This is a genomic window from Leeuwenhoekiella palythoae (genome assembly GCF_900130045.1).
Classification (GTDB): domain Bacteria; phylum Bacteroidota; class Bacteroidia; order Flavobacteriales; family Flavobacteriaceae; genus Leeuwenhoekiella; species Leeuwenhoekiella palythoae.
The window spans coordinates 1-57,671 of sequence record NZ_FQXT01000005.1 but is presented as its reverse complement, the minus strand read 5'-3'; the positions used below and the strand labels follow the sequence as shown (position 1 = coordinate 57,671).

The window sequence follows — 57,671 nt, the reverse complement described above, 5'->3', positions numbered from 1 at the left end:
CGCTCAGCGTGGTGTTTCTGCCGGAAAGGAAGAAGTGCATAAAGCCATTAAAAATGTTGATAAAGGGTTATTTCCTAAAGCATTTTGTAAAATAGTCCCTGATTATCTGACCGGTAGTGAAGACCATTGTTTAATCATGCATGCTGATGGTGCCGGGACCAAATCTTCGCTCGCTTATATGTATTGGAAGGAAACCGGCGATATTTCCGTTTGGAAAGGAATTGCTCAAGATGCGTTAATTATGAATATCGACGATCTTCTGTGCGTGGGCGCTACCGATAATATTTTGCTTTCGTCAACGATTGGTCGAAACAAAAACCTGATCACCGGCGAAGTCATTTCTGCAATTATAAATGGTACCGAAGAATTGATAGCTGACCTTGAAAAGCACGGTGTTTCTATTAAAAGTACCGGTGGGGAAACCGCAGATGTTGGAGATCTCGTGCGCACTATAATCGTAGACTCTACGGTGACGGCGAGAATGAAGAAAGAAGATGTTATTGATAATGCAAATATTAAGCCGGGTGACGTTATCGTAGGTCTGGCTAGTTTTGGTCAGTCTACTTATGAAACTGAGTACAATGGCGGTATGGGAAGTAACGGTCTTACTTCTGCACGTCACGATGTTTTTGACAACTATTTAGCCGAAAAATTCCCTGAGAGTTTTGATAAAGCTGTACCGGAAGATTTGGTGTACAGTGGCTCTAAAAAGCTTACAGATTCCGTTGAAGCGAGTCCGTTAGACGCCGGAAAATTAGTGTTATCTCCAACACGAACTTATGCGCCTGTGATCAAAAAGATTTTAGCTTCCGTAGATAAAAGTTTACTACACGGGATGGTGCATTGCAGTGGTGGAGCGCAGACTAAAATTTTACATTTTGTTGAAAATCTGCACATCATTAAAGACAATCTATTTGATGTTCCGCCACTATTCAAACTTATTCAAGAAGAAAGCGGTACTGATTGGAAAGAGATGTATCAGGTTTTCAATATGGGACATAGAATGGAATTGTATGTAGATCCAAGTCTGGCTCAGGATATTATTGAGATCTCTAAATCCTTCAATATAGATGCTCAGATCGTTGGACGCGTTGAGGCTTCAAATGAGAAGTCACTAACAATTAAATCGCCCTTTGGTACGTTTGAATATTAATAAGTAATCTGTAAAATCAAATGATTTGAAAAGACTTGTATACTTCACTTTATGCTGCGTCATTCTTTTGACAGGTAAAGCTGTGCATGCGCAGCACGTCGCTTTTCCGCTTCCTATTAAAAAGAATTTAGTAAAACGATTAACTGAACAATTAGCTCCAAAACCGGAGACCAATTGGCAAGAATTGAATCGTGTGGGAATTGATTTAAGTGAAGTTGCTTTTGTGAATTGGAATGCCGGTGGTAGTAATTCCATTTCCGGTCTTGCCGAAGTAGTTCTAGAACGTAATTATTCTGATAAAAAGCGCAAGTGGCGTAATAAACTTATTACGCGCTACGGAGTAAATAGTCAAGAGGGGCAAGAGTTACGCAAAACAGATGATAATCTAGAGCTTACCTCAGATTTTGGATACCGCCGCGATACCTTATCTAACTGGTACTATTCAGCTAAATTTAGATTTGCTTCTCAATTTACAAATGGATATAAATATCCTGATACCAGCACGCCAATTTCTCAGTTCATGGCACCAGGTTACATCTTTTTAGGTGTAGGCGGTGAGTATGGGCAGCGGTTGGATAATTTATCTATATACGCTTCTCCATTAACCTATAAATCAACTTTTGTGCTTGATCAGGACCTGGCTAACAATGGTGCTTTTGGTGTTGAACCCGCGGTGCGCGATGCAGATGGTAATATTATTAGGGAAGGCTCCAACGTCAATAGCGAATTGGGAATTTTGATACAGAGTTCTTTAAATGCTCAGGTTATGGAGAATATAAACCTGACCAATCTGGTCAATCTTTATACTGATTATCTAAAAAGCTTCGGGAATGTTGATATAGATTGGGAACTCAACTTGAATTTTAAAGTGAATAGTTTTGTGCTGGCTAAAGTGGGATCACATTTAAAATACGATAATGACGTAAAAATTACCGAAACAAACGTTGATGGTGAAGAAGTGGTAATGGGAGCCAGAACTCAGTGGAAACAACAATTGGGCATTGGCGTAGTGGTAGATTTTTAATCCTTATGGCATTTCTAAAACCAATTGGTTAACTTTTACGTAATTATTAGACAACCCCTAATAGTGTTTAATGGTATAAAACTATGACCCCAAAGTATTTATTGAATGATAAAGGCAAGTACTTATCTTTTATAGGTTTGCTTATTGTCATTAACCTCACCGTTATTGCCTTGACCGATCTCGAAACAAGCAGGTTGACACGCCTTATAAGTATCGGTATTTTTTTTGCGTATTATCTGATCAAGAAAGAACTCCTAAATCTTTGGACGGTTATTGCGTTCTTATTTTTTATAGGAAGAGATATATTTTTTCAATTTTATGAAGAACCTTGGGGGTACAAATCCTACCTGATTCTCGGTACATTGTGTTATCTGACCATAGTTTTTGAACGGCTTCCTAAAATTTCAGAGATAAATTTTAAACCCGGCGTAGTACTCATTACGCTTATCTTAGTTGCTGCAAATACCTATACGCTTTATGTGATTATGAATATGAGTATGGTAACCTATACCTTTCACGATGGTGTAGAACCCATACTTCTCTATGTTTACGGGGCAGCTATGATGGTTTTAGGTGTTCAGGCGATTGCTTACAATAACAAGTACAACAGCAACCGGTCGTTGTTGTATATCTTTTTTGCTTTTGGCTTTATATTCTCAGACATAGCCGCTTTATTTGCATATTATTTTGAATTTGAGATTTTCTATTTCTTTGATCGATTTTTCTTTTTAGGAGCGATGGCTATGTTGGTGCAGTACGGCCTCAATTATGAGAGTGTAAAAGAAGAATTCTATCAGTATGAGATGATCGATAAGAATCTTTAATACTAAAACATTTCTTAGCGCCACCAAAGGTAGTTTAATTTAATTCGTTTTTATGGCTAAAATTTTAGGGATTGGATCACGCGTTAAACACGCTGAATATGGTGTGGGCGTTGTGACCAATGTTACTTCAGAACTATATTGGATCACTTTTATTGACAACGGTCTTGAAACGGTCACTATTGATAGCGAAATGGAAATCATTGAGGCAGTTGATGATGAGGTAGATACAGTAAGTTTTTATGAGGTCGAAAAGACGTTGCGCAACTTACTGAAGCAGTATTCAGATATTTCTGAGATTGTACCTATAGCTGATAAATACAAAGGCGGCACCCTCACGTTAAGTCCGGCAGATGCAGGTCTGGCAAGTAAAGATATTCCTATTGAAACCTTCTTTCACAAGATCGTAATGGTGCGAGATCGTATTCGAGTGATGGAACAGAAGATCAACAGCAGTAAAAATCTTGACGATCAAGAGAAAATAGATCTTCAGCAATATATAACCCGTATTTACGTTAGTTTGACAACCTTTAATGTACTGTTTAAAAACAGTTCGCAAAACTTTAAAGGCTCTAGTAAATAAGGCTAGTAACATTAAAAGCAGCTTATCAAAACAAAACCCTGAATATTTACATTCAGGGTTTATATTTTTAGTTTCTATTTGTGAAACTTGGTCTTACTCCTTTTGTAGCTCAAAAACTTCATTTAATGGAATTTCTACAGGAGAATGGTCTGCGTTGGTTTCCATAATGTCAGCCATATAGGCCCACCATTTCTTTACAATGGGATCCTGCGGAAGTGCCGCAGTGGTATGCCCTTCTTTGAGTTGTTGAAATGCAAAAAGCTTCAGGTTAGATTCATCCAGAAAAATATGATAGGTTTCGATCCCGGAATCGTTTAGCAGTTTTTGCAGTTCCGGCCAGATCAAATCGTGACGGCGTTTATATTCTTTCTCAAAACCGGGTTTGAGTTGCATGGTAAAAGCGTGAACAGGCATAGGGCTAGTTTTCTATTTGAATATCGATCTCAGTATATAATTGGTTAGCCAATTGCTCTACATAAGATTTAAAATAAGCAGCATCTTTAAATTTTGGCTCTTGGCTCAACTCCCAACCAGAAACTCCATAATAGGTCACCGGCGTATCGTTGCCTACATTGAGTTTAGCCAAATAGGATTGTGTGAAATTTCCGGTGCTTGGTGCTTCAGTATAATTTTGATAGGCAGTAGCAGGCAGAATCAATGCACTTCCCATAACCCATTTACGATCGTAGGTCAAGCTGTCATGTTGAATAAGCGCAACCCATTTTTCGGATTTTAATTCTTCTACACCATTTTTATTGTTAATGTTTGAAAGCCCGATGGCGAGCGTATCGCCTTGCTGTAATCCGGCAACCGAAACCGTATTTTGGTAGGCATACATCCCCGGCCATATACTCGTAGTCTCTTCTGCTTGATACGTATTTCCTGCGGTGTTCCAGTTAGTATAGTCAATATGCATGGTTGATTTAACCGCACCTTCTTCAATAATTTTAAAATGGGTTTGTTCTACATTACTAAGCGTGTCTGTAACCAGAATTCCTAAACGTCTGATGCTGTCCTTCGCGATAACTCCAAAGCCACCCAGTCCGGCTGAATTACCTACCGGGAAAACATCGCGGCCCCAAGCTTCCATCGTATGGTAATTGTCAACAACTGCGCCGGCCGAATCTAGACCAACATTTTCCGGGGAAATAGCTGCCGTTTTCTTCCCGTAAACGTCTTTTGCGTTTCTTCCGTCAAGATAATGTCTAAAGGCAACTTTGTCGTTTTCCCAAGTTGGGCCATCGGTTTGATACTTTTGAAAACCTAAAGCTTTCGGCATATCTTGAGCAGAGAGCGTCTCTTCTAAAGCAGGTTGTACCGGTTGGTCTTTCGCCTCACGTTTACCAAAACGTATACTTGTTTTTAGGTCATATTGAGGAGCCTCTGCAACCCACTCAAGTTGAATTTTTTTAGCTTCCTTTGGTTCAAAATCCATAACAAAAAATAGATGATCGGCTGTGCCATCTGCATCCATATCACTCAATTGCGAGGCTATGGTATCTTGATCAAGTGTAAGTAGCGGATAGTTTTTTGAAGCGGTATACTCTAATTTTTCTAGCGGAATAGCAACAGCTTTATCAGTAAGCGAAATGTCCTCAGGATTGGTAAGGCTAATTTGTGTCAGTGCTTTCTCCTTATGCTGTGAACAGCCGGCCAGTGCTAAAATAAGAAAGGCGGTGCTCAGGCATTTTAATGGCATTGGTAGCCAGCTTACGGCTTCTATGTCTACATTGAAATTAAAAATGTGTTTTTTTTGAATACCTCTTGGTTTTGCCTCTTGATTGGTTGTTTTAGAAATGCTCATACTTTTTTTATTTTAGGCTGAATTTTAGCAGGAATGCTTTAATGTTTAAGCTCAACATTGACTTGCGGAGTATCTTTAGAAAACTCTTCCTTTAAAATTACTTTTAATTCATCAACTTTCTTAGGGTGTTCTAAAACTATATTTTGGGTTTCTGAAGGGTCACTTTCAATATCATACAATTCAAAATCGGCTTGACCCTCTAGGTGGCGCGTTCTAATCAGTTTAAACGGCGGAACAATTAAAGATTCTTGCAAATGACCTCGAGTGTAAATAGGCTTTTTGCGTGCACTTGTTGATGAAGTTAGTAATTTTTCGATCGATTCCCCATCCACCGAAGGCGGTATTGCTGTGGCCTGCGCCCATTGTAAAAAGGTAGGCATCCAGTCTGAAACATTAATATAATTTGAAGACGAACCTTTGGCATTGAGTTTCGGCCAAGAAAAAATTGCAGGAACACGAAGGGCTCCTTCATAATTAGAGGTTTTAAAATCCCTCAACGGTAGATTACTGCCCAGAGTATAATTAGGACCATATTTACCTTCATATTGTGTGGTAGGAATCCATTGTTCTTGAGCTCCGTTATCGCTTATAAAAAGAATGATGGTATTTTCAGCTCTTTGAGTTTGCTTTAATTTCTGCAGCACTTTGCCAATGCCGTGATCCATATGACTCATCGCAGCGGCATAAGCGCGTCGTGAACTGTCTGCAATTGAACTGTACTGTTCTAACCATTCTTGAGGCTCCTGCAACGGAATATGTGGTGCGCTGTATGCCAACTGCAGGTAAAAGGGTTTTTCCGGATTTAGAGTGTCTAAATAATGTATCGCGCCAGCTGTAAGTAAATCTGTTACGTGCCCTTCTTCGGTGATGAATTTTCCATTTTTATACCAGGTGCTGTCGCCATTTTTATACGTATGCGCATACTGATCTAGTTGACCGTGTAAAAATCCGTAGGAAAAATCAAATCCATAGGCTTCGGGACCACTTTCGGGTTTTAGGCCTAAATGCCATTTACCCATTAATGCTGTGTTGTAGTTAAGCGCACCAAGCGCCTGAGGTAAGGTTGTAATGCTATCCGGTAGATTGAGTTCACTGCGACCACTTATAGGAGCTACGATGCCCATTCTGCTTGCCGGACGCCCGGTTAAGAAACTTGCGCGAGCAGGGGAACAGGTGGGGTAGGTGTAGTAACGTTCTAAAAGAAGTCCTTGCGCGGCCAGACTGTCTAAAGTAGGCGTTTTGATTTCTGAACCGTGAATCCCTAAATCATTCCAGCCCGCGTCATCAGCAATAATGACTAAAAAGTTCGGTTTATCATTGGAAACTTCAGATTTAGTACTGTGATTTTCCTTGCAAGAAACACTTACTAAAATTGACACTATGCAAGAAAAGAATAAACAGAAAATTGATGAGAATCTTGGCATATGCTGTAATGAATAGTGTTTAATTAAAGGAAGCTATTCAAAGTTAGCGATCAAGCTAAGGTATTCTATCCTGTTCTCTCCTGTGTGTTTGTAGAAATACACAAACTGCTTTAAAACAACAATGCCGCGGTGTTACCCGCAGCATTATCGTCTCAAAATTAGAATTAAATCTAAACACAAACAAAATCGTTAGTTACTCTTCATCGTTCCATACAAAAGGGAGGTACCAGTTTTCTTGAGACATTAATTTGGTACGTACGGCAGAAGCTTCTGCATTGCCTTGCGCATTCAGTTTAGCATAGATCTTATCAGCTAAAAATGCAGGATCGTTACGATGTATTGCTACGCGCACTAAGTCTCCCCAGCGATTGCCTTCAAAAGCAAGTTCGAGCGCAGCTTCTTCAATTAAATTATTTTCTATGGAAATCAAGCTGTCCCCATAAACCGGCGCACGCTCGAGATAGGCTCTACCTCGCAGACCACCGTTGCGATACCAATTTCCTCTATAGAAAGGGAAATCACCTTGTCTCGCATCAAAATCATATGGAAACGGAAGATTCGTCTGTTCTATATCTGTCACATCTTCAACGCCTTCAACGGTATATTCATTTTGTAAACCATAGTTGAGTAAAGCATCAGCGAGACGGTGTTGCCCATCGCGGTTTGCCGCTTCAGCATAACGTAAATGCAATTTTGCTGCACGATACAGAAACCATCTGCCATCGCGTTGAAATACATCTACCGGTAATTGACTTACGGGGTCTAAGTAGTTATATAAATACTTCATGATAACCGGATCGCCGTTAATCATGGAATAAGAGAACTTAGAACCGCGGGCATCATAAGGAAACCCGTTAAGCTGCGTTTGATCTTCCCATAAATTCATCGCTTCTTGAGACGGCTTGAGTAGGTAGTTCCCATTCTGATTAGAAAATAAATTGATGAACGGATTTTCAGGCGCAAAGCTGGAGTCAAAGGGTAGTGACCAGATCCACTCGGTGTTCCATAAGGCATCTGGCTCTCTAGAAAACATAGAACGCCAACCTTGCGTATTATTATTGATCAGCGCCTGAGCATCTTGCTCGCGGTAACGTATATAACCTACAGCTAAGTCATTATTGCTTGCGATCTCAGCATATTTTACGCGGTATACATCATAGCGTTCAGAGTCGCTACCACTGTCTGAGGCGGTTTCTAAAACCACTTTGTAGTGCGATGCTGCCTGCACATAATTACCTCGCCATAGATGTAAATCACCCAGCAAACATTCTTTATTGATGAAAAATTTCCCGGTGTTATACCCATCAACATCTATGAGTAAGGTACTATTGGCACTGTAAGTATCTGTATAAGGCAAGCCTTCGGTGAATGTGATGAGCTCATTTAATAATTCCTCAAATTGAATGCGTGGATATTGATTGAGGTTGCGAATATCATTTAGGTTCTCGACCGGCTCCGTGATGTAAGGCACCTGACCGTAGTGAATTCCTAATTGTAAGTATAACCAACTTCTTAAAGTTCCTATATCTGAGTAGCGCTCATTGTATTCATTACTGTCTAATCTGTTATCAGCGCGCATAAGATCAAAATTCTTCAGCGCATCGTTACAATTGTTGATTACCTCATAGAAATCTTTCGGGCTTGCGTATGGGTTTTCAGCGGTTACGCTATGTTCGCTGAGTTGTGTGTAAAATGGACCAGCATTATAGGTAGGGCTTACTAAGTCTGCACGCAATTCGTTAAGAACAACGTATTTTTCTGCAAGTCCCATAAACTTTCCATAGATACCCACCACAGCGGCATCTGCGTCAAAAACATCGCGATAAACCTGATCTTTATTCAGTTGGTCCTGAGGTTCCACATTTAGATATTCTTGACAAGAACCTAATCCTAAGAACAATGCAAGAGCCCCAAGCTTTAGCGTATATTTTGTATTTGTAAATAGTGTCATCATCTCTTTCTTAAATTATAGTCCTAGTCTTAAACCCATTTGTATTGTAGTAAACTGTGGCATTAACCCCAGATCTGCTCCTTGACCAAAAATGGAAGAAGTCGCACTGAACTCTGGGTCGTAGCCTAAATAATCAGTCAGCGTAAACAGGTTATTTGCCGAAGCATATACTTTAAATGATTTTATATGTTCTAGATCTATTGAAACATCATAGGCCACCACGAGGGTTTTAAGTCGTAAATAAGAGCCATCCTCAATCCAGCGATCAGAAAATGAAGCGTTGCCTAATGGATCGCCCCAAACTGCTCTAGGTATTGTAGTCTGCTGACCTTCTGCAACCCAGCGATTGTTTACAGCAATAGTCTGGTTCTCATAACCACTCATTTTCTCCAGATTATAGCGTACACCATTGTAAAGATCATTGCCTAGCGAAAAATTGAATAAGCTCGAAATACTTAAGCGTTTCCATTTAAAGTTAGCGCTGAAACTTCCAAAGAGATCCGGATTAGGATTTCCTATTACGACCCGATCATCATCGTCAATAATGCCGTCATTGTTTAAATCTGTAAAAATGACATCACCGCCACTAAAAGCACGTAGCGCACCATTTTCCATTCTTCTACTTAACCCTGCGGCTTGAGCGTCGGCGGTATTTGCATAAACGCCATTAGTCTCATATCCAAAAAATAAATTAGCATCCTGACCTTCGTGCGTGATATAGGTTGCGCCACCAAATTCAGAAATAATAGGTCCCGAAGGTAAACCGGTCACCTCATTGACGTAGCGCGAAAGGTTGAGTCCTAAGTCAAACTTAACATCAGAAGTATTTACCAGTCGGGTATTCAGGCTTAAGTCAATACCTTGTGTTTGCATATCGCCACTGTTAGAAACTACATAGTTAAAACCGCTTGTGGTATTAACCGGCTCGTAAGTAATCATATCAGAAGTTTTATTTTGATACACATCAACTGAAGCATTAAAGCGCTCGTTGAACAAGCTCAAGTCAAGACCTAAGTTCAGTTTAGAAACCGTTTCCCATTTGAGTTCGGGATTCCCAATATTTCCGCGAACGAGGCCCTGAATCCCTAAAAGATTCTGGGATACATAAAGCTGCTGTGAAGTAAAATTGCCAATATCATCGTTACCGCTTACTCCGTAGCTTGCTCTCAATTTTAAAAGGTCTAAAGCCGAAGCATTTTTAAAAAGATCCTCTGAAGAAAGCAGCCACGCTCCTGATACAGACCCTAAGGCTGCAAATTGTGAATCTCCAATGTTGAAGCCTCCATTTTGAATATCATCTCCAAAGCGACTAGAACTGTCAATTGCTCCATTAAGCGTTAAATAATATTTGTTGAGGTAATCATATTCTGCGCTGAGATAGCCGTTGATCCACTTCCATTCGCCTAAAGAACCTCCTACAACACGAAGTAAATTGCTCCCGGCACCCACTGTTGTAAAATCATCTGTAGCCGAATTGAATCCAAGACCTAGATCGCTTTCAGATTCGTTGCTTTGTGTTCTAAAGCCTAATCTGAGATCTAAACCGTGCGTATTATTGAAGCGTTTTCCATAATTCAAATAGGTGTCAGTATACAGAGAGTATAAACGTTGTACTTCACTACCGCTGCGGTTGTTACCTATCGCCGTAGGTAAAATAACATCTGCCACACCAAAATCAGGTATAAAGAAAGACTCTCGTTCTTTGTTATACGTAAGCCCAACCAGCATATTAGCCTGTAGATTTTCGGCGATGCTATAATTGAAGTCCAGATTCCCGTAAAAGCGATAATTTTTATTAATGCCAATTCCGTTCTCAATAATTGCAAGCGGATTCCCCACATTAAATAGATCAACATCAGATAAATTAGGAGAAACTTCTCCGGCTGCATTGATCACATTTATTGCTGTAAATGGAGCTTTAGTAAGTGCCAGATACATTGGGCTGGTTTTATACGCTAAACCTTGATCTTGTAAATGCTCTGTATTATGAATAAAGGAAAGATTTGCGTTTACGGTCAGTTTTTCGGTTAATCTAAGTGCGGCATTCAAGCGGGTGTTATACCGCTCAAGGCCTGTATTTCTAATTACACCTTCACTGTTGAGATATCCTACCGAAAGGCCATATTTTGCAATATCATCACCACCTCTAATTTTTAAAAAATAGTTTTGGTTTGCACTGCTTTTAAAAACCTGATCTTGCCAGTTGGTCTGATTATGATAGGCATAGTAATTCTCACTTTGTCTATCATCATTCATCCAAGGGTAATTGGCTATTTGTTGCTGAGTATCACCGCGTGTGGCAACAAGCTGAGATAAATAAGTTCTGTAGTCTCCTGACCGCAATACCGGCAGTTCATTAGGTTCTTGATTGATTCCACCGTACATCGTAAAATCTATTTTTGTACTTAGATCAACCGGTCGGGTGGTGGTTATGATGATCACCCCGTTAGATCCTTTGGTTCCGTAAATTGAAGAGCCATCTTTCAAAACAGTTATATCCTCAATGTCTTTTACCTCTAGCATAGAAAGTGGAGAAGAACCGGTATACTGAATGATTCCGGATCCATAATCTTCATCATCGTATATCATACCGTCTACAATAAGTAAAGGTTTATTTGTAGCATAAAGCGAATTAAAACCTCGTAGTGTAAGGTTTGCGCCCGCACCTGGCACGCCAGATTTACGTACACTGTTGAGGCCGGCTACACGCCCTTGTAAAAAATCTGCAACCGACTCATTAACCGGGTTGCCCCATTGTCCTTCAGAAAAGTTTACCGTAGTGGCAGCCTTTGGATTAGTATATTGTAAAGCTTGCCCTCCGGGTAATTCTGAATTTTGATAAAACTGAGAATAGTTGGCTTCATAAAGCAAAATTTCAATTCCGCTAGATCTGTTGTTGAGCGGGTATACTTTACTTTGAAACTCTTGACCGCTAACGCTAAGCAGCGCATTTAGGTGCGGCACATTTATAGAAAAACTTCCATCTTCATTACTGATGGCAGCAGAAAAATTAGGCACGGCGATGTTTATTCCAGAAATGCCTTTACCGTTCGCAGCATTCTTAATGATTCCTGTTACTGCCATTCCTTTTGAAGACTCAGAAGCTACATCAGTAGTGTCAGCAGAAGTTTGAGCATAGAGCCCTTGAGTAACTCCCCCATAGAGAAACAAGCATAAAATACAGGTTAGTTGTAATATTTTGAGCATAACTATTGGTTTAAAAGACATTACTTAATTACGGGCACTAGTTTTAAATAATCTAAAGTCAGGGTATTAGCACCTGTAGAGCTTGTGTTGGTAGCAATCAGTGAGATCAGGTCAAGCATTCCGGCCTGGTCTAGAGTGAATTCGCCAATATAAATCTCCTCATAGGTATTAGGAGGAACATCAGTATAATCAAGGGTAGCAATAGGATCTGTCACCGTACCATCTTCTTGAATAGTGCCGCCAAACCTTAAGCGTTGTTGAAACGTGTTAGATTGTATATCATTGATCGCACGCCAGTAAACCTCGTAAGTCGTGCTATAAAGATTGTTAGCATTATAGTAGATTGAGAACAGCGGCACTTCGTGGTTTTGCACCATGATGTCATAAAACAGTTCTCCGTCAGGATCCTCTTTTTCGCGATAATAGGTGTTTCCACGTTTATCACCTTGACTAAAACCTGATGGTTCTTCACCTTCAATTAGCGTAGTCAGCAAACGGGTCTCTAAAGGCACATCTAAACTGCGCATAACATATACAATTCCATTACTCAACTGCACTTCTTCAACTATAGCATTTGTATCTATAGGGACTTTAACACCAAACTTTGAAGTGAGTGTATCTGGCAAATTTTGACGAGCAATTGCTTTGTGAAATGCCAAGTCCCGTACAGTGAAATAGCTGGCATAGGTAGTGGTAGAATCTTCGTTGCTTTTTATCAAATAAGGTTCGAGCTTTTGAACTTCGCTTTGATAGGCTTCATCTTCCATCAAGAAAAAGGTATACTTATTCTGCTCATTGTTGAGGTTGTAAACATTGGTGAAAAACGAATTGGTCAAAGAATCTGAAAAGAGTTCAGGCATAAGTGCTGCGGTTGCTTTTGCAGTGCTATCGCTTTGATATAGGTTAAATTCATTAAGGTCAATCAAAAAGGAGCTCATAGCATATGCCGAAGCATCAGTGTTTAAATATTCCCAAATATTTTGTTTAGGCACTAAAGCTTTATCAATTATGTGAAATAAGCCATTTGAAGCATATTGATCTGCGGTAACGACATCGGCATCAGCCATTACAGATCCATTTTTAAATTCTAAATACTTGTGCGAAAGCATTTGCACCGTTAAGGTGTCTACTTCAGTAACCGATGAGAAGGCAGTAAGCGCAATATGATTTTCAATAAAAAGCTTTTTAGCCGAAGCGTCAGCCAATGCATCTGCTTCAATAGTTGCCATCGCTTCATTAGTAGGCGCCCAAACCGTGTAGGTTTTAGAACCTGCCAGAACTTTATCATAACCGGTTTCTTCTAAAAGCGCACCAAATTCTGAAGTTTCTGCGGTAGCAGTAATACGTTGATTTAAAGTAGAATTTAGATTTACATCAGTTGTAGCGCTATGTTCTTCCCACGGATCAGAGCACGACAGCATTGCCAGAAGGGCGATGCCGGCAGTAAAAATGCGTGTATGTTTATTTAGATAGATCATCCTTTTATGGAATTGTTTAGTGTGTTTGATTTTATTCATAAATGAGTCCGTCGCCTCCTGCTTCAAATTTTGGATACAGCTGATCCATATCTACAGGCCTGAATTCGATAACATCAATCCAAGATTGTCCCCCGGCATAAGCAAGCGACTCCAAAGTAATGGTGTGTCTTCCTGTGGTAGGCACTTCAACAATACCAGCTAATCGCGAATTAAATCTGCTGGTGGTAACACTCAAGTGACGCTTATATCCCTGAGATTCCAGGACACGCTCAGGAAGCTCGGTATTACCATATTCGGTAAAATTGATCAGGCGTGGTAATGCTTCGCCGTTAAACAATACTCTTACAGAACTTGATGCACGAGCATTTTGACGATAGGAAACCCAAATTTTGTAGCGTCCTTTTATGATCACAGGTGTGGTAAAAGCCAGATTGTTGATCACTCCGGTTCTGTGTCTTAAAAGCTCTACAACATCACCGTGCCAAGCCTGAGAAAGCTGCGCTCCATCACCAGTGGCAGCGGCCAGATACCCCATTTTAAAGGCTTCATTACCTTCCCAGGTTACTTCAGATAATTCTGATCTTGCCAACTCGGCATAGTTACCCGGTTTTCTAAAAACGGCACTTAGTTGTCTGTATTCCGGTTGATCTGCAACATCAAAATATACAGGGGCCGGAAAACGTTTTTTAATAAAGAAATTATCATTTACATAGTGCAACACACCGTTAGACGCCGTGATATCACTTTGCGCTCTATTAATCTGAACGCCCGGTTCAAAAATACCGTTGAAGGTTTCCTCATTGAGTAATAAAGAATCACTAGCGAGTTTTACACTGATTACTTCTAAAGGAGCTTTAGTGAGAACCACTGACTTTACCGCAAGATCTGCCAAGTAATCTAACTCAGGAATTATGCGGTAGGCCACAAATAGGTTTAAACTATCTTCTGGATTAGTAGGATCGTCAAGGTGGCTGTAACGTGCTTTTAAATCTTCGATAGAATTTAAGCCGGCCTCTTGAAAAATCGCATTGGTTTGTGCCAAAACGCTAACGTGGCTTGAAATACTGTCTTGGTCATAAGTGACCGGCTGATCTAAAACATCATACCACCCTGTTTCGCGTACCGCTTCAGCAAATAATGATAATTCCGGGTCTGCATCAATGGTTTCAGCCAGTGTTTTATCAGCAACACGAAGCGCCTTGTCAATCACGTGAATCACCCCATTACCTACTTCAAGATTTGACGTGATAATGCGCGAATCTTTGTTTATGGTTATACTTGATTCGCCATTAATATTAGAAGCACCGGTGATCAAAAATTGACCTTGCAGGCTTGGCGTTGCGATTTTTCCATCATTAAATTCAACAGTGGTCACAACATCAGAAAGTATGTGCAGCTTAGCAAGCTCTTGTAAATCTTCAAGCGGAACATCTGATATACTTCCTGCGCCTACATCTCCTAAAAAGCCTTCAATGGCAGCATTGGTAGGAAGAAATAGGGTATAGGTCCCATAGGTATTCATAAAAGAAGCGTAGTCTGTCACTTCTAAAATCTCAAGGAATAGTGAATACTCCTCTTCGTTGGCTCTTAGAAATTCTGTGATATTTAGAGTCTCATCTGTAGACTCCTTATATTTTTCTTGAGTACACCCAAAAACCATACTAGCTAAAGCTATAAGTATGAAGACTGATGTAAGTTTGAACCCTTTTAAATGTGTTTTCATAGCTTGATATTATTTGTAGAATGGATTCTGTGTGAGTGCTTTATTAGTGTACAGCTCAAACGTATTTATAGGTAAATAGTGGCTGTTAGGATCCTGAAGTTTTGCAAGAATACTTTGCTGTTGGTTGGCAGGAGCGCTGCGCAGCGCCACACCAAGTAAGATGTCTAAATAGGCGTAGTTGTTCTTACGCGCGTTACGCAATACATCAAACCAGCGTTTTCCTTCAAAGGCAAATTCGCGCGCACGTTCTGCCAGAATATAACGCCTTATCCCATCTTGATCCTGAGGCGAAACCTGTTCTTGCGTTTGCGCTATGGCAGCTCTTTTTTCTCTGAGATCTTCAATAATACTGATCGCTTCGGCGCCTCTTCCTAATTCGTTGAGGGCTTCAGCTTTCATCAATAGAGCATCAGAATATCTGTAAACAAACCAGTGCGTGTCTGATTCTTGTAAAGCTTTGCGCTGGTCTTCGTTAAGACCGGTGAATTTGTAAATTTCATTGGTTCCCGGAACCAGTGATGCACGTTCGCCGCGCACGTCTTTGTTTTCAGGCTCATCGAAGTCTACCCCAAATACTTCTTCCAGCACCGCAGGAGCGGCCAGATATTGAGGCTGTTGTAAAAAGATTCCGTAAAACGGACCGCGATTTTCTGGTGTGTATTGAAGTTCAAAAATGCTCTCGGTAGAATTGCCTAAGGCAAAAACCGTGGTAAACCATTGCGGACTCGCATCTATCAATTCAAATTGTCCTGAGTTGATGATCTTATCAGCAGCGACTAAAGCCTCATCATAATTTTCTAACCACAGGTGTAGATCTGCCTGCATCGCATTGATGGCAAATTTTGTAATGCGGCCTTTGTTTTCAGGCGTGTTGCCATAATCTTCAACACTTAGGCGCTCTGCATCGTTAAGATCAACAAGCACTTGCGCAAAAATTTGATCTTGTGGAGTGGTTTCAAGTTGGAAATTATCTCCATCAGACAAGGTGGCGTCAAGTTTAAGCGGTACATCTTTAAACGATTTCGCTAGCGTGAAATATAAGTAAGCACGTATCGCCAAAGCTTCAGATAAATAATTGTTGAGTTGCTCTTGTGTGAGTGTTGGGTCTTCCTCAAGCACGTCTGGTGCAAGATCGATCACCGTATTACAATAGTTGATAATGCGATAAAATTGAGACCAGGTCGTAATACTGTTTGACGGTAAAATATTTGTGGTTATGATATCGCTTTGATCGTTTGAAGTAAAAGCAGCCGGACTCACCATTCCTCCGCGTAATTCGCCGTACATAAATAAATATTCAGCGAGCGTTAGATCGCTTTCTGATGGCGGTGTGTTCAGCATTGCAGAATAAATGCCTATCACTGCTGCCTGAACATCTTCTTTAGTTTGCCAGAATTCTTGGCGTACAGTACCATTCTCAGGTCTGAGGTCTAAATAACTATCACAAGACAGACTTAATGCTGCAAGAAGGATAGCGAGTATATGTGTAATTCTTGTTTGCATAGATATGATTGTTCTAATTAAAATCGAGTTTGTATTCCTAAGGTAAATCGGCGCGTAGGAGGCGTTCTTGAGTAGTCAATTGCAATTCCAAAAGGATCGCCACCACGCATATTCACTTCAGGGTCCTGACCGCGATAATTAGTAAATGTGAGCAGGTTGTCTGCTGTTACATATACGCGCAGGTCATCAAGTTTCCATTTTTTGAGAAAAGGTTTTGTAAAGTTGTAGCTGAAGGTCGCAGAGCGGAAACGCACAAAAGAAGCATCTTCTACATAACGATCTGAACCTAACCAGTTGTAACCGGCACCGTACACCGCGCGAGGCATATTGGTCTGGTCTCCCGGATTTCTCCATCTAGACAGTACTGCAGTACTCTGATTGTCATACGTGTACATATTGGTTGTCAACATATCAGTACCATTCACGATGTCATAATCCAGACGATAGGTGAAAAACAACAACAGCTTAAACTGATCATTAAAGGTTACAGAAGGTCCAAAACCGCCGGTGAATTTTGGGTTACTATTGCCCAGATAAACCACATCTCTACTGTCTATGTTTCCATCTTTATTGATGTCTTCATAGATAGCGTCTCCCGGTTGAAAAATATAATCTGTATTAGGGTAGTTGAAGCGCATGTAAACCGTTTCACCATTAGGCCCGGTGATCACATTGCCATTAGCATCCCGCGCTTGCGTGGATTCTAAGTCAGGATACACACCTTTAAAGCGATAGCCGTAAAACGAACCAAAAGGATTGTCAGTTTGTAAAAAGCGCTTGAACTCTCCATTACGATCTACATTACCGCTTTCGCTTGGGTAGAATTCTGAAATTTCTCTAATGATATTCTGGTTGCTCGCAATGTTGAAGTTGAAGTCCACCTTCCATTTATCTGTTTTAATAGGAGTGGTGTAAAGTCCTACTTCCCAACCTTGGTTATCTAAAGTACCTACGTTTTGATCAGAAAGGCTGCTGTAACCCGATACGGTGGTTAAATCTACATTCTGGAACAACAGATCTTTTGTTCGGTTTTTATAGACATCAACATCAAGCATAATTCTTCGGTTAAACATTTGTAGGTTTAAACCAATGTTCTGCCCGGTGAGGGTTTCCCAACGTAGATTGTCGAGTTCAATGTTTTGTGGGTAAACCCCGTTCATTCCTAAATAAGAAGAATTAAAGTTTCCGTAGACATTAAAATAGCGGTAATCGTAACGCGGTGCGCGACCTGATTGACCATAACTGGCTCTAAAACTCAAGTCATCAATAAAATCATAGTTATCCATAAAAGGCTCTCCCGAAACTCTCCATCGCGTAGAAACAGAAGGGAAAAGTGCATAGCGATTACCCGGACCAAATTTTGAATTTCCGTCGCCACGTACACCTACATTCAGAATATAACGATCCAGTAAACTGTATTGAGCATTTACTAATGCAGCGACGTTGCGAGACTGACTATTGTTATTATAAAGTTGCAATTCCGCATTTTGTGTTCTGGAAGGAACAGACGGGTCTGTAAGCAATGAAGACGCTGTGTTTGAAGTCAGTGCCTGGTGAGACTCGTATCTAAAATCATTGGTTTGAATAGATAAAAGCGTTTGCAACGAGTGATCTTTGCCAATCTCCGGTGTGTAAATAAGATTAGTCTTTGAGGTTACACTAGCAATATCTACATCCGCATCAGAAGCTTGGTTGACCACAGTTTCTGTAAACGGTCTTCCGGTTGCATTTTGTGGTAAAAATGCTTTGGCCTTGGTACTGTTGAAGTCAAATTGCAGATCAAAAGTCGAGATCAATCGGCGTGGGATTAAATCTACTTTTAGATTGAAATGCGGTACGATACGTTCTCCTGTCTGTTCGTTGGTCGCATATTCTGCCATTGCTACAGGATTGTAGGTTCGGCTATAGGCGCCTTGAATATTTTGGGCAGGAGAGAAATAATTAGGAGTAAGATCTCCTACATCGTCATACTCATAGATGCTCATATTAGGCATTTTAGTATAAGCGACGCTTCTGAGTCGGTCTCCGCTGCTGGTTCCGTTAACGTAGTTTCGGTCTGTAACCGTATGTGTGTAAGCGATATCAGCCTTGAATCTTATTCTGTCTGAAACAACATAATCTAAATTCAGACGCCCATTAATACGCTGAAAAGCGGTTCCTTTAGTTACACCTTTAGAATCGTAATAACCTACTGAAGTGTAGTAGCGCGCTTTCTCACCACCACCTTGTAGAGAAAGATTGTGTTCTCCCGTTAAACCGGTCTGCGAAATGGCATCAACCCAATCTGTATTATTACCGTAGTTTTTATAGAAATATACCTCTTGAGGATCGTATTGAAATTCTTTTACAGTAAGGGTATTTAGTGGCGTACCATTGCGATTCATAAATTCCTCAGGAATCAATTGAGAATATTGATCTCCGCTTAACATAGGTATGGTACGCGGTAACTTCATAAAAGTACCCGTAAAAGTGTATCCGATTTTTGGTGCACCTACAGAACCCCGTTTGGTATTGATGACAAGCACCCCACTTGCTGCACGTGCTCCCCACATTGCTGTAGCTGCCGCATCTTTAAGTATGGTAATACTTTCAATATCTGAGGGTGCGATATTTAATAATGCCGCATAGCCTTGTTCGTCAGCAGAGCCAAAGTTAAAATCCTCAGGGATTGAAGTCTCATAAGGCATTCCGTCAACAACCACGAGTGGATCAGACGAACCGGTGATAGATGAAGTTCCACGGATGCGTATTTGCATTCCTGCTCCGGGATCCCCCGAGTTTGCCGTGATATCCACACCAGGAACGCGCCCTTGCAAGGCTTCGTCTATAGAAGCAGCCTGAGTATTTTCTACATCTGCCGCCTTTACCGTAACAGTACTGGTGGTCATATTTCGTTCTGAAATATCGAGGAGTCCACTTTCTGTAGGTTTTTCAACACTAATCATTACTTCATCAAGTTCATCTACTGATGGCGTAAGATTAATAGTGTAGCTGGATTGTCCTGAAAGCGGTATCGTTTGCGAAGTGTATCCTAAAGTTGAAATAACCAGTTTATTGCTTCGGCTTTTTACACGTATGGCAAAATTTCCGTCAAAATCTGCAATGACTCCGGTTACCGTTCTGTTTTCGGCATCTTGTTCAGCAATCGTTGCCCCGGGTATGGGTTGATTATTAGAGCTATCTAAAATAGTACCTCTAACTACCATATTGGCATCTTGAGCAAGCGTTTGATTACTTACTAGAATAAAAAGGATTATGGTGAAACAATAATGTATAGTTGTGTAAAGTTGTCTCATCTTATTCTGTATATAAAAGGTAGTTATCTACTAGGTGTATTAAACTGCGATCTGCAAGGTTGTTGCTGGCGCTGGGAATATAATCGGCGATGCGTCCTGCGGAATCTACGAAGCTCAATTCGCCAGGGCCGGTTATTAAACCGATATAGGTTTTTTCTCCAATGCCGTCTCTACGTAAAGTTTCTATTTGGCCGCTGATCAAACCATCGTCTGAAGCAGTTCGGGTAGCAAGAATGTGGTAACGTATAAAGTCTGCTACCTGATCCTGTTGTCCTCCATTTGAAGGGTTAAAGTCAGGGATTCCCGTGGTGGAATCACCCGGTAGGACACCATCTCGTACTGCTTGTTCAATAGCTGCATTATTGGGTACCACAAAGGTGTAAGATGTACCCAGCTCAACACCGGTAATGCTTCCGGCAGCGGGATCATATAGTAAAGAATTCTCCAGATAATTATAAAAATTGCTGTATTCTGAATCAGGTTCTTCCGCCAGGCGCATAATATCTAAACCGGGCGCTTCTTCACTAAATTCCAGTAAATTGTCAATATAATAGGTGCGGCCGTTGCGCTGATCTTCAAATCCTATAATGTTTACTCGGTTGCCTAAGACCTCATTTCCGGCAGCAAAGACCGTATTGTTTTCCCATTTAATGTATTCTCCCGGAAGGTCAAAATCACCGGAACGAATGATTCCAGAACCGGAAAGGTCATTAAGTTCGTCATTAGGCGTAGGGATAATTCCGTTATAAAGCACGCGCAACAAACGAGACCTGGCAATGGTACCTGCAACGGTGTTTCCGGTAGCAGGATTTGTATAGACCCATTCTTCACGGTTAATGTTGTAATCGTAACCTAAATCTCTAAGAACATCATCAGACGGCAGGAACAGCGTGTATCTGCTATTGATATTGCTTATGATTTCGCGATAGCCTGAACCATCATTATACAAGCGTGTCGCTAAAGTAAATTCAGGATCTAAATACGCCGAAGTATATACACTAAAAAATAAGTTAGACTCTTGTACCTTATTGGTGCCATAGAAGAAGCCATTGCTCAAAACTTGAGCTTCATTTACTTCAGTGCTTAAATCAATGCGTATATCTTCTTCTAGTGCATTACTATAGGCTTCCACCAGCGAAGGCCAGACTGCATTTTGTACCATATGCGCATTCACAAAATCCTCAAAAACATATTTTGGGAGAAGGTCTAGCGATGCATAATTCTTGAGCAAGACTTCATCAATAAAACTCTGTAAAACGCTATTCTCAGGAACAAACATGGTATAAGCATCGCTCTGCCCATCATTGTCTGCTTCTTTAAGGTAGTTTTCATTATTTGGTGAAAAAGATAGCGCAGGATCATATACTTTTATGTAAACCTGATCTGTATTTCTAGTAAAATTCTGATAGGTAGTGGTCGCATCCTGATCAAACACATAGTTTACAAGATTGTCCTCAAGGATACTTCTAAAAAGGCTGTATTCGCTGCTGGTTTCAAGCTTTTGATCGAGATTGATTAATGGAAGCGAGACTTCATCAACTTCGTGAATGATCCCGTTTTCTGCAACAATATCAGCATTGACCATCGAAGAACCCAGTACATTAAAGCCTGTATACGATTGCCCTGGGAAGAAATAATTGTAATCAAAGGCTCCTAAGCCATTGGCGGTCATGTATTCATCTACAAAATAGGTGAGGTACTTATTGTTGTTATCCCCGGGAATGTAAGGGTCGCCGTCAGGAGCGTTATTCCGGTTTGAACCGGCGACAACGATTTCGTTTCCATCTACTGTTTTGACTTCAAAACCATCATAATAGGCGGTTCTTCTTCTAAATGCGTTGTCTTCTTCCCAGCCTGTATTAGATTGATAGTCTGAAAGACGCTCTGTTCTGAAGGCATTATAGATAAGCGCGTATCTAACGATCTTGTTTGCCAAGACGGAATCGATTGCACTAACGTTGGCGATACCTTGTTCTTGAAAGAAACGCTCAAAAGCCTCATCGTTTGGGGCGATCATGGTCCAGTAACCAGCTTTTCCTAAGATGTCTTTGTAATTGGCTTTTTCAATAAGTTGTGTAAGCACAGTAAAATTTCCTCGAGCTTCTAATTGTTGATAAATAGGCTCCTCAAGGTCATCGGGTCTAGCATAATATTCATCAAATTCTTTAGAGCTGCAACTAGCGATAACGATTGCGCAACAGAGAAATAAGATGTGCGTGAGTAATGGTCTATTCATTTAATTGATTTATAGCTGATGAATTGTTAGATGGATTAGGGGGAGCTCCATCTGTGTGACTTGTTAAATTTATTAACAACCCAAATGTATTAGGAAATCTAATTTTGACTATCCTGCTCTAACCTGCTTAAAATCTGCTAAATGCATTTAGTTGTGGGGGTTGGAGGTGGGTTGATGCGCGTTGAAGTCAGAGAATATGCAGGATAGTGTATGATTTACATTTATTTTATTTTTTATGATAACTTTTAGAAGTTGTGAGGCAAAACTTTGCAAAAACTGATCATTTTTAATTGTTTGTTGGTTTTGGAGAGGATCAAAACAGTATTCGCTTAAAGATTTGAATTGTCAATTCTAGGTAAATTCGTCACATTTATGTTGAGCAAGCATTTATTTAGTTAAATATCCACGAAATTTCAGTTTGTAAGCAAAATTCTTTGGATAACAACAAATAGTATATTATGTTTGTGCAATCGATTGTATTTTTATTTACTTAAATTGAAATCGTTTTCGTAATCCGTTATTACTAATCTTATGAAGAAATCAAGTGTCTTTTATGCTGTGCTCATCCTTTTTATAGGGCTCAGCAGTTCTTGTAAACAATCTGCCAAACAAGAATCGCAAGAAGATAAAGCAGTCACCGAAAATATGTCTCTGGAAGGTAAAAAATGGTCTGTTCAAATGGCTGAGTCTATCAGGCATAGATTCCCGGAAGGCTATCAAATTGATGACCGAACCACGGCAAAATGGGATTATGTACACGGACTGGTTTTAAAAGCTTTTCTTGATCTGGAGATAGTGACAGATTCTGTTGCGTATTACGATTATGTGGCTGATTATGCTGATCAGTTGGTCAACGAGGACGGAAGTATTGAAACCTATACGCTGGACGATTACAATATAGATATGATCAATGCCGGTAAATTGCTCTTTGAGGTTTACGAGCGCTCGGGGAACGAAAAATACCTGAAGGCGATGCAATTATTGAGAAAGCAATTGGCAGAACACCCCAGAACATCCCAAGGCGGTTTTTGGCATAAAAAACGGTACCCAAGTCAGATGTGGTTAGATGGTTTGTATATGGGAGCGCCTTTTTACGCCCAGTACGCAGTCACTTTCGGTGATCCTGAAAATTTAAACGACGTCGCTAGACAGTTTGAATTGATTCAAGAGCACGCGATCGATCCTGAAACTCAATTACTCTATCACGGTTGGGATGAAAGCAAAGAGCAGCAGTGGGCTGATCAAGAAACCGGCGTGTCGCCTAACTTTTGGTCCAGATCATTAGGTTGGTACATGATGGCTTTAGTTGATGTGTTAGATTATTTCCCGGAAGAACATCCTAAACGAAAGGAGCTGATTTCTTATTTACAACAGCTCACCGAAGCTTTAATTCCTTATCAACATGAAAGTGGTTTATGGTATCAAGTGCCTACTATGGGAGACAAAGAAGGGAACTATTTAGAGGCATCCGGATCTTCTATGTTTGCTTATGCAATTGCAAAAGGAGTGAATAAAGGCTATCTTGATCAGCGTTATAAAGCTGTAGCCAATAAAGCTTTTGACGGCTTAACGCAAGAACTCATTGTACGCAATGATGATGGAACGATTACCCTGACTCAGGTGTGTGCTGTAGCCGGTTTAGGAGGAGATCCATATCGCGATGGTTCGTTTGAGTATTATGTAAATGAGCGTCAAAAAGATAACGACCCAAAAGGAACAGGTCCGTTTATTATGGCTGCACTTCAACTAGATCGCTAATCAAACAAGAATCAAAAAAAATGAAAACTAGAATTTTATCAGGAGCTTTTGCCTTAGCAGCGCTTGTAGCTTGTAAAGAAAAGGAAGAAAAAAACACTGTTGAGGAAATCATTGAGATAGAAGAAGTAGCTCCGGAAACCTATGCTGAAATATCGGTAAAAAAAGGCGGTAGCTGGAAAGAAGATACACGAGAATACATTGACGGATCTTTTGAGAATGTAGACGAACTTATAGTTCCTGAGGAGCATACAGATCATTCTTGGTATATACGCTATGAAGGTCCGGGATGGGAAAATAAGCAAACCGCATACCGTCTGTATTTAGACTGGAGAAATGCAATAGATATTTTTGGTAAAAAAGTTGATACACTTGTGCTTCCTTATGTGGGTACAGATGGTTTTGACTCCTATCATAATAATGCACCTTGGGGACAAGATATTTTAAAAGCCGGGAAATCTATGGGGATTGGCGGCTACGGAAGATTTACCGGTGATACCATAGCACACTTTGATGAAGTTCAGAAAACCAGCGTAAAAGTGAATAATGAAGCTTCTCAATCAAGTGTTGCAATTAATTATGAAGGTTGGAAAACCGGTGACGTTACAACAGATCTGAAGTCGGTTATCAGTATTTTTCCTGAAGATCGCTTTTTGAAAGCCGAACTCACACCCAGTATTTCTTTTGATGGCTTAGCTACCGGTATTGTGAAGTTTGAGGAGATTCCTTTAATGCAAGGAACAAGTGAAGATGGGTCTTGGGCCTACATCTCAACTTATGGCGTGCAAACATTAGCAGGAGAGCAGGACCAGCTGGGTATGGCAATTTTTTACAAAACCGAAGATGCAGAAGTTATTGACGGTCCGCACGATCATTTGGTAGTATTTAAACCTTCAACTGAAACGCAAACCTATTACATTCTAAGTGCCTGGGATCAAGAGCATAACGGTATTAAATCGAAGGAAGCTTTTGAAAAAGGTTTAGCGGAAAAACTGGCCAAACTTGATAACCATGGTGTTTTAGAATAGCCATACCATACAGTACAGGATAAAGAAAGTACACAGTCTTTTTAAATTTGGGTTTAGAGAAATTTAATGTTTCATTTAAATAAAATGTAAATTTTACATTTAAAAAATAGAATTGTAGCTTTGAGAGATAACTTAAAGTGTAAACAGAAAAAATAATTCCATGACAAAATCAGAATTTAGATACGCACATCATCCTGAGGATGTAAAAAGATATACTACTAAAGAACTTAGAGAGCATTTTTTAATTCCGGAGTTGTTCGTAAAAAATGAGATCAACCTTACCTATACAATGTATGACAGGTATATCGCCGGAGGTGCATTTCCTGTTGATCAAGCGGTAAAACTTGAGCCTATAGATGATCTAAAAGCTGAGCATTTTCTTGATCGTCGCGAATTAGGAGTTATCAATGTAGGTGGAAAAGGTAAAATTACTGTTGATGGTGAGGTTTATGAATTGGGTAATAAAGAAGCGCTTTACGTAGGTAAAGGTGTGAAAGAGGTTGTATTTGAAGCTACTGAAGAGCAGCCGTATTTTTATATCAATTCGGCACCTGCACATCACGCGTATCCAACAAAAAAGGTAACTAAAAAAGAAGCCGAAATTGTAGAACTGGGTGATACAAAATATTCTAACAAACGTGTGATCAATAAATTATTGGTTAACAGTGTGGTTGATACGTGTCAACTTCAAATGGGAATGACAGAGCTGCAAGAAGGTAATGTTTGGAACACAATGCCGGCGCATACACACACCCGAAGAATGGAAGTATACTTCTATTTTGATCTTGAAGAAGGGCAAACTATAAGTCACTTTATGGGACAGCCAGACGAGACCCGTCACGTATTTATGAAAAATCACCAGGCGATCATTTCACCAGAGTGGTCCATTCATTCTGGCGCAGGTACCTCAAACTATACGTTTATTTGGGGGATGGCCGGTGAGAATATGGATTACGGCGATATGGATGGCGTTTCACCAGAAGATTTAAAGTAAGATGAGTTTATTCAGTTTAAAAGGAAAGACTGCACTAGTCACCGGATGCAAACGAGGAATAGGCTTCGCAATGGCTGAAGCTTTAGCCGAAGCCGGAGCTGATATTCTTGGAGTTTCAGCTTCTTTAGAAACTTCAGGCTCAGCGATTGAAAAGGCGGTAGAAGCCGCTGGAAGCAGTTTTAAAGGATATCAGTGTGATTTTTCAGATCGTAAATCGCTCTATGCCTTTGTAGAAAAGGTAAAATCAGAAAATGATTCTATAGATATTTTAGTCAATAACGCCGGTACGATTTTACGTGCTCCGGCAGCAGAACATAGCGACGAATACTGGGATAAGGTAATTGAAGTAAACCAGAATGCGCAGTTTATTTTAAGTCGTGAATTGGGTAAAGAAATGGTAAAACGCGGCAGCGGAAAGATCATTTTTACCGCGTCTTTGTTAACCTTTCAAGGCGGTATTACCGTCCCTGGTTATGCGGCTTCAAAAGGAGCGATCGGTCAACTTACTATGGCTTTATCTAATGAATGGGCCGGTAAGGGCGTTCAGGTTAATGCGATTGCTCCGGGATATATCGCAACAGATAATACCGAAGCATTACGCGACGATCCTGATCGTAGCAGTTCTATTTTGGCGCGAATTCCGGCAGGAAGATGGGGGAAACCCGAAGACTTTAAAGGACCGATCATATTCTTGGCTTCTCAAGCCAGCGATTATATGAGCGGAACCGTAATGACCGTAGATGGCGGTTGGATGGGAAGATAAATCTCATCATAAAAATTCAAGATCATGAGTACAGGTACAGCAGCACAGGTTAAAAACACATTTATAAAAGACAGTTTTCTTCTAGAAAATAAATATGCTGAAGAACTTTATCATACATACGCTGCTCCGCAGCCTATTATTGATTACCACAATCATTTGCCGCCAGCAGAGATCGTGGCTGATAGACAATTTGAGAACATCTCAAGGGTGTGGCTTAACGGGGATCACTATAAGTGGCGTGCGATGCGCACCTTGGGTGTAAATGAGCGTTTTATTACGGGTGATGCTTCAGATGAAGAGAAGTTTATGGCTTGGGCCAAAACTGTTCCGCACACGTTGCGTAATCCATTGTATCACTGGACGCATTTAGAATTGAAGCGTTATTTTGATATTGATGAGCTGCTTAATGAACACAGCGGTCCGGAAATTTATAAAGAAGTGAATCGCCAATTGCAGCTTAAAGAAAACAGCTGTCGCGGGTTATTGACCCAAATGAATGTAGAAACTGTTTGTACTACCGAAGATCCTTTAGATACCTTAAAACATCATCAGGCTTATGATGGCGCTAATGACGGACTCAAGATGAGCACCGCTTTTAGACCGGATAAAGCGATTTTAATAGAAGCCGAAGATTTCAATTCGTACCTTGATAAGTTGGCTGAAGTTTCCGGAGTTTCAATTGTATTGTACGCAGATTTACAGGAAGCTTTACGTCAGCGTATCGACTTTTTTCATAAAAATGGATGCCGACTTTGCGACCACGGCTTGAATCAAATTTCGTGGACAGCATTTACAGCTTCCGAAATTCAAGAAATTTTTAAGAAACGCCGTGGCGGTGCCAGTTTGTCTTCCGTAGAAATTGAAAAATTTAAGACAGCCATTTTACTCTTTTTAGGAGAAACCTATCACGAGTTGGGATGGGTGCAGCAATTTCACTTAGGCGCTTTGCGCAACAATAATAAGCGTATGCTGGCGCAATTGGGACCAGATACCGGTTGGGATTCTATTGGGGATTATTCTCAAGCAGAAGCCTTATCAGGATTTTTAAATGCCCTTGACAGCAATGATAAATTGACCAAAACCATTATCTACAACCTCAATCCTTCAGACAATGAAGTGATGGCTACGATGATTGGTAATTTTAATGACGGAAGCGTTAAAGGGAAAGTTCAATTAGGTTCCGGATGGTGGTTTTTAGATCAGAAAGACGGAATGGAAAAGCAAATGAACGCGCTTTCTAATATGGGCTTGATTGGTTGTTTTGTTGGGATGCTAACAGACAGCCGAAGCTTTTTGTCGTTTCCGAGACACGAATATTTTAGACGTGTGCTTTGTAATCTGTTTGGTAAAGAGATCGCTTCGGGCGAAATCCCAAATGATATGGATTTGGTAGGGCAGACAATTGCCAATATCAGTTATCACAATGCTAAAGAATATTTCAACTTCTAGAATCTAATGCGTAACACTCCAGACATAATCACCTTTGGCGAAGTGCTGCTACGATTGTCACCTGCAGAAAACCGAAAATTGACGCAGGCCAAGTCGTTAGATTTTTTCTTTGGCGGCACCGAAATGAATGTTGGGGCTTCTCTAGCAGTTTTAGGAGAGTCGGTAAAACATATAACCGCTGTTTCTGACGACTTGGTGGGCGAAGCGGCCCTTGCAAGTATGCGACACTATGGTCTTGATGTTGCTGATGTTCAGAAAGTCGCACATCCTATGGGCCAATACATACTTGAAGTTGGTTCGGGAATGCGTAGCAGTCAGATTGCATACAACCGTTTAAACGGATCTTTTGCAAACATTCAGCCTGAAAACATAGCTTGGGATACCATTTTTGAGAATGCTCAATTTTTTCATTGGACAGGAATTACCCCTGCGATTTCAGAAGCGGCATATCAAGCTTTAAAAGCAGGACTTGTATCTGCGAAAGAAAGAGGTTTGCAGATTACTGCAGATCCCGCATACCGCAGTAATTTATGGCAGTATGGGCGAAAAGGGCAAGAGGTCCTAAAAGAATTAGTAAGTCTATCTACCATTTTTATTGGTGGTGTAAATGAGATCAATGAAATTCTTGGAACTTCTTACGGGCTAGATAAAGACGGATTTATCGCAGCCAGTAAAAAGTTGATAGAAGAATGCCCAAGCATTACACAGATTTTTGATAAGATCAGAACTGGTATGAGCGCTTCGTGGCAAAAGATCTACGGAAGAGCTTGGGTAGATAATACCTATTTTGAAACATCAGAATTAGAGATTACACAGGTGGTGGATCGAATTGGAACTGGAGATGCTTACGCAGCCGGACTCATATACGGTTTGCTGCATTTTGATGCCGAAAAAGCACTGAATTTTGCCAACGCGGCGTGTGCATTAAAGCACACCATTTTAGGAGATGTGAATCTGGTTTCTGTTGCTGAGATCAACGAGGTGATGCAAGGAAATACCGGTGGAAGAATTAAAAGATAAAACAATAATTAATGGCTAAATATTCACGTATAGAAGTGGTGCTTCAGATGAAAGAAAACGGAATTGTTCCGGTTTTTTATAATGCTGACATAGCGGTTTGTAAGCAGGTTTTAAAAGCTTGTTATGATGCAGGCTTACGCACTTTTGAGTTTACCAATCGCGGAGACTTTGCTCACGAAGTTTTTGCTGATTTAAATAAATATGCTAAGGCAGAACTGCAAGGGATGATGATGGGAGTAGGCTCTGTGCTAGATGCAGGAACCACATCTTTATATCTTCAATTGGGAGCTGACTTTATTATTTCTCCAATTGTCAATGCTGAAATGGCAAAAGCGTGTAACCGTAGAAAAGTGGCCTGGATGCCGGGTTGCGGTTCGGTTACTGAAATTTCTTATGCTGAAGAGTTGGGTGCTGAGGTCGTTAAGATCTTTCCGGGAGCGCAGGTAGGTGGTCCTGCTTTTGTAAAAGGAGTAAAAGGACCTTTACCTTGGGCTAGTATAATGCCTACAGGTGGTGTGAGCCCCACCGAAGAAAACTTAAAAGAGTGGATTGCAGCCGGAGTACACTGCGTGGGGATTGGGTCTAAACTTTTTGCAAAAAATACAGAAGGAGCTTACGATTATACTGCGATCACTGAGACCATCAGCTCGGCGCTTGATCTTGTTAAAAAATTACGCTCATGAGTAGGCTGAAGAATTTTATTTTAATAGTTCTTGCCGTAGTAGGCCTTGTATGCCAGACTGCTTGTAAAGAAGCTTCAGATTCTCGCGTGATCAAACTGGCGCATGGTCTTGATGTGTCACACCCGGTGCATAAGGCGATGGTTTTTATGGGCGAGCGTCTCAAAGAAAAATCGGCCGGAAAGCTCAGTTTAGATATTTACCCCAGCCAGCAATTGGGTTCTGAGCGAGAATGTCTAGAGCTATTGCAAATAGGAAGTTTGGGGATGACTAAAGTATCCACCGGTGTACTCGAGAATTTTGCACCGCAACTTAAAGTATTTGGTCTTCCTTTTTTGTTTAGAGATGCAGAGCATCGGTTTGCGGTTTTAGAAGGTGAGATCGGAGAGCAATTGCTGAGCTCGAGTATTCCGCAGCGCTTAAAAGGCTTGACGTTTTACGATGCCGGTAGCCGCAGTTTTTATACTAAAAAACCGGTAGAAACTCCAGAAGATCTAAAAGGCTTAAAACTACGTGTGATGGAAAGTCAGACGGCGATGAATATGGTTAAAAACCTTGGAGGTTCTCCTACGCCAATTGCCTGGGGCGAACTCTACACAGCTTTGCAACAAGGGGTTGTAGATGGTGCAGAAAATAACCTGCCTAGTTTTTACCTGTCGCATCATTATGAGGTGTGTAAATACTTTGTAGTGGATGAGCACACCGCGCTACCTGATGAATTGTTGATAAGCACGCTCATCTGGGATGATCTTTCTAAAGAAGAACAGCGCTGGGTTAAAGAGGCTGCTGATGAATCGCTGGCTTTTGAAAAGGAAATTTGGCACGAAGCCGAAATGGAAGCGCTTGCCGAAATCAAGAAAGCCGGAGTAGAGGTAATTACACCAGATAAAGAACCGTTTCGCAATCGTGTGAAATCAATGTATGAGGAGTTTTCTCAGAATCCTGAGATGAAAATGCTTATAGAACAAATTCAAGCCGTTAAAACCAATTAGAGTATGAAAAAAAGATTAGACAAAATTTTAGGAGGCATCTTGGTTTTTCTGATGGCTTCAATCGTTATCGCTGTGCTGTGGCAGGTCTTTTCTAGATATGTGTTACAAGCTGCCAGTTCGTTTACAGAAGAGATTGCGCGCTTCTTGCTCATCTGGATCGGTATTTTGGGAGCGGCTTATGCTGCCGGGCAACAAGATCACTTAGCGATTAACATACTTCCACCTAAACTCAACATCAAAAACCGGATTAAACTGCGTATGGGGATCAATATTTTGATCATTTTATTCGCGCTTTTTGCTTTGATCGTTGGCGGCATCAATTTGGTTTACGTGAATTTCGAACTCGGGCAATATTCTGCAGCCTTAGGCTTGCCGCTTGGTTTTGTTTATGCCGTGTTACCCATAAGTGGCGCATTGATCATTTGGTATAAGATCATCGAATTAGCGAACCCTCAAAAATATTTAGCATCATGATTGAAGTATTAATTCTGGTACTGGTTTTCTTTGTGCTTCTGGGTATTGGGGTCCCTGTGGCTTGGTCTATTGGGATTTCGTGTTTATTGACCATTATGGTCTCTATTGATTCGCTAGCCAGTGTCACCACAATTGCGCAGCGTATGGCTACCGGTTTAGATAGTTTTTCGCTGTTGGCAATCCCTTTATTTGTACTTGCCGGTCAAATTATGAATCAAGGCGGAATAGCACTTCGACTTATTAATTTTGCTAAAGCGCTCATGGGCGCGCTACCCGGAGGACTGATCTATGTTAATGTTATTGCAGCGATGCTTTTTGGTGCAATTTCAGGTTCTGCGGTAGCAGCAACTTCAGCGATTGGAGGGATTTTAGGACCCTTTATGGAAAAAGAAAATTACTCTAAAGAATTTGGAGCGGCGATCAATATTACGGCTTCGACCACAGGATTGATTATTCCACCTTCTAATGTGTTGATCGTATATTCGCTTGCGAGCGGCGGTGTATCTATCGCTTCATTATTCCTTGCAGGATATATCCCCGGAATTTTAATGGGACTTGCACTAATGTTAGTGGCTACCTTCTGGATCAAAAAGAAAAAATACCCTGCAGGTGAACGCAGTAGTTTGGGAACGATACTCAAAACCTTTTTAGATGCTTTGCCTAGTTTGTTGCTGCTAGTCGTTGTAATTGGCGGAATTGTCACAGGTGTTTTTACAGCTACCGAGGCCTCAGGAATTGCAGTACTGTATTGCTTAGTACTTTCGTTTGTGTACCGGGAACTAAAAGTTTCGAGCCTTAAGAGCATTTTCTTAAGCTCTGTGGGTACCACGGCGATTGTAATGCTCTTGATTGCTACATCAATGAGTATGTCGTGGGTAATGTCTTTTGAGAACATTCCTCAAAATGTGAGTTCAGCATTGCTTTCGCTTAGCGACAATAAACTGGTTATCCTGATCATCATCAATGTTCTTTTACTCTTTGTAGGAACTTTTATGGATATGACTCCGGCAGTTTTGATATTTACGCCTATATTCCTTCCGGTGGTTACCAGTATGGGAGTTGAGCCGGTTCAATTTGGAATCATGATGGTAATGAACCTTTGTGTGGGACTATGTACCCCGCCGGTGGGCGCAGTATTATTTATCGGAGTAGGAGTGGCAAAAACTTCAATTCAGAAGATAATGAAACCCCTGTTGCCCCTTTATGCAGTAATGGCCATCGTTTTATTGATGGTAACCTTTATTCCGGCGATAAGCCTGTGGTTACCTTCATTATTTGAATAATTAATTAACGCATCAACCAGATAAACCCTATGAAAAATCTCACTCGAGCAAACACAGGTTTAACCGAAAAACTTCCTATAAAAGTCGTTCAGTATGGTGAAGGAAATTTTCTTAGAGCCTTTGTAGATTACATCATTGATAAACTAAATAAAGAAGCAGACTTTAATGCCGGTGTTGCGGTGATCCAGCCGCTGCCAGGTGGGATGGTAAGTATGCTTAACGATCAAGACGGACTCTATAATTTATTTTTAAGAGGAATTAAAAACGGCGAGGAAACCGAAGAAATACACACCATTTCCTGTGTACAGGAAGGGCTGAATCCGTATACAGATTACGATAAATATCTTGCATTAGCCACTGGCGAAGAGCTAGAATTTTTAATCTCAAACACCACCGAAGCAGGAATTAGTTTTGACGAGAATGATACGCTTGCAGGCACACCACACACAAGTTTTCCTGCTAAAGTAACCGCTTTATTATACAAGCGCTATACTCATTTTGAAGGAGCTTCAGATATGGGATTGACGATCATTCCTTGCGAATTGATTAATCATAATGCAGATATGCTTAAGAAAATCATTTTGCAATACGCAGATTTATGGGACTTAGAGCCTGCATTTAAAAGCTGGGTAGAAGAGCACAATAGCTTTCATAATACATTGGTAGATCGCATTGTTCCGGGGTATCCTAAAGATGATATTGATGCGTATCAAAGTCAGTTAGCGTATAAAGATAATCTTATTGTTTCGGCCGAAACATTTTTACTTTGGGTGATTGAAGGCGACGCGCGATTAAAGCTAAAAATACCGTTTGATAAAATTGATGAGAATATTTTGGTCGTTGAAGATATGCAGCCTTATCGTACACGTAAAGTGCGTATTCTTAACGGAGCACACACTACGATGGTTCCTTTTTCATTGCTCTACGGAAATGAAACGGTAAAGGAAACTGTAGATGATGCATTTACCGGAAAGTTTGTGCGAGATGCTGTATTTAAAGAGATTAATCCAACTTTAGATCTTTCCGAAGAAGAGTTGCAAGAGTTTGCAGATGCTGTTTTTGACCGATTTAGAAATCCGTTCATCAAACACTTATTGTCTAGTATTGCACTCAATACGGTGTCTAAATTTAAAGTTCGCGTATTGCCTAGTCTTTTAGCTTTTGAAAAAGAATACAATCGATTGCCTGAAAATCTTACCTTTGCATTGGCGTGTTTAATCCGTTTTTATAAAGGCACTTATAAGGGTAAAGCATTACCTATAAAAGATGATGCGGCGGTTGTGGCATTCTTCAAAGAAGTTTGGCAAACCGAAGACTATGCAAAAGTGGCTCAAAAGGTATTGAGCAATGTTGGGTTCTGGGATCAGGATTTGACTGCAATTTCAGGATTAGAACAAAAAGTTGCTATTGCTCTGGCGTTAATTGAGGAGTACGGCGTAGAAGAAGCCTATAAAAAATATGCGGTCTAAAAGACTGTTTTTAAGTAAAGCACCTATGAAAAGCAAGTTGATAAAAGTACATCCTGAAGATAATGTGGCAGTAGCTTTGGTAGATTTATATGCTGGAGATACTGTTGATTTTGAAGGAAAATCAATAGCAATTTTAACCGATTCTAAAGCGAAGCATAAGATCGCATTGACCGATTTTAAGGTGAATGATCCCATTTATATGTATGGGGTTTTAGTGGGGAAAGCTTTAAGTGCGATCAATTTTGGAGGCTTGCTTACTACAGAGAATGTAAAACACGAGGCGAACTCAGTTTCTCAAAAAACAGAAACAACTTCGTGGACAGCACCTGATATTTCAAAATGGAAAGACCGAACCTTTATGGGCTATCACCGCGAGGATGGTCAAGTGGGAACGCAGAATATCTGGTTGTTTTTTCCTTTAGTATTTTGTGAAAACCGAAATATAGAATTGCTGAAAGATGTATTTGAAAAAGAGCTTTCTTTTCACAAAGCCAGTAAACAGCGACAATTGTTGCGCAATTTGATCAGCGGTGCACCAGAAGATACAGCGGTTGCAGAAATAGAGGAAGAGCAGGCTATTTTTGACAATATTCAAGTGAAGTTTATCACACACCAAGGCGGCTGTGGCGGTATTCGTCAAGATTCGGTTTCTTTATCTAAACTCCTTGCGGGCTATGTTAATAATCCCAATGTGGCCGGGGCTACAGTATTGAGCTTAGGCTGCCAAAATTTACAAATTGACATTTTCAAACAAGCTTTGGCCGAAAAGAGCGCTGCTATTAAAAAACCTGTGCTGATCTATGAGCAGCAACAGGAGGGTACAGTTGATGAGATGCTTTCTAAAATCATTAAAGACTCTTTTGAGGGCATCAAAAAAGCGAATCAAATTCAGCGTAAACCAGCCTCAATCTCAAAACTGAAGATGGGCTTAGAATGCGGTGGATCAGACGGATTTTCAGGGATTTCTGCAAATCCGGCTTTGGGTTATGCTTCAGATATTCTGGCGGCAGTAGGCGGCTCTCCCATACTTTCTGAATTTCCTGAATTATGCGGAGTAGAGCAGGAGTTGGTGAATCGTTGTGTTTCTGATGAGGATGCAGAGCGTTTTATGCACTTGATGAAGGCTTACGAGAAATCTGCTGTGGATGCAGGATCAGGATTTGATATGAATCCGTCTCCGGGGAATATTAAAGACGGCTTGATTACCGACGCTATGAAATCTGCCGGAGCTGCTAAAAAAGGTGGGACATCGCCTATTCAAGCGATTTTAGATTACGGAGAATATGTCACTAAGCCCGGGTTAAACCTCTTATGTACGCCGGGTAATGATGTAGAAAGTACCACGGCAATGGTAGGTTCTGGGGCTATTGTTGTTGTATTTACTACTGGTTTGGGCACACCTACCGGAAACCCTATCGCACCTGTGCTTAAAGTGGCTTCAAACAGCACTTTGGCACGCAGAATGCCCGATATTATAGATATTGATAGTGGTGGTGTTATTCGAGGTGAAAAGACCATTGAAGAGATGGGAGAAGAAATCTTAGAGCACGTAATTCAAGTGGCGAGTGGCGAGATCCAGTCTAAGGCAGATGCTTTAGGTCAGGATGATTTTATTCCGTGGAAAAGAGGGGTGTCACTTTAAATCACAGTATAGAAAAAAAATAAAAAGGAAGCTACTTTTAGCTTCCTTTTTTTATTGAAGTATCTCGGGTATAAAGCTCCGGACTCAACACCACTTTTTTCTCAACCCTAAAATTCTTTTTTACGTCTGTAATTTGTTCCAGAAAAACCTGAGCGGCTATCTGCCCCATCAGAACGGGTGTTTGTCCCACAGTCGTTAGCGGGCGTTCTAAATATTTGGTAAACGGCTCGTTACTAAAGCCCACAACGCCTACATCTTCTGGGATTTTAAAGCCGTTAGCACGCAGCTCGCGCATACCACCTAAAGCAACATAGTCACTGGCAGAGAAGATTGCATCAAAGCTAATATTGTTTTTTAAAAGGAATTTTACTGCCTCGATACCGGCTTCAACAGTGCTGTTTACTTGCAGTAAAAGATCATCATTTACGGGTAGGTTGTGTGCTTTAAGCGCAGCGATATAACCGTCATAACGGTGTTTGTAAATCTCAAGTTTATGATCACCTCCTATGTGCGCAATATTGGTATAGCCTTGTTGAATCAGGTGTGTAGTGGCTTCATAAGCCCCTTCAAAGTCGTTGATCGTAACCGAACTCACTCCTGAAATATCTTTTTTACGGTCAAAGAAGATCAGTGGTACGCCTTCATCCCTAACTTCCTCTATGTGTTTTACGCTCTCTGTGGTTTTAGAAACCGAAATAAATATGCCATCTATATGCGTATTTAGAAGGGTTTTAATCTGTTTGGCTTCGCTCTCTACATTCTCGTGCGTTTGACAGATAATCACGTGATATCCTTTTGGTTCCAGCTCCTCCTCAATACCGCGAATCACCGAAGCAAAAAACGTGTGATTGATATACGGCACAACCACTCCCACGTTAAAAGTGCGACCACTTTTTAAAGCGAGGGCAAGTGCGTTTTGTTGATAATTGAGTTCCTTGGCGGTTTTTAAAACAAGTTCCTTGGTTTTTAAGCTCACACGATCGCTGTCATTTAAAGCTCTCGATACCGTAGCAGCACTAATATTTAGTTTTTTTGAGATATCGTAAATCGTAACCTTTTCTTTCTGGCGCATCTTCAATTAGGGTGTTGTAATCGTTTTCAATTTAGAATAATTTTTAATATTTCTCACTTTTTCAGCAGAATATACAAGAAGAAAAGCCATAAAATGGCACTTTAATTTATCAATCAGGCATATTTAACTGTTAAAAACTGATTTTTTAATGAAAATTAGTCTTTTTTATTTGCATAATGATAATTAATATTTATTTTCGTGCAATCGATTACATTAATTGTTGCAGAACGAGTAATTTGATCAAACCCATTTAGATAACCAGTTTATTAATCTATGCTACCCATTTTAAGAAATCGATTTCGCTACCTTCTTCTAACCGCAATTGCGGTTGGTTTAGTTTCAGTTTCCTGTAAGAAGAAAGATGAGCAATCTAAAGCAGATTTAGCACAAACTGAAAATGTTTGGGCACAGGCTGATGCCATCATCGAAGAGATCGGAACAGTGACTTTTCAGGATTCGGTATTCAATATTAATGAATACGGAGCTGTAGCAGATGGAACAACTTTAAATACGGAAGCTTTTAAAGCTGCTATTGACGCTTGCAATCAGGCGGGTGGTGGTAAAGTTTTAGTACCAAAAGGAACGTATTTAACAGGCCCAATTCACTTAAAATCAAATGTGAATTTACACCTAGATGCTGATGCTGAAGTCTTATTTACCACAGATAAGAGCGCTTATTTACCAGCAGTGCATACATCGTATGAGGGGATGGAAATCATGAATTATTCTCCGCTCATCTATGCTAAAGGGCAGAAAAACATTGCAGTAACAGGCAACGGAACTTTTAATGGTCAGGCGAATTCAGAGAATTGGTGGCCGTGGTGTGGTGCAGAGCGTTATGGGCACAAAGAGGGAGAGCCACAGCAAAAAGATGAACATAATTTGCCCACGCTTTTTACAATGATCGAAGATGGTACTCCGGTTGAAGAGCGCATTTTTGGAGAAGGCCATCAACTACGCCCCTTGTTTTTACAAACGCTGGAATGTGAAAATGTTTTGATTCAAGGAGTGACTTTTACCAATGCGCCGTTCTGGGTCATTCATCCGCTAAAATCAAAATATATAACCGTAGACGGGGTTACTGTGAACAGCCACGGTCCTAATAATGATGGCTGCGATCCTGAATATTCAAAATATGTGCACATCACCAATTGCAACTTTAATACTGGTGATGACTGTATCGCAATAAAGTCTGGACGGAACGGTGATGGTCGTCGTGTAAATATTCCTAGTGAGAACATTGTGGTTGAAAACTGTGATATGAAAGATGGTCACGGTGGTGTGGTTATGGGCAGTGAGATCTCCGCTGGGGTACGTAACGTATTTGTACGCGAGTGTACGATGAACAGTCCAAATCTGGATCGTGCTATAAGAATTAAGACCAACACGTTGAGAGGTGGTTTTGTTGAAAACGTCTATGTGAAGGATGTTGAAGTCGGTCAGGTAAAAGAAGCGGTGCTTAAGATCAATACGTATTATGGCATCTACGGAACTCAAGAAGGGGACTTTATTCCAACTATAAAAAACATCAACTTAGAAAATGTTACGGTAGAAAATGGAGGGAAATATGGGCTGTTGATTCAAGGTAGAGAAGAAAAGCCGGTGACGGGAATCAGCTTAAAAAATGTAAGCATCAAAAATGCGGCGACTCCATTGAAGATTGAAAATTGCGAACCTATAAACTATGTAAATACAACTATTAATAACGAGAAATACGGAGAAAAGTAAACAGAAACAATTACAAACAGAAACAATCAAATTTAACATGATGAGAAATACACACACAAATTTTCTTATTCGAAAAAAGATTGGCTTGCTTTTAGTGCTGGCAAGCTGCCTTTTTTCGGTACCTGGATTTGCTCAGGACACACGCACGATTACCGGTACGGTTACTTCTGCAGATGACAGTATGCCGTTGCCCGGTGTAAATATCGTAGTTGAAGGAACCAATTATGCTACGGTAACTGATTTTGACGGTAATTTTCAGCTAGAAGTACCCGGAGATGATGCCACTTTAGTGGTGAGCTATGTGGGATTTCTTACTAAAAATGTAGCAGTGGGTTCTCAAAGTACCTTTACGATATCGTTGGAGACAGATGTTCAGTCTTTAAATGAAGTGGTCGTAGTAGGTTATGGAACCGTAAAAAAATCAGATCTAACAGGTGCCGTTGGTACTATAGGTTCTGAAAGTCTAACCGAAAGAAACATAACCAATCCCGTTGAATCTTTACAAGGTTTAGTGCCCGGGGTGCAGGTAAGTAACTCTACCGGTCGTATTGGTGATGGTTTTAATATCACCATTCGTGGTCAGAATTCAATTGGCGGTGGCGGTGACCCTCTTTTTGTAGTTGACGGCGTTCCTACTGATAACATCGATTTCTTAAATCCACAGGATATAGAGCGAATGGATATCTTAAAAGATGCTTCATCTACTGCGATCTATGGTTCTCGTGGATCTAACGGGGTTGTGATCGTAACCACACGCAGTGGTGCAGGTGCAAAAGGCGGACTAACCGTTAGTGTGGAGTCTTTTGTAGGTGTTAAAGATGTAGCACGTTTACCAAAATTAATGGACCCGCAAACCTGGTGGGATTATCACCAATCTGCTTATTTAGCTACCGCCGGAACGGATCCTAACACAGGCGCTGTTTCTGCCGAAACATTAGCGAATGCCGTGGGTGGTAATGGTTCTAACGAGGAGCTTTTAAGACGGGTAGCTGCTAATCAATCTTTTGACTGGTATGATGCGGTTTTAAAAACAGGTGTTCAGCAAAATACCTACGTAAATGCTTCCGGAAGGGCAGAAAATGGTTTGGGATATAACTTAGGAATTGGCTATCAAAACGAGACCGGAAACATCGATAATGAAGAATTGAATAAATATACCTTGAAGCTTGGGGTTGATCACAACATCAATGATAAGTTTACTTTAGGTACTAATGTTACGGTTACATTAATCGATCAGGATCAAGGTTCTGATGTCGCTATGCGTGAAGCATTTCGATTAAATCCATTTTTAGATCCTTATGATTTAGATGGGGTTACGCTTTTTCCACAACCTGGAAAATTAGTAGATGAAAATGGAGATTTTATAATCAATAAAACCAGTACCTACAATCCGCTTTTAGAAATTAACAACTCAATCGATAACGTACGCCGTTGGAACGTGATTGGAAACAGTTATTTTCAATATCAAGCAACAGATTGGCTATCGTTCAAAACTTCTTTCGCTGCGGGTTATACAGACACGCGACGCGGAAGATCTTGGGGAGCATTGACCAATACAGGTGCCAGTAATAACAACTTGCCTTCTGCGCGCTTAGATCAAAGCCAGAATTTTAATTACACCTGGGATAATCAGTTCAACATCAATAAAACTTTTGATGAAAAGCACAATGTAAGTTTACTGGGGCTTTACAGTATTTTCTCTAATCGTAACGAAAATTCGTATTCGGCTTCACGTAATATGCCTTTTGATACCAGTTTTTATAACATTGGCAGTGGAGAGCAAAGTACGTATGATATTGGTTCTGGATTCAATAAGAATACGCTACGCTCTTATGCATTGCGTTTAAATTATTCATTTGATGATAAATATTTACTAACCCTATCTAATAGATGGGATGGTTCTTCAGTATTTCCGGAAGACAATCGCTGGGATTCATTTCCGTCAGCAGCGGTGGGTTGGAATATCTCTAACGAGGATTTCTTAGCAGAATCAACAACGGTAAGCAACTTAAAATTACGTGCTAGTTTTGGTTATACCGGAAACAATATCATTGATCCTTATTCGTCATTAAATACACTGAATTCACAAACCTACTACGATTATGCAGGTACCGTTTCTAATGGATTTATCTCAACGCAAATCGCTAACGCGGCATTACGTTGGGAGCGTACTCGTGAATTTAACGTGGGGGTTGATTTTGGATTCTTAAATGATCGTATCACCGGTAGTGTTGATGTTTACGACAGACTTTCTGACGATCTATTATTTACACAAGATCTTCCTAGCGAAACCGGGTTTTCTAATATTAATGCAAACGTAGCTTCTGTAAACAACAGCGGTGTCGAACTTGCTTTAACTACTCGAAATATTCAGACCGAAGATGTAACCTGGACGACCCAATTTACGTTCACTAAAAATACTAACGAGCTGCGTACTATATACGGGCAGAGCGAAGTAGATGATATAGGGAACAACTTATTTATTGGAGAATCTCTAGATGCGATCTACAATTATAAATTCACCGGAATCTGGCAGGCAGATGAGGCCGATGAAGCGGCAGGCTACGGGATGGAAGAAGGTCAGGAGAAATTGCTTGATGTTAACAATGACGGTCAATATACACCAGATGGTGACCGTATCATTTTAGGTTCTTCTAACCCTGATTGGACCGGAAGTTTCTTCAGTTCGCTACGTGTAAAAAACTTTGATCTTTCTACTTCTGTAATTGTAACGCAAGGAGTTTTAGTGTACAGTAACTTCCACTCTAATTTCGCAAATACGCGTGATCGTGGACGTCAAAAATTAGATATAGACTGGTATGTTCCTGCCAACGATGCGGGCTTACCGGCAAGAGCATCTAATACCTATCCGCAGCCACGTAATGAAGGTTCATTTTGGAGAAACAATGGCGTAGGCTATTACAAGGATGCATCGTTTGTAAAAGTGAAAAACATCGCGCTTGGATATAACCTGGGTGATGGCGCCTTAGAGAAATTAGGCTTTACATCATTGCGAGTTTATGCTAACGTGCTTAACCCATTTGTGTTTACAGATTATGAAGGCTATGACCCAGAATGGGCAGGAGCGAGTTTAAATACAGGTAGACCGGCTTCTGTGACGTATCAGTTAGGCTTTAATTTAAAATTTTAAGAAGATGAAAAAGATAACCTATATAATAAGCTGCCTCACTGTTTTGTTTACGGTGATCAGCTGCCAAGATTTTTTAGAAGAAGAAAATGAATCTTTTGCCGTTGCCGAAGAATTTTATCTTACCGGTGAAGGCTATCAATCGCTTATCAATGCTAATTATTCACAATTGCGTGAATTATATGGTAACGCACCTTGGATCTACGTTTGTGGAACAGATCTTTTTGCCGAAGGGCGTGACGCAGAACCCACAGGATTGAGCAGATATTCTGACCTTAACCCGTCTTCTTCAGGTGTGGCAGAATTGTATGACAATGCATACAGAGCTATTCAGTTAGCAAATACTGCAGTGTATTACGCAGATTTAACCGAATCTACAGATGTACTTGATCAGCAGTTAGGTGAAGTACGATACCTACGCGCAAATGCCTACTTTTTATTAGTGCAAACCTATGGAGGTGTTCCATTAATAACAGAATATTTTAGAGAACCGGTATTAGAATTTTCTAGAGAAAGTGCTGAGAATATCTATGGTTTTATCATTAGCGAACTAGAAGCTGCGTTAAACCAAGTAGGTTCAGGAGCATATCAGGGAAAAGTAAATCAGCGTGCAGTGAATCATCTGTTAGCTAAAGTGTATTTGACTAGAGGTTATGAAAGTTTCGGTTCTACTGCAGATTTCACTACAGCTGCTTCTTATGCGGAAGCTGCGATTGCAGGGCAAGGCTTAAATCTATCTTTTGCCGAATTATGGGCACCGGGAAATCCTACCTATCCTATAAAGGAAGAAACTCTATTTTCGGTACAATATGATCCTGCTTCAGTGAGTACAGCGCCATTTGATCTAGGACATCAGCAAACGGCTTATTTTGGTCCGTATCAAGGTGGAAGTGAGGTTGCCGGTGACGCACCTTACCGTACCTATACCTTGTGTCCAACACAATTTGCGATAGATCTTTTTACCGAAGATGACGAGCGGTATGCTGCCACTTTTATGACTGAAGTGTATAGTCGTTATTTTGACTTTTATGATGTTGATGATACCAGCACGCTTCCGGTAGCGCATTACTATGCTCCGGCTTGGGAAGCCACTCAGGCAGATCAAGATGCATACCTGGCAGAACACCCTGACGCAACGTATCACCCTTACGGAAGTTATGTGCCTTCGGCAAATCCTACTAATGATTATCAAACTATTCCGCTTAAGAAATTTGATGATCCTGAGGCTCCGTTTGGGCAAAATACAAGTAGAAGAGATATCGTATTATCTCGTTTGGGAGAAACGTATTTGATCGCTGCAGAAGCTTATTTACAAGCTGGTCAACCAGGAACCGGTCTTACTTTTCTTAATGATGTGCGTGAGCGTGCAGGCGTAGTTGATGCTACTCTTGCAGAATTTGATATCGATTATATTTTAGATGAGCGTGGGCGCGAACTAATGGGTGAATATCACCGCTGGTTTGACTTGAAGCGTACTGGTACATTGATCGAGCGAGCTTCGGCATACCACTATCTTGTTGAAGAAGGTAATTTTAATGGTGCTAACGGCGAACTCAAGATCTTGAGACCTATTCCGCAAAGTGCTTTAGACTTGAATCAAAATAATGACTTTGAACAGAATCCTGCATACCAGTAATTTTTGAATTTTAATTGAGCGTGAAAAAAGCTTACCCATTTTGGGTTAAGCTTTTTTCTGCTTTTTAAATGGTTTTATGATGAGAACACGTTACGGTCTGATATTTTTCATTTTGATGGTTTGCACTGCATTGAAACTTTCTGCACAGGAAAAGCCCATCGAAGTCAAACCTTATACCTTAGAGACGACTTATGAAAAACTCAAAAAGGAATATCCTTTTATAAAACCAATAGAAGCTCTAAAAACAGGTGATTTCAAAGTTCTAGAAGATCTGGCGTATGAGCGTGTCAATGGTCGAGAACTAAAGGCAGACGTTTATATCCCTACCGCTAAGGCGGAAAAGTATCCGGCCGTCATATTGGTTCACGGCGGGGGTTGGATCAGCGGGAGCAAGGCTAATGTCAGGCCTTTAGCGTTACAATTAGCAAACCACGGCTATGTTGCTGTCACCGCAGAATACAGATTGAGTACAGAAGCAGTGTATCCCGCAGCGGTTAAAGATCTCAAAGCGGCAATTCGTTGGATGCGAGATCAAGCTGAAGCGTTTAAGATTGATAAAAACAGGATAGCCATTTTAGGCAATTCGGCAGGAGCACAACTGGCTACTGTGGTAGGTGTTACCGGAAACTCTGAACTGTATAAAGACCTGCAGGATACGACCTCAGATGCGGTACAGGCGATTATAAATGTTGACGGAATTGTATCTTTTACACATCCGGAATCAGAAGAAGGGGAAGTTGCAGCGCAATGGCTCAACGGTTCGCGTTCTGAAAATTTAAAACATTGGGAGGAAGCTTCGCCTTTAACTTATGTAAATGCAAAAACGCCACCCACCCTTTTTATCAACAGTACACAGCCACGTTTTCACGCAGGTCGTGATGATATGCTTCAGATTTTAAATCAGCACGATATATACAATGAGGTACATACGTTACCGGGTACACCACATTCGTTTTGGCTGGTTCAACCTTGGTTCGATAAAACGCTTCAGTATAGTTTATCTTTTTTAGATCGGGTTTTCAATAAAGAAAGTTCAGAAGTCTATAAAACTCTCATCGTGGCTCAGGACGGTAGTGGAGATCATAAAAGCATTCAGGAAGCGATTAGTAATACGCGAGATTTAGGTCCCGGATTTGTCAAAATTCTGATCAAAGAGGGCGTTTATAATGAAAAGATAGTGATCCCGGCTTGGAAACGTAAAATTGCTCTTATAGGAATGTCTGGAGACGAAGTAGTTCTTGTGAATTCCGATTACTCGGGTAAACTAGATTCTTTATCTAATAAGGAACACAACACCTTTACCACATACACGTTGAAAGTGGAAGGTCAAGATTTTTATGCTGAAAATCTAACCATTCAGAATACTTGGTGTGAGAAGGGGCAGGCTGTAGCCTTACACGTTGCAGCAGATAGAGCCGTTTTCAAAAATTGCAAGATTTTGGGTTGTCAAGATACGGTCTACACCGCGGGAGAAGGGAATCGTATACTGTTTGATTCGTGTTATATTGAAGGTACAACCGATTTTATTTTTGGGCAGGCCACAGCATTTTTTGACGCTTGTGAGATTCATAGTCTGTCAAATTCGTATGTCACCGCTGCGTCAACGCCTAAGTTTCAAGAATACGGGTATGTTTTAAATCAGTGCACCCTTACCGCAGCTCAAGGCGTAGATCAGGTATATTTAGGAAGGCCGTGGCGCCCGTATGCTAAAACGGTTTTTATAGAAAGTAAACTGGGCGATCACATAATGCCTGAAGGATGGAATGTATGGGACTGTGATGCTATGTTTCCGCATAAAGAGCGCACAGTTTTTTATGCTGAATTTCAGTCTACAGGAGCCGGTGCGAACCCTGATGAACGGGTGTGGTGGTCACATCAGCTTTACGAAGAGGAAGCACTGCAATACACAAAAGAAAAAGTTCTCGGCGGTAAAGACCATTGGGACCCAGATAAACAAATTTCAATTTTAAAATAGACTTGATGAAGCATTTAAAAACACTAGCACTTTGTTTAACCTTAGCCACATTTTCGGTGGTAAGTGCGCAAGACAAACCTACGCTTTATCTTATTGGCGATTCTACAATGGCCGATAAGAAAAACCCGGAGGAAAATCCTGAACACGGCTGGGGGCAAGTGCTTCCGGAATTGCTCACCGACGCTATAGAAGTCAGTAACCACGCCGTTAATGGGCGCAGCAGTAAAAGTTTTATTACGGAAGGGCGCTGGGAAACCGTACTAGAAACGTTGAAAAAAGGCGATTATGTGTTCATTCAGTTTGGGCATAATGACCAGAAGTTTAAAGACAGTACGCGCTATACCAATCCGTTTACACAGTACAGATACAATCTAGAGCGTTATGTAAAGGAAACCCGAGAAGCCGGAGCAACACCAATTCTTATGTCTTCAATCGTAAGACGAAAATTCAATGAGCACGGCACACTCGAGGATACGCACGGAAATTATCCCCTGGTCGTGCGTATGGTGGCCAATGATTTAGACGTTCCGTTTATAGACATGCAATTCCTGACCGAACGATTAGAGCGAAAGTTGGGTCCTGAAAAGTCTGAATCCATTCACTTGCATTTTGAGCCTGGCGAAAATCCTTATTATCAAAATGGAAAACACGATGATACGCACTTGTCCTACACCGGCGCGAAGATGATTGCGTCACTGGCTTTGCAAGAAATTGCCAGACAGGGTTTGGCTTTAGAAAACTACATTAAACCTCAAGTTTTGGAGGCAGAAATTGTTACCTTGAAAGACTAATTACTAACCAAAAATAAATAATATGAAATCTTTGATTTCAGTAGAAAACAAAATAATTGTCATCAGCGGCGCTACGGGCGTTTTGGGTGAATCTATGACGCGTTCATTAGCCGCAGCCGGTGCTCACGTAGTCGTATTGGGACGCAATCAGAGCAAGGTAGACGCACTGGTTGATAGCATCAAACAAGAGGGAGACCAAGCTTCGGGCGTTGTTGCAGATGTAACCAATAAAGAGGCTTTAGAAGCAGCTAAGGACACGATCGAGAATCATTTGGGCTACATAGATGTATTGATCAACGCTGCCGGCGGAAATATGAAAGGCGCGTTGATTCTTCCTGAGCAAAGCCTTGCTGATGCTGATGTAGAAGAAATGCGCAAGGTGATAGATTTAAATTATATAGGCAGCTTTTTACCTACGCAGGTATTTCTTCCGTTATTAGAAAAGTCAAAAAAAGGTAGTGTGTTGAACATTTCTTCGGTAGCAGCGCATTTACCGTTAACACGTGTGATGGGCTATGCTTCGGCAAAGGCAGGAATCGAAAATCTAACCCAGTTCTTAGCCATCGAGTTTGCACAAAAACAGGAGAACCCCATTCGGGTAAACGCTTTGGCTCCGGGGTTTTTCCTAACGGAACAAAACCGCGAATTGCTCACCAACAGCGATGGAAGCCTTACCGATCGCGGTGAAAAAATCATAGCACATACGCCTTTGGGTAAATTTGGCGATCCGCAAGAACTTAATGGAGCTATCCACTGGTTGTGCAGCGATGCGGCCAATTTTGTAACCGGAACCGTAGTGACTGTAGATGGTGGTTTTAAGGCTTTTGCCGGAGTTTAATTTTAGCAAGTAGAAATGATACAAACGATGAGATGGTACGGGCATAAAGATCCCGTTACCCTACAAGATATTAGGCAGGTAGGAGCAACTGGTGTGGTTCACGCGATGCACGAAATTGAAAATGGTGCGCTTTGGTCTGTTGAGGTTTTAAAACAACGCAAAGCTGAAATAGAAGCCGCAGGACTTACGTGGAAAGTCGTAGAAAGCCTCCCAGTAACTGAGCCTATAAAAACCCGAAGCGGAGCTTTTCAAGAACATATAGATAACTATAAACAGTCGCTCATTAACCTTAGTGAAATAGGGGTTGAGGTGGTGTGTTATAACTTTATGCCGGTCTTAGACTGGACGCGCACTCAATTGGCTTATCCTTTAAAAAATGGCGCGACCGCATTACGCTTTGATTGGGCGCATCTTGCGGCTTTTGATTGTTTTATGCTGAGACGAAAAAACGCAGAGAAAGATTATGATGAAAAGATATTAACCGAAGCGAAACACTTTTTTGATAAGGCTTCAACCGAAGAAAAGCAGAAGTTGGAGGATGCAATCATTGCTGGTCTCCCGGGCGCTGAAGAAGGATATAGTCTCGAGGGATTACAGGAAGCTATTGATAAATACGCTTCAATTGACGAGGTAAAAGCACAGGAGCATTTAAAGCTTTTTTTAGATGAGATTTTACCAGTTGCTGAAGCCGCAGGAGTGGCTATGGCGATTCACCCTGATGATCCGCCGCATCCGTTTTTTGGCTTGCCTAGAATAATGAGTAAAGCTTCAGATATTGCGCGTTTACTAAAAGATAATGACAGCAAATATAACGGAGTCACCTTTTGCACCGGTTCATTTGGAGCGCGTGCAGATAATGATTTGGTACAAATGATCGATGATTACGGCAGCCATATACATTTCATTCATTTGCGTAGTACCAAAAGAGATGCGATGGGCAACTTTTTTGAGGATAATCATCTGGAGGGCGATGTACCTATGCCTGCTGTAGTGCACGCACTTTTAGAAGTGGAAAAGAAAAGAGGGAAGCAATTACCTATGCGACCAGATCACGGCCATCAGATGCTTGACGATCTCAAAAAACCGCTCGCACATCCGGGGTACACTGCGATAGGCCGTTTAAAAGGATTGGCAGAATTACGCGGGGTAATCGCAGGGATAGAATTTATGCAGAACAAAAAGTAACCTTATGAGTACAAAAGCAACAAGCGACGTATTTTTTAAAACAGATAAAAATGCCTGGGAGCAGGCCGATAAAGGGATTACAAGGCAAATTATAGCACATAACAACGATTTAATGGTCGTAAGTGTTAAGTTTGAAAAAGGAGCTATAGGTAGCGTGCACGACCACGTTCACACTCAGGGCAGCTATGTAGTTTCGGGAAAATTTGAGATCACGATCAATGGGAAGTCAGAACTATTAGAAGCTGGTGACGGCTTCTATGTGCCGCCGCACGCACCACACGGAGCAAAATGCCTAGAAGCAGGAATTTTAATCGATTCGTTTAATCCGGCGAGGGAAGATTTTTTAGAATAGTAAAGAGCGGCTCTAGGGCCGCTTTTTTAATTAAGTCCTAACTTTAGATGTTTTTGTTATCTACATCATTTTGGATTAAGAATCATGACTAACACAACCGCTAATACCGAATTAGAGACCTTTACGCATCGCGAATTATTCATAAACATATGGCGATCTCCTCGCAGGGTATTTAAGGTATATGCATCAACGCGGAATTGATGACTTTGTACAAACGCTGTTGCTTTTAGCGGGTATTTTTAATGCCTTTGATCGTGCTATTGAAAAAAATCTTGGTGATAGCATGTCTTTGCTTTCCGTAATTGGATTTAGTGTCTTTGGTGGAGCGCTTCTTGGTTGGATCTCTTATTATTTGTACGCAGCGCTGTTAAGCTGGACAGGCAAGTGGATAGGAGGGCGCGCTTCTAGTAAAGAACTAGTAAGAGTCTTGGCTTATGGAATGCTACCTGCTATTACAGCTTTAGTATTTTTAATGCTTCAAATATCCATTTATGGCGAAGCAGTTTTTCAAGAGGATCTAGATTTAACCAAAGGCAGCTCTTTTGATAAAGTGATTTATTACACTTCAGTTTTTTGTGAAATAGTTTTATCTATTTGGTCGTTTGTTCTCATTTTGATCGGTATTTCAGAAGTGCAAAATGTAGGTCTCTTTAAAGCATTTTTAAATTTGATCCTGCCCATTTTTATAGTGCTTCTGCCTATTTTACTCATCAGTGTGCTATATTCGGCAATCGTTTAATTTAAAGGCTTGCGGTATTGTTATTGAAAAAAATACTTGGTCTGATTTTCCTGTAAAATAGCTCTTACAAAGTCTCCAAAAATCACTTAAAAATTTAACGCTGAATTAATAAATGAACTATAAGAAAAATATACATTTGTGTAACCAGTTACATATTTAGAATGAGTGAAGATTTTTTGATTGAAATGGGCTACGCCGGTTTAACCGGTAGATTAAAAAGATTGAGTGATGCTTTTATGTATCAAACTCGGGATTTTTATAGAGAACACGACAGTGAGATAGAGCCCAATTGGCATATGATCTTTTTACTTCTTCAGAAAAATGAAACGATGACGGTAACCGAAATTGCAGATGCCTTACAGCTCTCGCATCCGGCGATCGTAAAACTTATAAATAAAATGAAAAAACGCGGCTACATCAATTCTAATCTGGATCCTAAAGATAACCGCAGGTATAACCTGGTTTTATCACAAAAAGCCAAAAAAGAACTACCTGTTTTAGAAGCCTATTGGGAAGCCGGTAATAAAGCGCTTGAAGAAATGCTTGAACACAATACCCTATTGCTTGAACAATTAGAACAGCTTGAAGCCCGTATGGCGGAAGCTGATTTTAAAACCCGAATGGATAAACTACTTATAAACGAATAGAACGTTCCAAATTTTAAAGGCTATGAAGTTACTCATCGATATTTCAGGATGGGCGGGCTCTTTTCTTGTAGTCCTCTCGTATGCACTTACTCTAGTAAAAAACAAAGATTTTAGTACCTATTGTATTTTAATGAACTTAGTAGGAGGAATGTTGATTGCGGTCAATTGCTTTTATTATAAAGCCATTCCGTCTTTAGTTACCAATGTGATCTGGAGTATTATAGCCTTACTCTCTATTTACCGCGCTAAAAGGCATTGGTATCAAGACCGAAAAAGAAAAAGAAAAGCGCAGGGGTATTGATGCAGTTGCACCGATTGTAGTACCTTCGGGTATGCGCAAATTACAACGGATTTACATTTCCCTACTGCTTTTTACGACGGCTTTTACAGCCTGTAAAGAAGTTAATGATAACCCTAAACTTACTATTGCCACCGCTGCTAATATGCAATTTGCAATGCAGCGGTTGGCAGACGATTTTACTAAAGATACAGGGGTGCCTTGTGAATTGGTGATCAGTTCTTCGGGGAAATTAACGGCACAACTTAAAGCGGGAGCACCTTACGATATTTTTGTTGCGGCAAATATGAAATATCCGCAGGAGGTTTACGATGCTGGTATTGCGGCAACATCCCCTAGAATTTACGCATACGGTAAACTTGTTATCTGGACGTTGCGTAGCGAACTCAAACCTGAATTTGCGACGCTTCAATCAAATGCGGTCAAACATATTGCTTTGGCCAATCCAAAGACAGCGCCTTATGGAGAGGCAGCGGTTGCTGCGTTAAGTACATTGCAATTGGAGGAGGCTGTGGCTGATAAGTTGGTCTATGGCGAAAGTATTGCACAAACCAATCAGTTTATTATTTCCGGCGCAGCCGAAATAGGATTTACCGCACTTTCGGTAGTAAAAGCACCTTCTTTAAAAACCAAAGGATTCTGGGCGCCGGTAGCTGATTCCTTATACAAACCTATAGCGCAAGGGGTTGTGAGGATCTCACAGGATGCAGCAAAAAAGCAACAGGCAGAAGCATTTTATGCTTATCTTTTTACCGAAGAAGCACAGAAAATTCTTCAAGATTTTGGATATTCGGTAGGTGAATAGTTTCAACGGAAATATTAAAACCATTCAAGTTAATGGCAATCTTAGTTTGGTGTTGGTTGAAGTTACACCTAAACTTCAGCTAAAAGCCATCGTGATCGACACGCCTGAAACTGCGACCTATCTTCAATCTGAAGCTTCGGTTGCTGTACTTTTTAAAGAAACCGAAGTGATCATTGCCACTGCAGAAGTGCCGCAGATCAGTTTGCAAAACCGCATTCCTGCAAGTATTGTTTCCGTAGAAAAAGGAGCGTTACTTACTAAACTCAAATTACAGTCAGATGCCGGTGTGCTCATAGCTATCATAAGCACAGATTCTGCATCGCGTTTAGAACTGCAAGAAGGCAAGAAGGTGATCGCGATGATCAAGTTAAACGAAGTAATGTTGCGTGGTTTATGAATTGGGAACCTCTTATCCTCACGTTTAAACTAGCGGTACTTACCACTTTTATTTTGCTAGTGGTTGCATTACCCTTGGCCCGGTGGTTAAGCACAACAAAAGCTAAGATCAAACCGGTCATTGAGACGCTGGTGAGTATGCCTCTGGTATTACCGCCCACGGTTTTGGGGTTCTATTTTTTAATGGCTTTCAGTCCTAATAATTTCTTCGGAAATTGGCTCAACGAGTGGCTGGGTGTTAAGTTGGTATTTTCGTTTGCGGGTTTGACCGTCGCGTCTGTACTTTATAGTTTGCCGTTTATGGTTCACCCGCTACAGTCAGGTTTGAGCAGCATTCCGCGATCAGTAACAGAGGCTGCTTATGTGATGGGCAAGTCCACTTGGGAAACGTTTTTTAAGGTGCAACTTCCGCAGATCAAACCCGCATTACTTACCGGTATTGTATTGTCTTTTGCACATACCGTGGGTGAATTTGGAGTAGTGCTGATGATAGGTGGCAATATTCCGGGGAAAACAAAAGTAGCATCTATCGCGATTTATGATGAGGTCGAAGCTCTCAATTACGATGCTGCTCATCTATATTCTTTTATTCTCTTTGCGATTACTTTTTGCATTTTACTTGTCGTGTATCTCGTGAACGGAAATCATTTTAAAAGTCTTTATAAATGATCGAGATTGATTTTACTAAAACATTAGATGGGGGAGCAGGTAGTTTTGATCTTGAACTGAAACTGGCTTTAGAAGCTGGTCAATTTACCACAATCTATGGAGCGTCTGGCGCGGGGAAAACTTCTACTTTAAGAATGATCAGCGGATTGATGACTCCAGATCGTGGAAGTCTCGTTGTAAACAATGAAGTCTGGTACGACAGTTCAAAAAAAATCAATAAAAAACCTCAGGAGCGCAGTATAGGTTTTGTTTTTCAAGATTATGCCTTGTTTGGTCATATGACGGTCTTAGAGAATCTGATTTTTGCCAAAGGAAAAAACGATGGTACTAACAGTATAGACGAACTTTTAGAGGTGATGGAGTTGCAGCAACTGGAACACCGCAAACCCGAAACACTAAGCGGCGGACAAAAACAGCGTGTGGCGCTAGCGCGGGCCTTGGTGCAAAAACCAAAACTATTATTGCTTGATGAGCCCTTTGCAGCGCTAGATAATACCATACGTTTTAAACTTCATGAATATTTAAAGCGCGTTCAAGAGCGCTACGATCTAACCACAATTTTAATATCTCACGAGGTAGGCGAAATTATCAAGTTGGCTGACAAGGTGGTTTGTTTAGAACAAGGAAGGATCAATAAAATAGGCTCGCCCGATACTGTCTTTACCAATCAAAATTTAAGCGGAAAATTCAAATTTCCGGGAGTGGTTGTCAAGGTTGAAAGGGAAGAGATCATCAGCGTCGTGAGTGTGCGCATTCATACGCAAGTGGTTAAAGTAGTAGTACAGCATCACGAAGCCCAAGCGCTTGCTTTGGGCGATCAGGTGATAGTCGTCTCAAAAGCCTTTAATCCTATACTTTATAAATTAGAAGCATAAAAAATCCGGAAGCCGTCTTCCGGATTTTTTTTTTGTTGCTGTTGAAGCGCATAATATTTTGAGAAGGTTTACTTCTATTCAGAGAAACGCATTTAATCCTTCTGTTGTAAAAACCATTCAATTTTTTCCACTTCAGTGGTGCATCCGCAATAAAAAGGAGCGCGCTCGTGCAGTTCGTTAGGAATACGTTCCATAATGCGACCGTAACCGTCAGAAGCTTTTCCTCCCGCTTGTTCTGTAAGAAAAGCCATAGGATTACATTCGTAATTTAGACGCAGCTTACCCTTGGGAGCTTTAGTTCCTTCAGGATATAAATAGACTCCGCCTAGCAACATGTTTCTGTGAAAATCAGCCACCAGCGAACCGATGTAACGTGAAGTAAAAGGTCTGTTTTCTTCTTCTTTAAGCTCTTGCGCCCAACGTATAAACTTTTTAATTCCTTGCGGAAAGTGCACATAATTCCCTTCATTTACCGAATAAATTCTACCAGATTCCGGATATTTCATATTAGGATGAGAGAGAAAAAAAGATCCAATTCCGGGATCAAAAGTAAAGCCGTGAGTACCATTTCCTGTGGTATACACTAGCATTGTTGAGGTTCCGTAGATGAGATAGCCCGCAGCAACCTGATTGATACCGGGTTGTAGAAAATCTTCTAAAGTTACAGGCGTCCCCACCGGGCTGATTCTGCGATAAATGCTAAAAATGGTACCTACCGTTATATCAACATCAATATTTGAAGAACCATCAAGCGGGTCAATAAGCACTACATAATTGGCATTTTTATGTTGCTCCTCATTAAAAACTACAAAATCTTCAAGTTCTTCTGAGGCCAAACCGCAAATATCGCCACGATCACGTAGTGTGCTGATAAACATATCATTGGCGAGTACATCTAGTTTTGCTTGGGATTCTCCTTGTACATTTTCTTGACCGGCTTTTCCGCGTATTTCTGCAAGTCCGGCTTTGTTGATTTCTTGATTTACCATTTTTCCGGCGAGCCTAATAGCGCTCAGAAGCGAGGTGAGTTCGCCTTTAGCATACGGGAAATCTTTTTGGTTTTGAACGATAAATTCGCCAAGCGTGGTGTGTCTTTCCATAAAAGTGTGTTCTGGTTGGTCTATGTAATAAAATTACTTTTTTATTAAAAAATGTATCAAATACATTTTTTACAATCGATTACTTTGACTTTTTATTGATTATTTGGCAAAGAATTCGTAGTAAAGTTAAAGCAAAGTTTTGTGATTAAAAGCCTCAGTATACTTTTAATTTAAGAGTTATTAGCGGAAGTTTTTTGTAAGAAATAACGCTTTAAGTAGCGCCGTAAATAAAGCATTAAAATTGTTTTAAAATCAAAGCTAACTCCAAGAAAACCGCTAATTTCGAGCTTAATACTAGAATTTATGAGTAAACATATTGTAATTATTGGGGGAGGCTTTGCCGGAATCAATCTTGCTAAAAAACTAAGTAAAGTATCGTACTACCAAGTCACCTTAGTAGATAAAAATAATTACAATTTCTTTCCGCCCTTGTTGTATCAAGTATCCACGGGATATCTTGATCCTTCGAGTATTACTTTTCCGTTTAGAAACCTTTTTAGAGGCCAGGCAAATTTTAGGTTTAGAATGGGAGAATTTTTAGAAGTTCAGCCTGAAAATCATCAGATCATTTTGAATAACGGTACGCTACACTACGATTATTTGGTATTGGCTACGGGAACGCAAACCAATTATTTTGGACTTGATCAGATTGAAAAGCATGCGATTCCCATGAAGACGCTTGAAGACGCATTAGAAATGCGTAATCTTTTACTACAGCGACTTGAAGAAGCCACGCGTATAGATGATAAGTCACAACGTTTACCCTATTTAAATATGGTGGTTGCGGGAGGCGGTCCTACCGGAGTTGAAATTTCCGGTGTTTTTGCAGAGTTGCGTAACCATACTATAAGAAAAGAATTTCCTGAGCTCATAGGTTCCGGAAGCCGAATTTATTTGATCAACGGTGGGGGAGAGCTGCTTTCGCCTATGAGTGAGAAAAGTCAGCAATACACGCTTAAAAAACTACAAAAAGCAGGTGTGGAAGTTTTGCTTAACACGCGAGTTGTAGATTTTGATGGCGAAAAAGTTATGATGAAAGATGGTTCTCATATTTATAGCAAAAACCTTATCTGGGCGACGGGCGTGACCGGCTTTCGATTTAAAGGAATCCCAGATATAGCTTATGAACGCGGTAACCGGTTAAAAGTGGATGCCTATAATAAGGTCGAAAATGTACAGGATATTTATGCTATTGGTGATGCTTCAATAAGCACTGCTGACTCAGATTTTCCTACAGGGCATCCGCAACTTGCCCAAGTAGCCATGCAACAAGGAAGAGTATTAGCTAAAAACCTGGACCGAATGGCTAAAGGAAAACCGCCCAAACCCTTCAATTATCTTGATAAAGGATCTATGGCGATTATTGGGAGCAGTAAAGCTGTTGCCGATATGCCTAAACCAAAACTACACTTCAATGGCTTTGTGGCATGGTTTGTATGGCTATTTGTACACCTATTTGCTTTAATTGATTATCGAAATAGAGTGCGTACGTTCTACAACTGGTCTACAGAATACCTTACCCAAAATCAAGATCTCAGACTGATCATAAGACCAAACACAAAGCGGAAATAGCTTATGCGGTTTTAGTTATTAAGAATATTCTTACGAGTTATTTTTCTATGGAAGTAAATCGTTTTTTTTAATTCTGAATCTTCTCACATAAATCGATTTACTCCTTTGATTCAGGATGAACGACTATTAAATGCTGATATAGTGGTAGTTGTAAAAACTAATTACTTGTATAAAACAGTAATATGCGTTTATATTTCCGAGTCACATTCCTACGATAAATAAAATTACACTTGTAAAAAATTAAAAAACACCCAAACTAAACCGATAAAGTTGTGTTTTTTATCCCGTTTTTGTGTTTTTTAAAGAATCCTTGTCTAGCTTAGTATAAACAAAAGTTAATACTCTCATTACAAATTTTCCAGAGTAGACGTTCATTTTGACATTTAAGAGGGTTTTTAGCCATACTTATGTCAAAATTTTCTCACCCCTATTTACATTTTAAAATCTTGACTGACAACTATATATGGTTGTTGGTCTAGGCTTTTATTGCTCAGATTTAACGTTTTAAAAATAACCTCTCAACCTTAAAACAAAGTAACTATGGTGAACTTTACTTTTCGAAATTTTATTTTCAAATCCATCTTTTGCCTGCTCCTTGTATGCAGTATAGGGCAAAATGCTTTAGGGCAAACACAGACGTTTGCAACTAACTTAGTTGATATTGATACAGATCACGTAGTTAACGGTTCTTTTGCTGTAGATGGTGATCTAAATACCACTGCAGAGCTAGAAGCTAATAGTGGCTTGGCATTAGGTATAGGAGCTTATAACAGTTTTATTGAGATAGGCTACGATACTCCGGTAGCAGCAAATACCACAACCTTCATACGCATAGATACTCAGGATGAACTTCTTCGCGTTCTGCTAGGTGGTGGTCTGGGTAATCTATTAGGAGATGTTCTTGGGGTAGTCCTTATCGGAAATCAAGAATTTACAGTCGAAGCCAGATCGGGCACAACAACGGTGCTTAGCGCAGACTCCTCTGACCCTAATACCTTTGATTCTCCCCGAGTGCGTGTGGTAACAGATGTTAGTGGTGCGATGTATATTGCTATGACCCCAAATCAATCATACAGCAGTATACGCATCACTAATAGTATAGGTTCGCTTCTAGGTTTAGGTAATACGAGAACATTAAATGTGAGAGGCGCATTTTATAATTCTGGCGCTTTAACGTGTAATGATCCACTTTACACCTCTTATGATGGAGACGGTCTTAGTCTTGATCTATTGCAACTGGGAGGAGCAGGAGTCAATAATCCTGAAAATGCTATAGATAATGATCCCAACTCTTTCTCAGAATTGAGTCTTGGGGTGTTGGACGTAGCTGCATCTATAGAGCAAATAGTTTATTTTGGTGTCCCATCACAGCCCACTGAAGATTTTAAAATCAGTTTAAGAGTAGATCCAACATTGTTGGCTTTAGGAGTGGTTAACAATATCACCTTTGAGGCCTACAATGGTCCTACATTAGTCTCGAGTTCGAGTCTTTCATCCCTATTAAATCTTGATCTTTTGGGTCTTTTGCAAGGCGGTGCTGTCGCGCAGGTTCCTTTTGACGTCGCTGGACCTGCAGACCGCATTGTGGTACGTTACACCTCCTTATTAGGAGTTAATGTTTTTCAAAGATTAGACTTATATGATGTAGCGATCACTCCCGGAATTCCCGTTATCGATGCTGCTTCAGAAGATGTTGAAGTATGCGAGGGAGAGAGCGCTTCTTTAGTGGCGACTACGGCGAGTGCGGGAGCAGAACTGCGCTGGTATGACAGCGAGGTTGGCGGTAATTTACTGGCAACCACAGCCAGCGGTGAAACCTTTACCACTGCGGCATTGTCAGAAGATACTACTTTTTATGTAGCCTCCTTTTTAGCGGGTTGTACCGAAGAATCCGGCCGCGTGGCTGTGGAGGTGACTGTCAATCCCTTACCGGAATCCGGCGATATCACTGTTTTAGGATTTGATCTTCCGATCTGTCTTCCGGAGCTGCTTACTATCGTTCCCACAGCAACGATAAATGGAAGCTTCAACTATTACTTAGATGCTAACGGAACGCTGCCGATCACTGATGGTTTAGTAGAAGATGGAATTAC

General features: G+C 40.6%; 45 protein-coding genes (1 of these 45 running past the window's edge). 33 read left to right on the top strand and 12 right to left on the bottom strand.

Annotation, left to right across the window (positions count from 1 at the left end; all coding sequences use genetic code 11):
* From BUA96_RS13495 to BUA96_RS13480, 4 genes are all read left to right on the top strand, one after another.
* Nucleotides 1–1,153: the 3' portion of an AIR synthase related protein gene (locus tag BUA96_RS13495; protein WP_072983960.1), read on the top strand. The gene continues 26 nt to the left of window position 1, outside the view; 1,153 of the gene's 1,179 nt are visible here — the last part of the coding sequence; its start codon lies off the left edge, out of view; the stop codon is at nucleotides 1,151–1,153.
* Nucleotides 1,154–1,178: 25 nt separating this feature from the next.
* A complete protein-coding gene (locus BUA96_RS13490) occupies nucleotides 1,179–2,177 on the top strand; it encodes a DUF3078 domain-containing protein (RefSeq protein ID WP_072983959.1) in 999 nt (332 codons plus the stop codon).
* An 83-nt stretch (nucleotides 2,178–2,260) separates the two neighbouring features.
* A complete protein-coding gene (locus tag BUA96_RS13485; RefSeq protein WP_072983958.1) occupies nucleotides 2,261–3,001 on the top strand; it encodes a hypothetical protein in 741 nt (246 codons plus the stop codon).
* A gap of 52 nt (nucleotides 3,002–3,053) precedes the next feature.
* Nucleotides 3,054–3,581 carry a hypothetical protein gene (locus tag BUA96_RS13480; RefSeq protein WP_072983957.1) on the top strand — a complete coding sequence of 176 codons (528 nt, stop codon included), beginning with the start codon at nucleotides 3,054–3,056 and terminating at the stop codon, nucleotides 3,579–3,581.
* A 93-nt stretch (nucleotides 3,582–3,674) separates the two neighbouring features.
* On the opposite strand, the gene rhaM is transcribed toward BUA96_RS13480, so the two are convergent.
* The 10 genes from rhaM to BUA96_RS13430 form a co-directional block, all read right to left on the bottom strand.
* The gene (gene rhaM / locus BUA96_RS13475; protein ID WP_072983956.1) at nucleotides 3,675–3,995 is read right to left on the bottom strand and encodes an L-rhamnose mutarotase; all 321 of its coding nucleotides are present in this window, start codon (nucleotides 3,993–3,995) and stop codon (nucleotides 3,675–3,677) included.
* Between the two features lie 4 nt (nucleotides 3,996–3,999).
* Entirely contained in the window at nucleotides 4,000–5,385 is a 1,386-nt protein-coding gene (locus tag BUA96_RS13470; protein WP_233430654.1) for a DUF4861 family protein, read from the bottom strand.
* A gap of 38 nt (nucleotides 5,386–5,423) precedes the next feature.
* Nucleotides 5,424–6,764, bottom strand: coding sequence for a sulfatase-like hydrolase/transferase (locus BUA96_RS13465; RefSeq protein WP_233430653.1), 1,341 nt, complete (start codon nucleotides 6,762–6,764; stop codon nucleotides 5,424–5,426).
* A gap of 238 nt (nucleotides 6,765–7,002) precedes the next feature.
* Nucleotides 7,003–8,763, bottom strand: coding sequence for a RagB/SusD family nutrient uptake outer membrane protein (locus tag BUA96_RS13460; RefSeq protein ID WP_072983954.1), 1,761 nt, complete (start codon nucleotides 8,761–8,763; stop codon nucleotides 7,003–7,005).
* Nucleotides 8,764–8,775: 12 nt separating this feature from the next.
* Nucleotides 8,776–11,967 carry a SusC/RagA family TonB-linked outer membrane protein gene (locus BUA96_RS13455; protein WP_233430652.1) on the bottom strand — a complete coding sequence of 1,064 codons (3,192 nt, stop codon included), beginning with the start codon at nucleotides 11,965–11,967 and terminating at the stop codon, nucleotides 8,776–8,778.
* 20 nt (nucleotides 11,968–11,987) lie between these two features.
* Nucleotides 11,988–13,445, bottom strand: a complete 1,458-nt coding sequence (locus tag BUA96_RS13450) for a fasciclin domain-containing protein (RefSeq protein WP_164916943.1) — start codon at nucleotides 13,443–13,445, stop codon at nucleotides 11,988–11,990.
* 31 nt (nucleotides 13,446–13,476) lie between these two features.
* A complete protein-coding gene (locus BUA96_RS13445) occupies nucleotides 13,477–15,168 on the bottom strand; it encodes a fasciclin domain-containing protein (RefSeq protein ID WP_072983951.1) in 1,692 nt (563 codons plus the stop codon).
* A 9-nt stretch (nucleotides 15,169–15,177) separates the two neighbouring features.
* Nucleotides 15,178–16,671, bottom strand: coding sequence for a RagB/SusD family nutrient uptake outer membrane protein (locus BUA96_RS13440; RefSeq protein WP_072983950.1), 1,494 nt, complete (start codon nucleotides 16,669–16,671; stop codon nucleotides 15,178–15,180).
* A gap of 17 nt (nucleotides 16,672–16,688) precedes the next feature.
* Nucleotides 16,689–19,967: a SusC/RagA family TonB-linked outer membrane protein gene (locus tag BUA96_RS13435; protein ID WP_072983949.1), complete on the bottom strand. Its 3,279-nt coding sequence runs from the start codon at nucleotides 19,965–19,967 to the stop codon at nucleotides 16,689–16,691.
* A gap of 1 nt (nucleotide 19,968) precedes the next feature.
* Nucleotides 19,969–22,203 carry a fasciclin domain-containing protein gene (locus tag BUA96_RS13430; protein WP_072983948.1) on the bottom strand — a complete coding sequence of 745 codons (2,235 nt, stop codon included), beginning with the start codon at nucleotides 22,201–22,203 and terminating at the stop codon, nucleotides 19,969–19,971.
* 531 nt (nucleotides 22,204–22,734) lie between these two features.
* On the opposite strand from BUA96_RS13430, the gene BUA96_RS13425 reads away from it, so the two are divergent.
* The 12 genes from BUA96_RS13425 (at nucleotide 22,735) to BUA96_RS13370 (ending at nucleotide 35,752) form a co-directional block, all read left to right on the top strand.
* Nucleotides 22,735–23,961, top strand: a complete 1,227-nt coding sequence (locus BUA96_RS13425) for a glycoside hydrolase family 88/105 protein (RefSeq protein WP_072983947.1) — start codon at nucleotides 22,735–22,737, stop codon at nucleotides 23,959–23,961.
* 20 nt (nucleotides 23,962–23,981) lie between these two features.
* Nucleotides 23,982–24,986: a DUF4861 family protein gene (locus BUA96_RS13420; RefSeq protein WP_072983946.1), complete on the top strand. Its 1,005-nt coding sequence runs from the start codon at nucleotides 23,982–23,984 to the stop codon at nucleotides 24,984–24,986.
* A 160-nt stretch (nucleotides 24,987–25,146) separates the two neighbouring features.
* Nucleotides 25,147–25,980 (top strand): 5-dehydro-4-deoxy-D-glucuronate isomerase, encoded by an 834-nt coding sequence (gene kduI, locus BUA96_RS13415; protein WP_072983945.1) that lies wholly within the window; start codon nucleotides 25,147–25,149, stop codon nucleotides 25,978–25,980.
* 1 nt (nucleotide 25,981) lies between these two features.
* Nucleotides 25,982–26,743, top strand: coding sequence for an SDR family NAD(P)-dependent oxidoreductase (locus BUA96_RS13410; protein ID WP_072983944.1), 762 nt, complete (start codon nucleotides 25,982–25,984; stop codon nucleotides 26,741–26,743).
* Nucleotides 26,744–26,767: 24 nt separating this feature from the next.
* Nucleotides 26,768–28,192 carry a glucuronate isomerase gene (uxaC, locus tag BUA96_RS13405; RefSeq protein ID WP_072983943.1) on the top strand — a complete coding sequence of 475 codons (1,425 nt, stop codon included), beginning with the start codon at nucleotides 26,768–26,770 and terminating at the stop codon, nucleotides 28,190–28,192.
* Nucleotides 28,193–28,198: 6 nt separating this feature from the next.
* Nucleotides 28,199–29,212 carry a sugar kinase gene (locus BUA96_RS13400; protein WP_072983942.1) on the top strand — a complete coding sequence of 338 codons (1,014 nt, stop codon included), beginning with the start codon at nucleotides 28,199–28,201 and terminating at the stop codon, nucleotides 29,210–29,212.
* A gap of 11 nt (nucleotides 29,213–29,223) precedes the next feature.
* The gene (locus BUA96_RS13395) at nucleotides 29,224–29,895 is read left to right on the top strand and encodes a bifunctional 4-hydroxy-2-oxoglutarate aldolase/2-dehydro-3-deoxy-phosphogluconate aldolase (RefSeq protein ID WP_072983941.1); all 672 of its coding nucleotides are present in this window, start codon (nucleotides 29,224–29,226) and stop codon (nucleotides 29,893–29,895) included.
* Nucleotides 29,892–30,884 carry a TRAP transporter substrate-binding protein gene (locus BUA96_RS13390; RefSeq protein ID WP_072983940.1) on the top strand — a complete coding sequence of 331 codons (993 nt, stop codon included), beginning with the start codon at nucleotides 29,892–29,894 and terminating at the stop codon, nucleotides 30,882–30,884. The genes BUA96_RS13395 and BUA96_RS13390 overlap by 4 nt, the downstream gene beginning before the upstream one ends.
* A 3-nt stretch (nucleotides 30,885–30,887) precedes the next feature.
* Entirely contained in the window at nucleotides 30,888–31,358 is a 471-nt protein-coding gene (locus BUA96_RS13385) for a TRAP transporter small permease (RefSeq protein ID WP_072983939.1), read from the top strand.
* A complete protein-coding gene (locus BUA96_RS13380) occupies nucleotides 31,355–32,641 on the top strand; it encodes a TRAP transporter large permease (RefSeq protein ID WP_072983938.1) in 1,287 nt (428 codons plus the stop codon). Before BUA96_RS13385 ends, BUA96_RS13380 begins: the two co-directional genes overlap by 4 nt.
* Before the next feature lie 29 nt (nucleotides 32,642–32,670).
* On the top strand, nucleotides 32,671–34,110 hold the full coding sequence (locus BUA96_RS13375; RefSeq protein WP_072983937.1) for a tagaturonate reductase: 1,440 nt from the start codon (nucleotides 32,671–32,673) through the stop codon (nucleotides 34,108–34,110).
* Between the two features lie 25 nt (nucleotides 34,111–34,135).
* Entirely contained in the window at nucleotides 34,136–35,752 is a 1,617-nt protein-coding gene (locus tag BUA96_RS13370; RefSeq protein ID WP_072983936.1) for a UxaA family hydrolase, read from the top strand.
* Between the two features lie 37 nt (nucleotides 35,753–35,789).
* Here BUA96_RS13370 and BUA96_RS13365 read toward each other — a convergent pair whose 3' ends face one another.
* The gene (locus tag BUA96_RS13365; protein ID WP_072983935.1) at nucleotides 35,790–36,824 is read right to left on the bottom strand and encodes a LacI family DNA-binding transcriptional regulator; all 1,035 of its coding nucleotides are present in this window, start codon (nucleotides 36,822–36,824) and stop codon (nucleotides 35,790–35,792) included.
* 273 nt (nucleotides 36,825–37,097) lie between these two features.
* Between BUA96_RS13365 and BUA96_RS13360 the strand changes: the two genes are divergently transcribed.
* From BUA96_RS13360 to BUA96_RS13290, 15 genes are all read left to right on the top strand, one after another.
* Nucleotides 37,098–38,552, top strand: coding sequence for a glycoside hydrolase family 28 protein (locus BUA96_RS13360; protein WP_072983934.1), 1,455 nt, complete (start codon nucleotides 37,098–37,100; stop codon nucleotides 38,550–38,552).
* A gap of 37 nt (nucleotides 38,553–38,589) precedes the next feature.
* Nucleotides 38,590–41,703 (top strand): SusC/RagA family TonB-linked outer membrane protein, encoded by a 3,114-nt coding sequence (locus BUA96_RS13355; protein ID WP_233430651.1) that lies wholly within the window; start codon nucleotides 38,590–38,592, stop codon nucleotides 41,701–41,703.
* A 4-nt stretch (nucleotides 41,704–41,707) separates the two neighbouring features.
* Nucleotides 41,708–43,336: a RagB/SusD family nutrient uptake outer membrane protein gene (locus tag BUA96_RS13350; RefSeq protein WP_072983932.1), complete on the top strand. Its 1,629-nt coding sequence runs from the start codon at nucleotides 41,708–41,710 to the stop codon at nucleotides 43,334–43,336.
* 76 nt (nucleotides 43,337–43,412) lie between these two features.
* On the top strand, nucleotides 43,413–45,311 hold the full coding sequence (locus BUA96_RS13345; protein WP_233430650.1) for a pectinesterase family protein: 1,899 nt from the start codon (nucleotides 43,413–43,415) through the stop codon (nucleotides 45,309–45,311).
* A gap of 5 nt (nucleotides 45,312–45,316) precedes the next feature.
* Nucleotides 45,317–46,102, top strand: a complete 786-nt coding sequence (locus BUA96_RS13340) for a rhamnogalacturonan acetylesterase (protein ID WP_072983929.1) — start codon at nucleotides 45,317–45,319, stop codon at nucleotides 46,100–46,102.
* Between the two features lie 22 nt (nucleotides 46,103–46,124).
* A complete protein-coding gene (locus BUA96_RS13335; protein WP_072983927.1) occupies nucleotides 46,125–46,940 on the top strand; it encodes an SDR family oxidoreductase in 816 nt (271 codons plus the stop codon).
* Nucleotides 46,941–46,955: 15 nt separating this feature from the next.
* On the top strand, nucleotides 46,956–48,125 hold the full coding sequence (uxuA, locus tag BUA96_RS13330; RefSeq protein WP_072983925.1) for a mannonate dehydratase: 1,170 nt from the start codon (nucleotides 46,956–46,958) through the stop codon (nucleotides 48,123–48,125).
* Nucleotides 48,126–48,129: 4 nt separating this feature from the next.
* The gene (locus BUA96_RS13325; protein WP_072983923.1) at nucleotides 48,130–48,477 is read left to right on the top strand and encodes a cupin domain-containing protein; all 348 of its coding nucleotides are present in this window, start codon (nucleotides 48,130–48,132) and stop codon (nucleotides 48,475–48,477) included.
* A gap of 181 nt (nucleotides 48,478–48,658) precedes the next feature.
* The gene (locus BUA96_RS13320) at nucleotides 48,659–49,216 is read left to right on the top strand and encodes a YIP1 family protein (protein WP_072983921.1); all 558 of its coding nucleotides are present in this window, start codon (nucleotides 48,659–48,661) and stop codon (nucleotides 49,214–49,216) included.
* 161 nt (nucleotides 49,217–49,377) lie between these two features.
* Nucleotides 49,378–49,863 carry a MarR family winged helix-turn-helix transcriptional regulator gene (locus BUA96_RS13315; protein WP_072983919.1) on the top strand — a complete coding sequence of 162 codons (486 nt, stop codon included), beginning with the start codon at nucleotides 49,378–49,380 and terminating at the stop codon, nucleotides 49,861–49,863.
* 22 nt (nucleotides 49,864–49,885) lie between these two features.
* Nucleotides 49,886–50,164, top strand: coding sequence for a CBU_0592 family membrane protein (locus tag BUA96_RS13310; protein ID WP_072983917.1), 279 nt, complete (start codon nucleotides 49,886–49,888; stop codon nucleotides 50,162–50,164).
* Nucleotides 50,165–50,195: 31 nt separating this feature from the next.
* Nucleotides 50,196–50,966 carry a molybdate ABC transporter substrate-binding protein gene (gene modA / locus BUA96_RS13305; protein ID WP_072983915.1) on the top strand — a complete coding sequence of 257 codons (771 nt, stop codon included), beginning with the start codon at nucleotides 50,196–50,198 and terminating at the stop codon, nucleotides 50,964–50,966.
* The gene (locus BUA96_RS17155) at nucleotides 50,959–51,363 is read left to right on the top strand and encodes a TOBE domain-containing protein (RefSeq protein WP_084673170.1); all 405 of its coding nucleotides are present in this window, start codon (nucleotides 50,959–50,961) and stop codon (nucleotides 51,361–51,363) included. Before modA ends, BUA96_RS17155 begins: the two co-directional genes overlap by 8 nt.
* The gene (modB, locus tag BUA96_RS13295; protein WP_072983913.1) at nucleotides 51,360–52,031 is read left to right on the top strand and encodes a molybdate ABC transporter permease subunit; all 672 of its coding nucleotides are present in this window, start codon (nucleotides 51,360–51,362) and stop codon (nucleotides 52,029–52,031) included. The genes BUA96_RS17155 and modB overlap by 4 nt, the downstream gene beginning before the upstream one ends.
* Complete coding sequence (locus BUA96_RS13290) at nucleotides 52,028–52,906, top strand: ATP-binding cassette domain-containing protein (RefSeq protein ID WP_072983912.1); 879 nt, start codon at nucleotides 52,028–52,030, stop codon at nucleotides 52,904–52,906. The genes modB and BUA96_RS13290 overlap by 4 nt, the downstream gene beginning before the upstream one ends.
* Nucleotides 52,907–52,998: 92 nt before the next feature.
* Here BUA96_RS13290 and fbp read toward each other — a convergent pair whose 3' ends face one another.
* Nucleotides 52,999–54,006, bottom strand: a complete 1,008-nt coding sequence (gene fbp, locus BUA96_RS13285) for a class 1 fructose-bisphosphatase (RefSeq protein ID WP_072983910.1) — start codon at nucleotides 54,004–54,006, stop codon at nucleotides 52,999–53,001.
* Between the two features lie 303 nt (nucleotides 54,007–54,309).
* Between fbp and BUA96_RS13280 the strand changes: the two genes are divergently transcribed.
* Nucleotides 54,310–55,578, top strand: coding sequence for an NAD(P)/FAD-dependent oxidoreductase (locus tag BUA96_RS13280; RefSeq protein ID WP_072983908.1), 1,269 nt, complete (start codon nucleotides 54,310–54,312; stop codon nucleotides 55,576–55,578).
* Between the two features lie 540 nt (nucleotides 55,579–56,118).
* A partial coding sequence (locus tag BUA96_RS13275) for an immunoglobulin domain-containing protein (RefSeq protein WP_455565125.1) occupies nucleotides 56,119–57,671 on the top strand: 1,553 nt, incomplete at its 3' end.

What these genes read in the sequence shown, in the direction of transcription:
- BUA96_RS13485 (WP_072983958.1), top strand. Translation starts at nt 2,261, where the DNA reads ATGACCCCAAAGTATTTATTGAATGATAAAGGCAAGTACTTATCTTTT.
- BUA96_RS13480 (WP_072983957.1), top strand. Translation starts at nt 3,054, where the DNA reads ATGGCTAAAATTTTAGGGATTGGATCACGCGTTAAACACGCTGAATAT.
- rhaM (WP_072983956.1), bottom strand. Translation starts at nt 3,995, where the DNA reads ATGCCTGTTCACGCTTTTACCATGCAACTCAAACCCGGTTTTGAGAAA.
- BUA96_RS13470 (WP_233430654.1), bottom strand. Translation starts at nt 5,385, where the DNA reads ATGAGCATTTCTAAAACAACCAATCAAGAGGCAAAACCAAGAGGTATT.
- BUA96_RS13460 (WP_072983954.1), bottom strand. Translation starts at nt 8,763, where the DNA reads ATGATGACACTATTTACAAATACAAAATATACGCTAAAGCTTGGGGCT.
- BUA96_RS13455 (WP_233430652.1), bottom strand. Translation starts at nt 11,967, where the DNA reads ATGCTCAAAATATTACAACTAACCTGTATTTTATGCTTGTTTCTCTAT.
- BUA96_RS13450 (WP_164916943.1), bottom strand. Translation starts at nt 13,445, where the DNA reads ATGATCTATCTAAATAAACATACACGCATTTTTACTGCCGGCATCGCC.
- BUA96_RS13445 (WP_072983951.1), bottom strand. Translation starts at nt 15,168, where the DNA reads ATGAAAACACATTTAAAAGGGTTCAAACTTACATCAGTCTTCATACTT.
- BUA96_RS13440 (WP_072983950.1), bottom strand. Translation starts at nt 16,671, where the DNA reads ATGCAAACAAGAATTACACATATACTCGCTATCCTTCTTGCAGCATTA.
- BUA96_RS13435 (WP_072983949.1), bottom strand. Translation starts at nt 19,967, where the DNA reads ATGAGACAACTTTACACAACTATACATTATTGTTTCACCATAATCCTT.
- BUA96_RS13430 (WP_072983948.1), bottom strand. Translation starts at nt 22,203, where the DNA reads ATGAATAGACCATTACTCACGCACATCTTATTTCTCTGTTGCGCAATC.
- BUA96_RS13425 (WP_072983947.1), top strand. Translation starts at nt 22,735, where the DNA reads ATGAAGAAATCAAGTGTCTTTTATGCTGTGCTCATCCTTTTTATAGGG.
- BUA96_RS13420 (WP_072983946.1), top strand. Translation starts at nt 23,982, where the DNA reads ATGAAAACTAGAATTTTATCAGGAGCTTTTGCCTTAGCAGCGCTTGTA.
- kduI (WP_072983945.1), top strand. Translation starts at nt 25,147, where the DNA reads ATGACAAAATCAGAATTTAGATACGCACATCATCCTGAGGATGTAAAA.
- BUA96_RS13410 (WP_072983944.1), top strand. Translation starts at nt 25,982, where the DNA reads ATGAGTTTATTCAGTTTAAAAGGAAAGACTGCACTAGTCACCGGATGC.
- uxaC (WP_072983943.1), top strand. Translation starts at nt 26,768, where the DNA reads ATGAGTACAGGTACAGCAGCACAGGTTAAAAACACATTTATAAAAGAC.
- BUA96_RS13400 (WP_072983942.1), top strand. Translation starts at nt 28,199, where the DNA reads ATGCGTAACACTCCAGACATAATCACCTTTGGCGAAGTGCTGCTACGA.
- BUA96_RS13395 (WP_072983941.1), top strand. Translation starts at nt 29,224, where the DNA reads ATGGCTAAATATTCACGTATAGAAGTGGTGCTTCAGATGAAAGAAAAC.
- BUA96_RS13390 (WP_072983940.1), top strand. Translation starts at nt 29,892, where the DNA reads ATGAGTAGGCTGAAGAATTTTATTTTAATAGTTCTTGCCGTAGTAGGC.
- BUA96_RS13385 (WP_072983939.1), top strand. Translation starts at nt 30,888, where the DNA reads ATGAAAAAAAGATTAGACAAAATTTTAGGAGGCATCTTGGTTTTTCTG.
- BUA96_RS13380 (WP_072983938.1), top strand. Translation starts at nt 31,355, where the DNA reads ATGATTGAAGTATTAATTCTGGTACTGGTTTTCTTTGTGCTTCTGGGT.
- BUA96_RS13375 (WP_072983937.1), top strand. Translation starts at nt 32,671, where the DNA reads ATGAAAAATCTCACTCGAGCAAACACAGGTTTAACCGAAAAACTTCCT.
- BUA96_RS13370 (WP_072983936.1), top strand. Translation starts at nt 34,136, where the DNA reads ATGAAAAGCAAGTTGATAAAAGTACATCCTGAAGATAATGTGGCAGTA.
- BUA96_RS13365 (WP_072983935.1), bottom strand. Translation starts at nt 36,824, where the DNA reads ATGCGCCAGAAAGAAAAGGTTACGATTTACGATATCTCAAAAAAACTA.
- BUA96_RS13360 (WP_072983934.1), top strand. Translation starts at nt 37,098, where the DNA reads ATGCTACCCATTTTAAGAAATCGATTTCGCTACCTTCTTCTAACCGCA.
- BUA96_RS13355 (WP_233430651.1), top strand. Translation starts at nt 38,590, where the DNA reads ATGATGAGAAATACACACACAAATTTTCTTATTCGAAAAAAGATTGGC.
- BUA96_RS13350 (WP_072983932.1), top strand. Translation starts at nt 41,708, where the DNA reads ATGAAAAAGATAACCTATATAATAAGCTGCCTCACTGTTTTGTTTACG.
- BUA96_RS13345 (WP_233430650.1), top strand. Translation starts at nt 43,413, where the DNA reads ATGATGAGAACACGTTACGGTCTGATATTTTTCATTTTGATGGTTTGC.
- BUA96_RS13340 (WP_072983929.1), top strand. Translation starts at nt 45,317, where the DNA reads ATGAAGCATTTAAAAACACTAGCACTTTGTTTAACCTTAGCCACATTT.
- BUA96_RS13335 (WP_072983927.1), top strand. Translation starts at nt 46,125, where the DNA reads ATGAAATCTTTGATTTCAGTAGAAAACAAAATAATTGTCATCAGCGGC.
- uxuA (WP_072983925.1), top strand. Translation starts at nt 46,956, where the DNA reads ATGATACAAACGATGAGATGGTACGGGCATAAAGATCCCGTTACCCTA.
- BUA96_RS13325 (WP_072983923.1), top strand. Translation starts at nt 48,130, where the DNA reads ATGAGTACAAAAGCAACAAGCGACGTATTTTTTAAAACAGATAAAAAT.
- BUA96_RS13320 (WP_072983921.1), top strand. Translation starts at nt 48,659, where the DNA reads ATGCATCAACGCGGAATTGATGACTTTGTACAAACGCTGTTGCTTTTA.
- BUA96_RS13315 (WP_072983919.1), top strand. Translation starts at nt 49,378, where the DNA reads ATGAGTGAAGATTTTTTGATTGAAATGGGCTACGCCGGTTTAACCGGT.
- BUA96_RS13310 (WP_072983917.1), top strand. Translation starts at nt 49,886, where the DNA reads ATGAAGTTACTCATCGATATTTCAGGATGGGCGGGCTCTTTTCTTGTA.
- modA (WP_072983915.1), top strand. Translation starts at nt 50,196, where the DNA reads ATGCGCAAATTACAACGGATTTACATTTCCCTACTGCTTTTTACGACG.
- modB (WP_072983913.1), top strand. Translation starts at nt 51,360, where the DNA reads ATGAATTGGGAACCTCTTATCCTCACGTTTAAACTAGCGGTACTTACC.
- BUA96_RS13290 (WP_072983912.1), top strand. Translation starts at nt 52,028, where the DNA reads ATGATCGAGATTGATTTTACTAAAACATTAGATGGGGGAGCAGGTAGT.
- fbp (WP_072983910.1), bottom strand. Translation starts at nt 54,006, where the DNA reads ATGGAAAGACACACCACGCTTGGCGAATTTATCGTTCAAAACCAAAAA.
- BUA96_RS13280 (WP_072983908.1), top strand. Translation starts at nt 54,310, where the DNA reads ATGAGTAAACATATTGTAATTATTGGGGGAGGCTTTGCCGGAATCAAT.